At 70.9% G+C, this 57,671-nt stretch carries 45 protein-coding genes and 3 pseudogenes (2 of these 48 only partly in view); 26 read left to right on the forward strand and 22 right to left on the reverse strand.

The window, feature by feature from the left end; genetic code table 11:
* Nucleotides 1–2,624: the 5' portion of an MMPL family transporter gene (locus AWB89_RS07545; RefSeq protein WP_085172608.1), read on the reverse strand. The gene continues 400 nt to the left of window position 1, outside the view; only the first 2,624 of its 3,024 coding nucleotides appear in the window; it begins with the start codon at nt 2,622–2,624; its stop codon lies off the left edge, out of view.
* 323 nt (nt 2,625–2,947) lie between these two features.
* Between AWB89_RS07545 and AWB89_RS07550 the strand changes: the two genes are divergently transcribed.
* Nucleotides 2,948–3,481 carry a hemophore gene (locus AWB89_RS07550; RefSeq protein WP_085172748.1) on the forward strand — a complete coding sequence of 178 codons (534 nt, stop codon included), beginning with the start codon at nt 2,948–2,950 and terminating at the stop codon, nt 3,479–3,481.
* A 52-nt stretch (nt 3,482–3,533) separates the two neighbouring features.
* Here AWB89_RS07550 and AWB89_RS07555 read toward each other — a convergent pair whose 3' ends face one another.
* Complete coding sequence (locus tag AWB89_RS07555; RefSeq protein WP_085172610.1) at nt 3,534–4,715, reverse strand: lysylphosphatidylglycerol synthase transmembrane domain-containing protein; 1,182 nt, start codon at nt 4,713–4,715, stop codon at nt 3,534–3,536.
* Between the two features lie 146 nt (nt 4,716–4,861).
* On the opposite strand from AWB89_RS07555, the gene AWB89_RS07560 reads away from it, so the two are divergent.
* Nucleotides 4,862–6,019: an AI-2E family transporter gene (locus tag AWB89_RS07560; protein ID WP_085172612.1), complete on the forward strand. Its 1,158-nt coding sequence runs from the start codon at nt 4,862–4,864 to the stop codon at nt 6,017–6,019.
* A 12-nt stretch (nt 6,020–6,031) separates the two neighbouring features.
* Here AWB89_RS07560 and mmpL3 read toward each other — a convergent pair whose 3' ends face one another.
* The 3 genes from mmpL3 to trmB all read right to left on the reverse strand — a co-directional run bounded on the left by mmpL3 (nt 6,032) and on the right by trmB (nt 10,600).
* Nucleotides 6,032–8,941 (reverse strand): trehalose monomycolate exporter MmpL3, encoded by a 2,910-nt coding sequence (mmpL3, locus tag AWB89_RS07565; protein ID WP_085172614.1) that lies wholly within the window; start codon nt 8,939–8,941, stop codon nt 6,032–6,034.
* 64 nt (nt 8,942–9,005) lie between these two features.
* Entirely contained in the window at nt 9,006–9,722 is a 717-nt protein-coding gene (locus tag AWB89_RS07570; protein ID WP_085098635.1) for an NYN domain-containing protein, read from the reverse strand.
* Nucleotides 9,719–10,600, reverse strand: coding sequence for a tRNA (guanosine(46)-N7)-methyltransferase TrmB (gene trmB / locus AWB89_RS07575; RefSeq protein WP_372515353.1), 882 nt, complete (start codon nt 10,598–10,600; stop codon nt 9,719–9,721). The genes AWB89_RS07570 and trmB overlap by 4 nt, the downstream gene beginning before the upstream one ends.
* An 86-nt stretch (nt 10,601–10,686) precedes the next feature.
* On the opposite strand from trmB, the gene AWB89_RS07580 reads away from it, so the two are divergent.
* The 3 genes from AWB89_RS07580 to AWB89_RS07590 all read left to right on the forward strand — a co-directional run bounded on the left by AWB89_RS07580 (nt 10,687) and on the right by AWB89_RS07590 (nt 15,221).
* Entirely contained in the window at nt 10,687–11,694 is a 1,008-nt protein-coding gene (locus AWB89_RS07580; RefSeq protein WP_085172618.1) for a hypothetical protein, read from the forward strand.
* A complete protein-coding gene (locus AWB89_RS07585; RefSeq protein WP_085172750.1) occupies nt 11,691–13,214 on the forward strand; it encodes a hypothetical protein in 1,524 nt (507 codons plus the stop codon). The genes AWB89_RS07580 and AWB89_RS07585 overlap by 4 nt, the downstream gene beginning before the upstream one ends.
* A gap of 177 nt (nt 13,215–13,391) precedes the next feature.
* The gene (locus AWB89_RS07590) at nt 13,392–15,221 is read left to right on the forward strand and encodes a phosphoenolpyruvate carboxykinase (GTP) (RefSeq protein ID WP_085172620.1); all 1,830 of its coding nucleotides are present in this window, start codon (nt 13,392–13,394) and stop codon (nt 15,219–15,221) included.
* On the opposite strand, the gene soxR is transcribed toward AWB89_RS07590, so the two are convergent.
* The gene (soxR, locus tag AWB89_RS07595; RefSeq protein ID WP_085098648.1) at nt 15,218–15,685 is read right to left on the reverse strand and encodes a redox-sensitive transcriptional activator SoxR; all 468 of its coding nucleotides are present in this window, start codon (nt 15,683–15,685) and stop codon (nt 15,218–15,220) included. The genes AWB89_RS07590 and soxR overlap by 4 nt on opposite strands.
* Nucleotides 15,686–15,752: 67 nt before the next feature.
* Here soxR and AWB89_RS07600 point away from each other — a divergent pair, with 67 nt between their 5' ends.
* The 4 genes from AWB89_RS07600 to AWB89_RS07615 all read left to right on the forward strand — a co-directional run bounded on the left by AWB89_RS07600 (nt 15,753) and on the right by AWB89_RS07615 (nt 20,123).
* On the forward strand, nt 15,753–16,460 hold the full coding sequence (locus AWB89_RS07600; RefSeq protein ID WP_085172622.1) for an SDR family oxidoreductase: 708 nt from the start codon (nt 15,753–15,755) through the stop codon (nt 16,458–16,460).
* Nucleotides 16,457–17,461: an S-adenosylmethionine:tRNA ribosyltransferase-isomerase gene (locus tag AWB89_RS07605; RefSeq protein WP_085172624.1), complete on the forward strand. Its 1,005-nt coding sequence runs from the start codon at nt 16,457–16,459 to the stop codon at nt 17,459–17,461. Before AWB89_RS07600 ends, AWB89_RS07605 begins: the two co-directional genes overlap by 4 nt.
* A 178-nt stretch (nt 17,462–17,639) precedes the next feature.
* Nucleotides 17,640–19,157, forward strand: a complete 1,518-nt coding sequence (gene fadD4, locus AWB89_RS07610) for a fatty-acid--CoA ligase FadD4 (protein ID WP_085098657.1) — start codon at nt 17,640–17,642, stop codon at nt 19,155–19,157.
* A 3-nt stretch (nt 19,158–19,160) separates the two neighbouring features.
* Nucleotides 19,161–20,123, forward strand: a complete 963-nt coding sequence (locus AWB89_RS07615; RefSeq protein ID WP_085172626.1) for an enoyl-CoA hydratase/isomerase family protein — start codon at nt 19,161–19,163, stop codon at nt 20,121–20,123.
* A gap of 1 nt (nt 20,124) precedes the next feature.
* Here AWB89_RS07615 and AWB89_RS07620 read toward each other — a convergent pair whose 3' ends face one another.
* Both AWB89_RS07620 and AWB89_RS07625 read right to left on the reverse strand, forming a co-directional pair.
* Nucleotides 20,125–20,532, reverse strand: coding sequence for a CD225/dispanin family protein (locus AWB89_RS07620; RefSeq protein WP_085098663.1), 408 nt, complete (start codon nt 20,530–20,532; stop codon nt 20,125–20,127).
* 83 nt (nt 20,533–20,615) lie between these two features.
* Complete coding sequence (locus AWB89_RS07625; RefSeq protein ID WP_085172628.1) at nt 20,616–21,782, reverse strand: acyl-CoA dehydrogenase family protein; 1,167 nt, start codon at nt 21,780–21,782, stop codon at nt 20,616–20,618.
* 9 nt (nt 21,783–21,791) lie between these two features.
* Here AWB89_RS07625 and AWB89_RS07630 point away from each other — a divergent pair, with 9 nt between their 5' ends.
* From AWB89_RS07630 to AWB89_RS07640, 3 genes are read left to right on the forward strand one after another with little or no spacing between them, the layout of a single operon-like run.
* Nucleotides 21,792–22,796 carry a MaoC family dehydratase gene (locus tag AWB89_RS07630; RefSeq protein ID WP_085172630.1) on the forward strand — a complete coding sequence of 335 codons (1,005 nt, stop codon included), beginning with the start codon at nt 21,792–21,794 and terminating at the stop codon, nt 22,794–22,796.
* 25 nt (nt 22,797–22,821) lie between these two features.
* Nucleotides 22,822–24,000 (forward strand): CoA transferase, encoded by a 1,179-nt coding sequence (locus AWB89_RS07635; RefSeq protein WP_372515351.1) that lies wholly within the window; start codon nt 22,822–22,824, stop codon nt 23,998–24,000.
* The gene (locus AWB89_RS07640) at nt 23,994–25,298 is read left to right on the forward strand and encodes an amidohydrolase family protein (protein WP_085172634.1); all 1,305 of its coding nucleotides are present in this window, start codon (nt 23,994–23,996) and stop codon (nt 25,296–25,298) included. The genes AWB89_RS07635 and AWB89_RS07640 overlap by 7 nt, the downstream gene beginning before the upstream one ends.
* A 7-nt stretch (nt 25,299–25,305) precedes the next feature.
* Here the strand turns inward: AWB89_RS07640 and AWB89_RS07645 are convergent, their stop codons facing one another.
* Nucleotides 25,306–26,208, reverse strand: a complete 903-nt coding sequence (locus AWB89_RS07645) for an alpha/beta hydrolase (protein ID WP_085172636.1) — start codon at nt 26,206–26,208, stop codon at nt 25,306–25,308.
* A gap of 216 nt (nt 26,209–26,424) precedes the next feature.
* On the opposite strand from AWB89_RS07645, the gene AWB89_RS07650 reads away from it, so the two are divergent.
* From AWB89_RS07650 to AWB89_RS07685, 8 genes are all read left to right on the forward strand, one after another.
* On the forward strand, nt 26,425–27,078 hold the full coding sequence (locus AWB89_RS07650) for a class I SAM-dependent methyltransferase (protein ID WP_085098681.1): 654 nt from the start codon (nt 26,425–26,427) through the stop codon (nt 27,076–27,078).
* Nucleotides 27,075–28,367, forward strand: a complete 1,293-nt coding sequence (locus AWB89_RS07655) for a molybdopterin-dependent oxidoreductase (RefSeq protein ID WP_085172638.1) — start codon at nt 27,075–27,077, stop codon at nt 28,365–28,367. The genes AWB89_RS07650 and AWB89_RS07655 overlap by 4 nt, the downstream gene beginning before the upstream one ends.
* Before the next feature lies 1 nt (nt 28,368).
* Nucleotides 28,369–28,893, forward strand: coding sequence for a hypothetical protein (locus tag AWB89_RS07660; RefSeq protein WP_085098687.1), 525 nt, complete (start codon nt 28,369–28,371; stop codon nt 28,891–28,893).
* A 112-nt stretch (nt 28,894–29,005) separates the two neighbouring features.
* Complete coding sequence (locus AWB89_RS07665) at nt 29,006–30,211, forward strand: alpha/beta hydrolase (RefSeq protein ID WP_085172640.1); 1,206 nt, start codon at nt 29,006–29,008, stop codon at nt 30,209–30,211.
* Between the two features lie 44 nt (nt 30,212–30,255).
* Nucleotides 30,256–31,665: a WS/DGAT/MGAT family O-acyltransferase gene (locus AWB89_RS07670; protein ID WP_085098693.1), complete on the forward strand. Its 1,410-nt coding sequence runs from the start codon at nt 30,256–30,258 to the stop codon at nt 31,663–31,665.
* 109 nt (nt 31,666–31,774) lie between these two features.
* Complete coding sequence (locus AWB89_RS07675) at nt 31,775–32,566, forward strand: crotonase/enoyl-CoA hydratase family protein (protein ID WP_085098696.1); 792 nt, start codon at nt 31,775–31,777, stop codon at nt 32,564–32,566.
* Between the two features lie 67 nt (nt 32,567–32,633).
* Nucleotides 32,634–34,187 (forward strand): class I adenylate-forming enzyme family protein, encoded by a 1,554-nt coding sequence (locus AWB89_RS07680; protein WP_085172644.1) that lies wholly within the window; start codon nt 32,634–32,636, stop codon nt 34,185–34,187.
* Between the two features lie 12 nt (nt 34,188–34,199).
* Nucleotides 34,200–34,496, forward strand: coding sequence for a hypothetical protein (locus tag AWB89_RS07685; RefSeq protein ID WP_085098702.1), 297 nt, complete (start codon nt 34,200–34,202; stop codon nt 34,494–34,496).
* 4 nt (nt 34,497–34,500) lie between these two features.
* Here AWB89_RS07685 and AWB89_RS27895 read toward each other — a convergent pair whose 3' ends face one another.
* The 7 genes and pseudogenes from AWB89_RS27895 to AWB89_RS07710 all read right to left on the reverse strand — a co-directional run bounded on the left by AWB89_RS27895 (nt 34,501) and on the right by AWB89_RS07710 (nt 42,501).
* Nucleotides 34,501–35,925 carry a PE family protein gene (locus AWB89_RS27895; RefSeq protein ID WP_241520444.1) on the reverse strand — a complete coding sequence of 475 codons (1,425 nt, stop codon included), beginning with the start codon at nt 35,923–35,925 and terminating at the stop codon, nt 34,501–34,503.
* A 576-nt stretch (nt 35,926–36,501) separates the two neighbouring features.
* Nucleotides 36,502–36,699: pseudogene (locus AWB89_RS28430) on the reverse strand (PE family protein); the annotation flags it as partial.
* A gap of 81 nt (nt 36,700–36,780) precedes the next feature.
* Nucleotides 36,781–37,269, reverse strand: a pseudogene (locus AWB89_RS28435) (PE family protein); the annotation flags it as partial.
* A 141-nt stretch (nt 37,270–37,410) separates the two neighbouring features.
* On the reverse strand, nt 37,411–38,874 hold the full coding sequence (locus AWB89_RS07695) for a PE family protein (protein ID WP_085172646.1): 1,464 nt from the start codon (nt 38,872–38,874) through the stop codon (nt 37,411–37,413).
* Nucleotides 38,875–39,053: 179 nt separating this feature from the next.
* Nucleotides 39,054–39,713, reverse strand: coding sequence for a TetR/AcrR family transcriptional regulator (locus tag AWB89_RS07700; protein WP_443677816.1), 660 nt, complete (start codon nt 39,711–39,713; stop codon nt 39,054–39,056).
* A gap of 456 nt (nt 39,714–40,169) precedes the next feature.
* Nucleotides 40,170–41,639, reverse strand: a complete 1,470-nt coding sequence (locus tag AWB89_RS07705) for an aldehyde dehydrogenase (protein ID WP_085172648.1) — start codon at nt 41,637–41,639, stop codon at nt 40,170–40,172.
* Nucleotides 41,640–41,730: 91 nt separating this feature from the next.
* Entirely contained in the window at nt 41,731–42,501 is a 771-nt protein-coding gene (locus tag AWB89_RS07710) for a class I SAM-dependent methyltransferase (RefSeq protein WP_085172650.1), read from the reverse strand.
* A 185-nt stretch (nt 42,502–42,686) separates the two neighbouring features.
* Between AWB89_RS07710 and AWB89_RS07715 the strand changes: the two genes are divergently transcribed.
* Nucleotides 42,687–43,841 carry a glycosyltransferase family 4 protein gene (locus tag AWB89_RS07715; RefSeq protein ID WP_085102411.1) on the forward strand — a complete coding sequence of 385 codons (1,155 nt, stop codon included), beginning with the start codon at nt 42,687–42,689 and terminating at the stop codon, nt 43,839–43,841.
* Here AWB89_RS07715 and AWB89_RS07720 read toward each other — a convergent pair.
* Both AWB89_RS07720 and pgfA read right to left on the reverse strand, forming a co-directional pair.
* Nucleotides 43,825–45,495: an MmpA family trehalose lipid delivery protein gene (locus tag AWB89_RS07720; RefSeq protein ID WP_085172652.1), complete on the reverse strand. Its 1,671-nt coding sequence runs from the start codon at nt 45,493–45,495 to the stop codon at nt 43,825–43,827. The genes AWB89_RS07715 and AWB89_RS07720 overlap by 17 nt on opposite strands.
* Nucleotides 45,496–45,504: 9 nt before the next feature.
* On the reverse strand, nt 45,505–46,803 hold the full coding sequence (pgfA, locus tag AWB89_RS07725) for a cell envelope lipid trafficking protein PgfA (RefSeq protein ID WP_085102407.1): 1,299 nt from the start codon (nt 46,801–46,803) through the stop codon (nt 45,505–45,507).
* 137 nt (nt 46,804–46,940) lie between these two features.
* Between pgfA and AWB89_RS07730 the strand changes: the two are divergent.
* Nucleotides 46,941–48,171: pseudogene (locus tag AWB89_RS07730) on the forward strand (acyltransferase family protein).
* Here AWB89_RS07730 and AWB89_RS07735 read toward each other — a convergent pair.
* Together AWB89_RS07735 and AWB89_RS07740 are read right to left on the reverse strand one after the other, a co-directional pair.
* Complete coding sequence (locus tag AWB89_RS07735) at nt 48,137–49,618, reverse strand: AMP-binding protein (RefSeq protein ID WP_085172656.1); 1,482 nt, start codon at nt 49,616–49,618, stop codon at nt 48,137–48,139. The pseudogene AWB89_RS07730 and the gene AWB89_RS07735 sit on opposite strands and share 35 nt — an antisense overlap.
* Nucleotides 49,611–50,591: a phosphotriesterase family protein gene (locus tag AWB89_RS07740; RefSeq protein WP_085172658.1), complete on the reverse strand. Its 981-nt coding sequence runs from the start codon at nt 50,589–50,591 to the stop codon at nt 49,611–49,613. Before AWB89_RS07740 ends, AWB89_RS07735 begins: the two co-directional genes overlap by 8 nt.
* A 98-nt stretch (nt 50,592–50,689) precedes the next feature.
* Between AWB89_RS07740 and AWB89_RS07745 the strand changes: the two genes are divergently transcribed.
* The 3 genes from AWB89_RS07745 (at nt 50,690) to AWB89_RS07755 (ending at nt 54,117) form a co-directional block, all read left to right on the forward strand.
* On the forward strand, nt 50,690–52,399 hold the full coding sequence (locus tag AWB89_RS07745) for an acyl-CoA dehydrogenase family protein (RefSeq protein WP_085172660.1): 1,710 nt from the start codon (nt 50,690–50,692) through the stop codon (nt 52,397–52,399).
* Between the two features lie 87 nt (nt 52,400–52,486).
* Nucleotides 52,487–53,182 carry a TetR/AcrR family transcriptional regulator gene (locus AWB89_RS07750; protein ID WP_085102397.1) on the forward strand — a complete coding sequence of 232 codons (696 nt, stop codon included), beginning with the start codon at nt 52,487–52,489 and terminating at the stop codon, nt 53,180–53,182.
* On the forward strand, nt 53,179–54,117 hold the full coding sequence (locus tag AWB89_RS07755; RefSeq protein WP_085172662.1) for a R2-like ligand-binding oxidase: 939 nt from the start codon (nt 53,179–53,181) through the stop codon (nt 54,115–54,117). The genes AWB89_RS07750 and AWB89_RS07755 overlap by 4 nt, the downstream gene beginning before the upstream one ends.
* Nucleotides 54,118–54,124: 7 nt before the next feature.
* Here the strand turns inward: AWB89_RS07755 and AWB89_RS07760 are convergent, their stop codons facing one another.
* Complete coding sequence (locus AWB89_RS07760; protein ID WP_085172664.1) at nt 54,125–55,543, reverse strand: NADP-dependent succinic semialdehyde dehydrogenase; 1,419 nt, start codon at nt 55,541–55,543, stop codon at nt 54,125–54,127.
* Nucleotides 55,544–55,622: 79 nt separating this feature from the next.
* Between AWB89_RS07760 and AWB89_RS07765 the strand changes: the two genes are divergently transcribed.
* The gene (locus AWB89_RS07765; protein ID WP_085172666.1) at nt 55,623–57,269 is read left to right on the forward strand and encodes an acetolactate synthase large subunit; all 1,647 of its coding nucleotides are present in this window, start codon (nt 55,623–55,625) and stop codon (nt 57,267–57,269) included.
* A gap of 2 nt (nt 57,270–57,271) precedes the next feature.
* Here the strand turns inward: AWB89_RS07765 and AWB89_RS07770 are convergent, their stop codons facing one another.
* A protein-coding gene (locus AWB89_RS07770; protein ID WP_085172668.1) for a lipase maturation factor family protein crosses the window boundary here: on the reverse strand, nt 57,272–57,671 show its final stretch. The gene runs 1,049 nt beyond the window's last position; the window shows 400 of its 1,449 coding nt (coding positions 1,050–1,449); the start codon falls outside the window, past its right edge; it ends in the stop codon at nt 57,272–57,274.

Below are 57,671 nucleotides of genomic sequence, written 5' to 3' on the forward strand. Positions count from 1 at the left end.
GGCTCGCAGTCCTCGACGCCCGTCTCCAGCGCGTCGATCGCCACCGACAGCCGCCCCCGCCACAGCGTGACGGGGTGAACCGGTCGGTCCCCCGAGATCGCGCGGGCGATGCCGTTGCGCGACGCCAGGCCGCCGACCCGCTTCTTGGCGGCCGAGTGGCCGTTGGTGCCGTTCTTGGCGGCGGCCGGGCTTGCCCCGTTGCCGGCTTCGTCGTCGATGCTGACCTGGTGGGGGATCTGCCCGGGGCCCAGCCCGCGGCTGCCCGCGGGCTCGGCGTGAGGTGCCTTGCCGTTGCGCCCGCAACCGGTGAAGGCCAGCGGGTCGGCGACGCAAATGGCATCGGGCGCAAGGTGTTTGAGCTTCGCGGCCGACTTCAGCACCATGCGCAGGTCGGCGCTGGGCGCCGTGAGCGCCGAGATGTCGTCGGGGATGACCACGACGTCACCGAGGTCGACCTCGGGCAGCGGCCGGTCGAAGTCGACCGACGGCAACACGCGGCGCAGCCACCCGGGCAGCCACCAGTTCCACTGGGTGAACATCGCCATCAGCGCCGGGACCAGGACCAGGCGCACCACCGTGGCGTCCACGGCGATGGCGACGGCGCACGCGACGCCGATCTCGGCGACCAGCGGCATGCCGGCGAACGCGAACCCGATGAACACCGCGATCATGATCAGGGCGGCGCTGGTGATGGTGCGCGCGCTGGTGCTCACGCCGTAGGCGACGGCGTCGCGGGTGTTCCCGGAGTGCAGGAACCGTTCCCGGATGCGGGTGAGCAGGAAGATCTCGTAGTCCATCGACAGCCCGAACGTCATCGCCAGCACCAGCGGGGGAACGGTGCTGTCGATCGAGCTGATCTGGGTGAAGCCCAGGCCCTCCAACCAGCCCCATTGGAAGACCATCACCAGGCTTCCGTACGCGGCGGCGACCGACAGCAACGTCATCAGGACGCCCTTGAACGCCAGGAACACCGAGTGGATGGAGATCAGCAGCATCACGAACGCGATCGCCGCCACGAACAGCAGCACGATGGGCTCGGTCTGCGACACCCGGTCGTCGAAGTCCTTGATCAAGGCGGTCGGGCCGCCCACGTCGACCCGCGCGGTCCCCGGGTCGGGGATCTTGGGCAGCTGCGCGCGCATCCAGCCGACGGTGTCGCGGGCCTTCATGTCCTCGGGGTCCACCGACAACACCGCGGACACCAGGGCACTGCCGTTGTCCTCGGCGAATTGCGGCGGCGTCACCGAGACGATGTTGGGCGCCTGCGTCATCTTCTGGCGGATCGCGGCCACCGTCTGGCTGTGCTCGGGTGAGGACGCGCCGCCGTCGGGAAAGGTGACCAGCACCCGGATCGGACCCAGCGCGCCCGGCCCGAGCGCCTGGGCCGCCGCGCCGACGCCTGCGCGGACCTCGTGCGACGAGTCGAACTGGCGCAGCAGGCTGTTGCCCAGCACCATCGACCCCGCCGGCACGGCCATGATCAGCAGCACCAGCGACGCCGCGATCGCCGACGCCCACGGCCGGCGCATCACCCAGCTGATCCACCGATTCCAGAACCGGGACTGCGTGCCCTCGGGCTGACGCGACCAGTGAAAGAGGCGCGAGCGCTTGGCGGCCGCCCGCCCGAATGTCGCCAGCACCGCCGGCGTCAGGGTGGCCGCCGCCAGCATCGCGACCGCGACGGCCATGATCGCCCCGGTGGCCATCGACTTCAGCGCCGGGGTGTTGATGATGTAGATGCCGGTCAGGGAGGCGACGACGGTCATCCCCGACAGCACGACCGCCAGCCCGGAGGTGGCCATGGCGGCGTCGACGGCCTCGTTGGGCTGGCGCCCGGCGCGCAGTTCCTCGCGGAAACGCATCAGGATGAACAACGAATAGTCGACGGCCAGCGCGATGCCGAACATCGACACCGTCGAGGTCACGAACACCGACATGGTGGTGTACGCGGACAGCAGGTAGACCAGGCCCATCGTGACGACGACGGTGCAGGCGCCGAGGGCGAGCGGGATCGTCGCGGCGGCCAGCGAACCGAACACCGCCAGCAGCACGATCAGGATGATCGGCAGGTTCCACTTCTCGGCGGCGGCGATGTCGTGCTTGGTGTTCGCCGCCGCGGCGGCCGACAGCGCGCCCTGCCCGATGACGTAGAGCCGAACCCGGCCGTTGGCGGTCTGGCCCGCCTGGTCACCCTTGACGCCGACCTTCTGCTGGAGCTGCTTGGCGAGGTCGCTGGTGCCGGCGTTGCGCGCGTCCAGCCGCAGCGACACCACGTAGGGACGGTCGGGCTGCGGCGGCCGCTGGGTGGGGTTGGGCACCTCGGTGACGCCCGGGAACTCGCCGGCGACCTGCCGCAGCATCGCGACGGCGTCGTTGATGTCTTGATAGCTGGCGTCCGGGCGGGGGGCCGCCACCAGCGCCAACGAGGACGCGCCCTGGTCGTGATAGAGGTCCTCGAGCTGGTCGTGCACCGCCAGGGACTGCGAACCGGCGACCTCGAACCCGCCACCGGTGAGGTTCCCCGACTGCGACATCGCGAGGTACACCGCCGGCACCAATGCCAGCAACCAGCCTGTGAAGACCAACCAGCGGTACTTACGCAGGCTGCGGCTGATGCGCATCATGAACTGCTGGATTTCTTCACTCCCCGGGCTCTCACGCAATGCGTGCAGGCGAGAATACCGCAGCCGGCTGTGGATTATGTCGGCTTATCTGGTTCCTGAGCTGCAAAGACACGGATGTTGCGAAGACGCCACCCAGTCGTTGTGAACCGGTGACCAACCGGGATTTCCGTCACACGCGCTAGCAGCGGTGATAGGGGCGATGGCAGGATGTCGGATGGCCGTGCGGGGTATGGGGAAATCCGCCGATGAGGCCCCGTCTATTGCAGCCGTTTGCAAGGTGTTTGGGACCCGCGCGCACCTGGCAAACGCCGAAGGGATTCACCATGACGACAGGCACCGCGTCCAGGCGCCGCCGACTTCTCGCCGGGCTGATCGCCGCCGCGGCGCCCGGCGCCGCCCTCGCCGTCCTCGCCGGGCCGCCCGCCACCGGCGCCAACGACCCGTGCGCGGCCAGCGAGGTCGCCCGGACGATCGGTTCGGTCTCGAAGTCGATGGGCGACTACCTGGACTCGCATCCCGAGACCAACCAGGCGATGACGACGATCCTGCAGCAGCAGGCCGGGCCGCAATCGTTCACCGGGCTGAAGTCCTACTTCGAGGCCAACCCCAAGGTCGCCGGCGATATGACGTCGATCGCGCAGCCGCTGACCAACATCTCGATGCAGTGCAAGCTGCCGATCACCATCCCGCAGGCGATGGGCATGATGCAGCAGGCGCAGGGCGCGGCCGGCGGCCTTCCGGGCGGTCTGCCCGCGCTGCCCGGCAACCCCGCGGGCGCCCCGCCCGCCGCCGGCGCCCCGGGCGGCACGCTGCCCGGCGTCACGATCGGCGGGCCGCGACCGAACACCGTCGGCTAGACCCGATGGCGGCGACCCGCGTCGCCCCGCTCCGCCGCGCTCGCGATGGCCGCTAGAAAGCCGGCTCAGCGCCGCGTTCCGGCTGCCGCTCCGGCGGCGGCAGCGGTCCCTGCAGCGCGGTCTCGGTCGGATCGGCGGCCGGTTCGAGGCGCAGCACCGGCAGCGGACCGGTGATCGGGTCGTCGCCGTCGGCGACGGCGGTGTTCTCGGTGCGGAACACGAAGAAGAACACCACCCAGCCGACGGCGGAGATGAGTAGCCAGCTGATCAGCCGGTAGATCAGCATGGCCGAAATGGCGTTCGGCAACGACATCCCGCTGGAGACCAGGCCGGGCACCAGCACGGCCTCCACGACCAGCAGCCCGCCCGGCATCAGCGGTATCGTGCCGACGGCGCGGGCGGCCGCGTAGGCGACCGTCAGCCCGGCCACCGACGCGTGGTCGCCGGCGGCGTACGCGGCGAACCCCAGGCAGGCCACGTCGGCGATCCAGTTGAACATCGACCAGCTGAACGCGACGCCCAGGTCGCGGCGGCCCAGGCTCACCGATTCGAGCTGCGTGAGCGTCTCGCGCCACCGGTCCAGGCCGGCGTCGGCCGGCTTGCCGCGGACGGAGTTGAACCACGACAACACCCGGCTGCCGATCCCCTCGATCAGCTCCGGCCGCGACGCCACCGCCTGGGCCAGCAGCAACAGCGCGACGAAGCCACCCAGCGTGAACAGCAGCGTGAACGGGTTGTTCTTGGCGCCCAGGAACAACGCCCCGCCCAGGCCGAGCAGCGCCAGCCCCACGGCCTGCAGCACGCCGGACATCACCAGCTGCCACGACGCCACCACGGTCGAGGCGCCCCAGATCCGCTGCTGACGCAGCAAAAACGTCGCCGACAGCACCGGTCCGCCGGGCAGCGTGGTGCTCAGCGAGTTGGCCGCGTAGAACGCGGCCTCCGACCGCAATTGCCTGACGTGCACGCCGGCCGATCCCAGCAGGGTGCGCTGGATCTGGGCGAAGCTGTGCATCGACGCCGCCGCCGCCAGCACCGACGCGATCAGCCACCACCAGTTGGCCTCGTACAGGCTCATCCAGGCCTTGGCCAGCTGGTTCCAGCCGAGCGAAATCTCGACAGCAAGCACGACCGCGACGATGGCCAGGATGACCCAGCGCACCCACCAGTACTTGCCGCGCGGCGTTGCTTCACGCGTCAAGTCCAGCTTGCGGGCGGGGGCGTCGGGCGACACGTGCTTTAGGGTAACCGCGCAGGTGGCGCGGCCAGCGCGGCGCGGCTCCGACTGTGTCGGGGTCGTAACCGGATCGTGCCGGGCGGGTGGGTTCGGCCAACGCCAAGCGGCCGTGCGGGCGGGTCGGCGCCAGATAGGCTGGCCGGATGCCGGCAAACCCCGATCACGCCCTGGAGGCTGGGTCAGTCGAACCCCTTGTCCGTAAGGCCGCGGCGTGGTCCTGGCGCCTGCTCGTCATCCTGGCCGCGGTGGTCGCGCTGCTCTGGGTGGTCAAGAAGCTCGAGGTCATCGTCGTTCCCGTGTTGCTGGCGTTGATGGTCAGCGCTTTGCTGGTGCCGGCGGTCGACTGGATCGACAAACGGGGCCTGGCGCGCGGCGCGGCCGTCACGCTGGTCATGTTGGGCGGATTCGCTGTGTTCGGCGGCATCCTGGCGTTCGTCATCATCCAGTTCGTCTACGGCCTGCCCGACCTGACCGAGCAGGTGAGCCGCAGCATCGACTCCAGCCGCAGGTGGCTGATCGAGGGGCCGCTGCATCTGCGCGGCGAACAGATCTCCAACGCCGGCAACGCCGCGATCCAGGCGCTGCACAACAATCAGTCCAAGCTCACCAGCGGCGCGCTTTCGACCGCCGCGACGATCACCGAGCTGGTCACCGCCGCCGTGCTGGCGCTGTTCACGCTGATCTTCTTCCTCTACGGCGGCCGCAACATCTGGGCATACGTCACCAAGATCTTTCCCGTCGGCGTCCGCAACAGGGTGCGCGAGGCGGGCAACGCCGGCTACGGGTCGCTGATCGGCTACGTGCGGGCCACCTTCCTGGTCGCCCTGACCGATGCCGCGGGCGTCGGCACGGGTTTGGCGATCATGGGGATCCCGCTGGCGCTGCCGCTGGCCTCCATCGTGTTTCTCGGCGCGTTCATCCCCCTGATCGGTGCGCTGATTTCGGGTTTGCTTGCGGTGGTGGTCGCCCTGCTGGCCAAGGGCCTGGCCTACGCGCTGATCACGCTCGGTTTGCTGATCGCGGTGAACCAGCTCGAGGCGCATTTGCTGCAGCCGCTGGTGATGGGTCGGGCGGTGTCGATCCACCCGCTGGCGGTGGTGCTGGCCATCTCCACCGGCGGGGTGCTCGCCGGGATCGTCGGCGCCCTGCTGGCCGTGCCGACGGTCGCGTTCCTCAACAACGCAATACAGGTGTTGCTCGCCCCCGACCCGTCCGCCGAGGCCGAAAAGCAGGTCGAGGAAGCCGACGACGCGGAACTCGTCCAGGCCGCGCCGGACGAACCCGGGGATAAACCCGGCTGAGCCGCCCGGCCCCTACAGGCGTCCCTCGCGGCGCAGCAGATCCTGGGCGCTGACGCCCGCGCCGCCCCCGCCGCCGCGGCGGCGCGGACGGGCGTCGTCGCCGTTGTCGCCGGGCTCGTTTTTGCCCCGAGCGTTGAGCTTCTCGGTGGCCGCATCGGAGTCGTTGGCGTCCGACCGCATCACGGGCAGGGCGGCGGTCGGATCGGCCGGGTCGCCGTTGGTCTCCCCGGAGTGGTTGGTCGGGACCGGGATGGCCCGCGTCTGACCGCTGGACGGGGTCGCCGGCGGGTGCGCCGCGGGTGCGGCCGGCCGCGGCGGGGCGGCTGACGGGCCCGGGGCCGCGTTGGTGGGTGTCGACAGGCGCGCCGTCTTGGCGTCGGTCGGCTGGCCAGGCCTGGCCGGCATGCGGGTGGTGGTGGCGCGCGACGGCGCGCCGGCCGGCGGTTCCTGCGCGGGCCGGGGCTCCGGCGGGCCGGCCGGGCCCGGGGGAGTCGCCCGCGAGGGCTCCAGCGCGCCGGGGTGCGTCGGGTCGTGCGGCGCGCGCGGCGTCGCGGCGACCAGGCTGGCCGCGGCGACCGGGGGCCGGGCGGGGCGCCCGTTGAGGGTGGGCCGCTTGCGCTCGTCGGGCAGGTCGATCTCGCCCAGCCCGAGCCGGTTCTGCAGGCGCCGCGCCCAGCGCGGGGCCCACCAGCAGTCGTCGCCGAGCAGCTTCATCACCGACGGCACCAGGAACATGCGGACCACCGTCGCGTCCAGCAACAGCGCCGCCATCAGGCCGAAGGCCAGGTACTTCATCAGCACCAGGTCGGAGAACACGAACGACGCGGCGACCACGGCGAGAACGAGTGCGGCCGCCGTGATCAGGCGCCCGGTGGTCGCGGTGCCGATCCGGATCGCCTCGGCGGTGGACATGCCGCGCTCGCGGGCCTCGACCATTCGGGAAACCAGGAACACCTCGTAGTCGGTGGCCAGGCCGAAACCGACCGCGACGACCAGCGCGATGAGCACCACCATCAGCGGCGTCGGCGTGAAATTGAGCAAGGACGCGAAGTGCCCGTCGACGAAGATCCACGTCAGGATCCCCAGGGTGGATCCCAGCGTCAGCGCGCTCATCACCACGGCCTTGATCGGCAACACGAACGAGCCGAACGCCAGGAACATCAGGATCGTGGTGGCGCCCAGCAGCAGGACCAGCATCAGCGGGGCCTTGTCGAACAGGCTGTGGATACTGTCCTGCTCCAGCGCCGGCGTGCCGCCCACCAACAGGCTCAGGCCTTTGGGCGGGTTGATCGCGCGCAGCTCGTTGATCTTCTTGGCGGCGTCATTGCGGTTGGACAGACCGTTCTGGATGACCCGCACCGAGTCGTCCTTGGGCTGCGACGTCCCATTCGGTCCGGTGACGCAGGGGTTGCCGGCGATGGTCGGGCACGGCCGCTCCTGCCAGGTCTTGTCGGTGAACCCGGTGATCGGCGAGAGCCTGTTCCGGATGTCCGCGACCTGCTGGTCGGTGACCTTGCTGCCGTTGTCGCTCTTGATCACCACCGTCAGCTGCTCGGTCCGGTACCCGGGGAACAGCTTGTCGAAGTGCTCCTGCGCCAGGCGCACGGAGTTGTTCGGCGGCAGGTACTTCTCGCTCATGCCGCCGAACGACAGGTTGCCCAGCGGGATGACCAGCAGGATCATGCCGACGGCGATGGGGATGGCGAACGCCAGCGGGCGCTTCATCACGAAGTTGACCAGCTTGCCCCAGAACCCGGCCTCGACCTCCTCGCGGGTCTTGGTCTTCTGCAGCCGGTCCGCCAGCCAGTTGAGATAGGCGCGCGACACCTTCCAGTTCCGCAGGAAGGGCACCCGGAACGCGGTCCGCACGCCCAGCGCGTCGACGTGGCGGCCGAGGATGCCCAGGCAGGCCGGCAGCAGCGTGATCGACAGCAGCGCGGCCAGCCCGACCGCCGCGAAGATCGCGTAGGTCAGCGAGTGCACGAACCCCTGCGGCAACGCGAGCAGGCTGGCGCTCGAGGCGATGATCAGGACCGCCGAGAACGTCACGGTGCGGCCGGCCGTCATCACCGTTCTTCGCACCGCGGCCTCGGTGTCGTAGCCCTCGGCGATCTCCTCCCGGAACCGGCTCACCACGAACAGCCCGTAGTCGATGGCGATACCGAGGCCGATCAGCGACACCACGGGTTGGGCGAAATAGTGCACCGGCCCGAACACCGCGACCAGCCGCAGGATGCCCAGCGCGCCGGCGATGCTGAGCCCGCCGACCATCACGGGCAGGCCGGCGGCGATCGCGCCGCCGAACACCAGGAACAGCACCACCGTCACTGCCGGCAGCGCCAGCACCTCCATGCGGCGTTGGTCGGTGGCAATCGTGCCGGTCAGCGCGTTGGCGATCGGCTCCAGGCCGGCGAGCTGCACGGTGCCGCCGTCGAGCTTTTGCAGGTCGGGCGCGATCGTCTTGTAGTTGTTGAGGATGGTGTCGTCGTCGTCGCCCTTGAGCGGGATGGACACGAAGGTGTGCTTCTTGTCCTCGGTGGCCATCCCCTTGATCAGCGGGGGCGCGTCGGCGGGATTGGCCACCGCCAGCCAGCCCGCCCACCCGACGACCTGGTTCGGGTGGTCGTTCTTGAACTTGTTCAGCTCGTCGACGATCTTCTGGCGCCACGCCGGGTCGTCGACGGTCTTGCCGTCGGGGGCGGTGAAGGTGGCGACGATGTGGCTCGTGCGGTCGCGGCCGTAGGTCTGGTCACCCAGGACCGACGCCTTGACGGACTGGCTGCCGTCGTCGTAGAAACCGCTCTGCGTGACGTGCTTGCCCAGGCTCATGCCGAAGACGCCGCCGCCGAGGCACAGGGCCACCATGACCCCGATCACGATGTACCGGTAGCGGTACACGGTTCGACCCCACCAGGCGAACACGTAAGCTCCTTACTGGATCGCTAGCGACCCGCGCTGTGTCTCTTTCGGTTTTTTGACGCCAGTCTCACACACGCGTGGTCAACAGGGCGGACAGCGGCCGGAACGGCTGCAGCCAAGCCCCCTGATCAGGCAGCGAATCTAGACCGATCCGTGGCAACGGTTCCCGGAACACACCTGCGATGTCTTCCAGGTCAACGAAGTCCAAGGTATCCGACGCTAACGCCCAACTCGCGTGTTCGCGAAATCCGATCACTTGGACGGGTACCCCGGTCCGCGAAATTTCTTCCAGCGGTTGCCGGAAAGCCTGGCCGTCGGCCGAGGCCACCACCAGCGCCGCCAGCCCCTCCTGGTGCCGCTGGGCGATGTGGGCGAGCATGTCGCGGTCGACGTCGCTGTCCTCGTCGATCTTCGGTTTGGCGAAGACGGCGAAGCCCACGTTGCGCAGCGCGTCCACCCACGGCCGGACGACGTCGGCGCTGCCCGGCGCGATGTTGGTGAAAACGGTGGCCTCGGGTTCGATCACGACGCCGGGGCGCCCGGCGCTGACCTCCGCGGTGCGCGCCAGCAGCCAGCGGCCGAGGGCGTCGAAACGGGGGCGTTCCAGGGCCGTCGGGCGGCGGCCCAGGATGGAGCCCAGGCCCATGTCGAGGTTGGGCGCGTCCCAGACCAGGAGAACCCGTCCCGCCGGGGGTTGAAAGCTGCTCAGGCCCTCGGCGGACAACACCGCCGGAGCGTCCAGGGGCGCTTGCTCTGCTGCTGTGGTCTCTTCTGTCAGGCTCATGTCTGTTCAGCCTTCGTCCAGATGAATTCGTTCACGACGCTGCCCGCTTCTTGGGCCTTGTTCTCGTACTTTGTGGTGGGACGCACGACCGAGATCGGCAACCGATCGCCCGGACCGACCCGGTGCAGCCGGGGCTCGGCATCACCGACCTCGGCGATCTGCTCGGCGTAGCCCGGGTGGTCCGTCGCGGCATGCAGGACACCACCGGGGAGTAACCGGTCGGCGATCAGGCCAATCGTGGCCGGCTGCAGAAACCGGCGCTTGTGGTGCCGCGCCTTGGGCCACGGATCGGGAAAGAAGACGCGCACCCCGGTCAGCGAGCCCGGCGCGATCAGGCGGTCCAGCACGTCGATCGCGTTGCCCCGGACCAACCTGATGTTGTCCACCCGCTCGCGGTCGATCGCGGACAGCAGCTGGGCCAGCCCCCGCCGGTAGATCTCCACCGCGATCACGTCGATGTGGGGCTCGTCCTTGGCCATCGCCAGGGTGGATATGCCACTGCCACAACCGATTTCGAGCACCAGCGGCGCCTCACGGCCGAACCACCCGAGGGTGTCCAGCGGCTCGGCGGGCTGGGGCGCCCCCGTCGCGTCGGCGCCGACCGAGACGCCCAATTTCGGCCACAGCCGCTCCCACGTCTGGCGCTGGGCCTCCGATAGCGCGGAACGCCGCGAGCGAAAGCTCGTGGCGGGAAGGTGGCGCTGGTCGGAGCGGTCCGCGCCGGACGGTTCCGGGACCGCTTCCCCTCCTGTCTGCAGGACAGCCTCCACTCCCACCGGCGCGCCGGGACACGTCCCGACCCCGGGTTGCGCATGCATTTGTCCATGGTGGCCCATGAACGCCCGATGTAGCCGCCCCTGATCCAGATTGATACCCAACAGTTGCCTTCGACTGGTAACAGCCCGGTGGCTCGCATCTGGGTGACGCAGGTGCCACCATTCGGTGAGGTTGAATCGGACGGGACATGACGAGACAAGGCCACCGAATTTTCGTCGACGAGCTGCGGCGCTTCGCCGCCGGCCATGCCGACCCGCGCGTGACGGCGGTCGCCGAGCGCTGCGCCGCGCCGCTGCGCGTGGCCGTCGGCGGGCGCCGCGGGGTCGGTCGCCGCACGGTGGCGCGCGCCCTTGACCTCGCCGGGCCCGCGCACGGCATCTCGGTGACGACGGGGGCAACCGGCACCGCGGACCTCGACGTGTACGTGACCGCCGAGGTGGTCAAACCCGAGGACACCCAGGCGATCGCCGCCGCCGCGCGCCCCGTCCTGGCGGTGCTGAACAAGGCCGACCTGGCCGGTTCGCGCTGCGCCGAGCTGTCCGCACTCGTGGCGGCGCCGATGGAGCCGATGAGCGGGTTGCTGGCGGTGGCCGCCGCGGACGGCCTGAACGGCGAGCTGTGGGCGGCGCTGCGGGCGCTGGCCGCCGATCCCGGCGGCGCCACCTGCCTCGACGGCTCGTTCGCCGGTTTCCTGGCCGCGGACCTTCCGGTGCCGCCGGCGCTGCGGCTGCGGCTGCTGGACACCCTGGACCTGCTCGGCACCGCCCTCGGGATCGCCGCCGCCCGGCGGGGCGCGACGCCCGCGCAGGTCCGCGCGCTGTTGCGCCGCGTCAGCGGCGTCGACGCCGTCCTGGCGAGGCTGCCGGTGCTGGGCGCCGCGGTGCGCTACCAGCGGGTACTGCGGGCCGTCGCCGAGTTGGAGGCCCTCGCGGTGGGCGACGAAGGCATCCACCGCTTCCTCTGCTGCGACGACGCGGTGCTCGCGCGCATGGCGGCCGCCGTCGACGCGGCCGCGGCCGGCGGGCCGGACCCCGGCGCCGATCCGGCCGCGCACCTGGCGCGCGCGGTGCGCTGGCAGCGCTATGGCCGGGGCCCGGTCAGCGCGCTGCACCGCGCGTGCGGCGCGGACATCGCCCGCGGATCGCTGCGGCTGTGGTCGCGCGCCGGCGGCTCACTGCCCGGGGAGTCCGATTGAGCGCCGAGGACGCGGCCGCCCAGGTCGACGCGCTGGTCGCGGCGATCGGCCCCCGGCTCGATCCACCCGCCATCAACCGCCGCGACGTGGTGCTGGTCTCGGGGCCCTGGCTGGCCGGCGTCACCGCGGTGGTCGGGGCGCTGCGCGAACGGCTGTCGCAACACAAGTTCGTCGAGTCGACGGACCTGGGACCCGGCGACGCGCCGACCGCGGTGATCTTCGTGGTCTCCGCGGCCGCGCAGCTGACCGCGTCCGACTGCGCCCTGCTCGACGCCGCCGCCGAGCACACCGACGTGGTCGTCGGCGTGGTGTCCAAGATCGACGTCCACCGCAACTGGCGCGAGGTGGTGTCCGCCAACCGCGACATCCTGGCCTCGCACGCACCGCGCTACGGCCGGGTGCCGTGGGTGGGTGCGGCCGCCCGGCCCGACGTCGGCGAGCCGATCGTCGACGACCTGGCGCAGACCGTCGCGGCGCAACTCGCCGAGGCCGACATTGCGCGACGAAACAGGTTGCGCGCCTGGGAATCCCGGCTGCAGACGGTCGTCCGGCGGTTCGACCGCGACGCCGAGGGCGCCGGGCGGCGCGCCCGCGTGGACGGGCTGCGCGAAGAGCGCAGCGCCGCCCTGCGGCAGCGCCGGCAGTCCAAAACCGAGCGCACCATCACGCTGCGCGGCCAGATTCAGCAGGCCCGGGTGCAGCTGTCCTACTTCGCGCGCAACCGCTGTTCGTCGGTGCGCGGTGAGCTGCAGGAGGACGCGGCGGGGTTGTCCCGGCGGAAGATGGCCGACTTCGAGGCGTACGCACGCGGGCGGGTCGACGAGGTGGTGGCCGAGGTGAGCGAGGGAACCGCCACCCACCTGGCCGACGTCGCGCAGGTGCTGGGAGTGCCGGCGGCGCTGCCCGCCTTCCACGACGCCGAGGAGAAGCTGCCGACGATCGAGGTCCCGCCGCCGCCGTTGAAATCCCGGCGGCAGGAGACGTGGCTGCTGATGCTGCTGGGCGCCGCGTTCGGCCTCGGCGTGGCGCTCACGCTGAGCCGGCTGGTGGGCGGATTGACCGCCCGGCTGAGCCCGGCCCTGGCCGCCGCGGGCGCGGCGGGGTGCGTCGCCATCGGCGTGGCGGTGGCGTTCGTGGTGATCCACATCCGCGGCCTGCTGCGGGACCGGTCGTTGCTGGACCGCTGGGCGGGGGAGGTGACGTCCTCGCTGCAATCGGCGGTCGAGGAGCTGGTCGCCACCCGCGTGCTGGTCGCCGAGTCGCTGCTGAGCACCGCGCTGGTCGCGCGGGACGAGGCGGAGAACGCGCACGTGGCCGAGCAGGTCAGCGCCATCGACAGCGAGCTCCGCGAGCACGCCATCGCGGCGGCACGGGCCGCGGCGGCGCGGGACCGGGAGATGCCCACCGTGCAGGCGGCGCTGGACGCCGTGCGTGCAGAACTGGGCGAACCGGGTACACCTCAAGTCGAGGGCGAAAACGACGAACCAGCTTCAAGGAGCGAAAATGGCGGTCACGGGTGACGTTTGGCCCTGTTTCTGAATCGTTGTTGTGAGAAGGCTTATACCCGCCCGAGACCTCCCCGACAAGTGGATCACGATAACCTGTAGTTAACGCCACCATGTAAACAGTTGTGTGGGCGAACGCATACGCAAGCGAGACACGCTCGGTTAGCAGGCAGAAGAATTCAGGAGAGTTCGATGACTTCAGCGACCATTCCCGGTCTGGACAGCGCACCTACCAATCATCCCGGCCTGCTGGCGTGGGTAGAGGAGGTTGCCGAGCTCACCCAGCCCGACCGGGTGGTGTTCGCTGACGGCTCCGACGAGGAGTGGAAGCGGCTGACGGACCAGCTCGTCGAGGCCGGCACGTTCAAGCGCCTCAACCCCAAGGAGTACCCGAACTCGTTCCTGGCGCTGTCGGACCCCTCCGACGTGGCGCGCGTCGAGTCCCGGACCTTCATCTGCTCCGAGCGGGAGATCGACGCCGGGCCGACCAACAACTGGATGGACCCCGCCGAGATGCGGTCGACCCTGACCGACCTGTACCGCGGCTGCATGCGCGGCCGCACCATGTATGTGGTGCCGTTCTGCATGGGCCCGCTCGGCGCCGACGACCCCAAGCTCGGCGTGGAGATCACCGACTCCGAGTACGTCGTCGTCTCCATGAAGGTGATGACCCGGATGGGCAAGGCCGCGCTGGACAAGATCGGCGACGACGGCTTCTTCGTCAAGGCGCTGCACTCGGTGGGCGCGCCGCTCGAGCCGGGCCAGAAGGACGTGCCGTGGCCCTGCAACGACACCAAATACATCACCCACTTCCCGGAGACCCGCGAAATCATGAGCTACGGCTCGGGCTACGGCGGCAACGCGCTGCTGGGCAAGAAGTGCTACTCGCTGCGCATCGCCTCGGCGATGGCCCACGACGAGGGCTGGCTCGCCGAGCACATGCTGATCCTCAAGCTGATCTCCCCGGAGAACAAGGCCTACTACTTCGCCGCCGCGTTCCCGTCGGCGTGCGGCAAGACCAACCTCGCCATGCTGCAGCCGACCATTCCGGGCTGGCGCGCCGAGACGCTGGGTGACGACATCGCCTGGATGCGGTTCGGCAAGGACGGCCGCCTGTACGCCGTCAACCCCGAGTTCGGCTTCTTCGGGGTGGCGCCGGGCACCAACTGGAAGTCCAACCCCAACGCCATGCGCACCATCGCCGGGGGCAACACCGTGTTCACCAACGTCGCGCTGACCGACGACGACGAGGTGTGGTGGGAAGGCCTGGAGGGCGAGCCCGATCACCTGATCGACTGGAAGGGCAACGACTGGTACATCCGCGACACGGAAACCAAAGCGGCGCACCCGAACTCGCGCTACTGCACGCCGATGTCGCAATGCCCGATCCTGGCGCCGGAGTGGGACGACCCGCAGGGCGTGCCGATCTCGGGCATCCTGTTCGGCGCCCGCCGCAAGACGACGGTGCCGCTGGTGACCGAGGCCCGCGACTGGCAGCACGGCGTGTTCATGGGGGCCACCATGGGCAGCGAGCAGACCGCCGCCGCCGAGGGCAAGGTCGGCACCGTGCGCCGCGACCCGATGGCCATGCTGCCGTTCCTGGGCTACCACGTCGGCGACTACTTCCAGCACTGGCTGGACCTGGGCAAGAACTCCGATGAGTCCAAGCTGCCGAAGGTGTTCTTCGTCAACTGGTTCCGCCGCGGCGACGAGGGTCAGTTCCTGTGGCCGGGCTTCGGCGAGAACAGCCGGGTGCTGAAGTGGATTGTCGACCGCATCGAGCACCGGGCCGGCGGCCAGGAGACGCCGATCGGCATCGTGCCCACCGCCACGGACCTGGACCTCGACGGCCTCGAGGTCGACAGCGCCGACGTCGAGCGCGCCCTGGAGGTCAACGCCGACGAGTGGCGCCAGGAGCTCCCGCTAATCGAGGAGTGGTTCGAGTTCGTCGGCGACAAGCTGCCCACCGGCGTCAAGGACGAGTTCGAGGCGCTCAAGCAGCGGCTCTCCGAGTCCGGCTAGCCGCCGAACCCCTGCCGTCGCAACGACTTCGGCAGGTACACCGCGCCCGCCCCGGCGCCCGCCGCCGCGTCGCCCGGGTTGGAGATGGCGCAGCGCTTCAGTGACAGGCAGCCGCAGCCGATGCACGAGTCGAGGTTGTCGCGCAGCGCGATAAGCCCGGCGATCTGGTCGTCGAGGCGCGCGCGCCAGGAGCGGGACAGCCGGGACCAGTCGGCCCGGGTGGGGGTGCGGCCGTCGGGGAGTTCGGCGAGCGCGCCGGCGATCTCGTCGAGGCTCAGTCCGACGTTTCGGGCGGCCTTGATGAAGGCCAGGCGCCGCAGCATCTGGCGTTCGAACCGGCGCTGACCGCCGGACGTGCGAGTCGCCGTGATCAGACCCTGGCCCTCGTAGAACCGGATCGCCGAGGCGGCGAAGCCGCTGCGCCTTGCGATCTCGCTGACGGTGAACAGATCCCGCTTGTCCATCTGGCCTTCCGGGGAATTCGGATCGAGCACTTGACTTAAAGTTTACTTCAACTATCAGTATGGCCGTATGACTCAATCTCATGTCGCCATCGTCACCGGCGCCTCCCGCGGGTTCGGCAAGGCGGTGACCGCCGCGCTGCTCGGCCGGGGGTGGACCGTCGTCACCGACGCCCGCCGCGCCGACGACCTCAAAGACACTGCCGCCGAACTGGATTCGGATCGATTGATCGCGTTGCCCGGCGACGTCACCGACGCGCCGCATCGCGACGCGCTGGTCGCCGCCGCGGCCGGCGCCGGGCCGCTTCGGCTGCTGGTGAACAACGCCAGCAGGCTGGGGCCCAGCCCGCAACCCGCGCTCGCCGACTACCCGGCCGGCGAGCTGCGGGCCGTGTATGAGGCCAACGTGTTCGCCCCGCTGGCCCTGATCCAGGCGGCGCTGCCCGCGCTCACCACCAACGCGGGGATGATCGTCAACGTCACCTCCGACGCCGCCGTCGAGCCGTACCCGGGCTGGGGTGGGTACGGCTCGTCGAAGGCCGCGCTGGACCAGCTGTCGGCCATCCTGGCCGCGGAGGCCGCGCCGGTGGCGGTGTACGCCTTCGATCCGGGCGACATGCGGACCGAGATGCACCAGGCCGCCTTCCCCGGGGAGGACATCTCCGATCGGGCCGAGCCGGAAGCGAAAGTCCCGGCGCTGCTGCGCCTGGTGGACACCCGGCCGCCCGCGGGCCGCTACCGCGCCGCGGATTCGGCGCTGTCCGGGACGCGCTCATGACCGCCGCCATCGAGCCGCCGGAGGCGCGCGGCCTGGCCCGCGACGCGGTCAAGCTGCTGGTCGCCCGGCCGGGGCGGGTCGCCCACGCGCGCTTCGCCGACCTCGGCGATCACCTGCGGCCGGGCGACCTGCTCGTGGTGAACAACTCGGCCACCCTGCCCGCCGCGGTCGACGGCCGCCGCGCCGGGCGGCCGATCGCGGTGCACTTCTCGACGGCGCGCGCCGAGAAGGCGTGGGTGGTGGAGCTGCGGCCCGCGGGCGACGCGGTCGGACACCTCACCGACGTCCGGCCCGGTGAACGCATCGAGCTGCCCGGCGGCGCCGCGCTGGTCATCGGCTCGTCCTACCCGGAGCCCGAGGTCGACGGCGCGCGGTTGTGGACGGCGCGGGTGGTGCTGGAGGGGGAGGTGGGCTCGTACCTCGCCCGGCACGGCCGGCCGATCCGCTACGCGTACGTGCCGCGGCAGTGGCCGCTGCGCTACTACCAGACCGTGTTCGCTCGCCACCCGGGCAGCGCCGAAATGCCCAGCGCGGCAAGGCCCTTCAGCGCCGAGCTGGTGACCGCTCTGGTGTCGTCCGGCATCGCGATCGCGCCGCTCACGCTGCATACCGGGGTGTCGTCGGCCGAGGCCGGCGAGCCGCCGGCGCCCGAGCTGTTCGAGGTGCCGGCGGCCACCGCGCGGATGGTCAACTCGACGCGCGCGGCCGGCGGCAGGGTGATCGCGGTCGGCACCACTGCGACCCGGGCGCTGGAATCGGCCGCCGACGCCGCCGGCGTGGTGCGCCACGCGGTCGGCTGGACCGAGCTGGTGCTCGGCCCGCAGCGCCCGGCACGGGTGGTCGACGGCCTGATCACCGGGTGGCACGACGCCGGCGCCTCGCACCTGTTGCTGCTGGAGGCCGTCGCGGGCGCCGACCTCGTCGCGCTCGCGTACCGGGAGGCCGCCGCCCAGGGGTACCTGTGGCACGAATTCGGCGACAGCGCGCTGCTGCTGCCCTGATCACTTCCGTAACAAAAAAGCGAGCGTGTGGCTTTGTGCCCGCCTCACAGCGACAACTGTTTCGCGGAGTCGCTGCGAGGCGGGCACATTGGACTGTCCCGGATTTTCTGTGACCAGTGTGACTTGGTACCACCGGGCACTTAACACCCGTCAACTTTCGCGGCGGTACAGTCCTCCCATGCAGATTCGCCCCCACGTCGGCGCCGGCAAACCCGCCGTCATCCTGTACCCGTCCGGCACCGTCGTCACCTTCGACGACCTGGAAGCCCGCGCCAACCGGCTGGCGCACCGGTTCCGTCAGGCCGGGCTGCGGGAGGGCGACACCGTCGCGATCCTGATGGAGAACAACGAGCACATCCACGCGGTGATGTGGGCGGCGCGCCGCAGCGGTTTGTACTACGTGCCGATCAACACCCACCTGACCGCGGCCGAGGCCGCCTACATCGTCGACAACAGCAACGCCCGGGCGATCATCGGATCGGCGGCGCTGCGCGACACGCTCGCGCAGCTGCGCGACCACCTGCCGAACGGGATGCCGGAGCTGCTGATGATCGCCGACGGCGACCTGCCCGGCTGGGAGCGCTACCCGGAATGCGTTGCCCGCCAACCGGATAACCCCATCGACGATGAAATCGAGGGGGACCTGCTGCAGTACTCGTCGGGCACCACCGGCCGGCCCAAGGGCATCAAACGCGAACTGCCGCATGTCCCGCCCGCCGAGGCGCCCGGCATGATGTCGGCCCTGGTCGAGTTCTGGATGACCCCTGACTCGGTCTACCTCAGCCCGGCCCCGCTGTACCACACCGCGCCGTCGGTGTGGTCGATGAGCGCGCAGGCCGGCGGCATCACGACGGTCGTGCTGGAGAAGTTCGACCCCGAGGGCACGCTGGACGCCATCCAGCGGCACCGCGTCACCCATGGACAGTTCGTGCCGGCCATGTTCACCCGTATGCTGAAACTGCCTGCCGCGGTTCGTGATTCGTACGACCTGTCCAGCCTGCAGCGGGTGATGCACGCCGCCGCGCCGTGCCCGGTCGAGATCAAGAAGCAGATGATCGACTGGTGGGGGCCGATCATCGACGAGTACTACGCGTCCTCGGAGGCGATCGGGTCGACGCTGATCAGCGCCGAGGACTGGCTGGCGCACCCGGGTTCTGTGGGCAAGCCGATGGCGTGCCAGATCCACATCCTCGACGAGGACGGCAACGAGCTGCCGCCCGGTCAGCCCGGCGAGATCTACTTCGAGGGCGGCTACTCCTTCGAGTACCTCAACGACCCGACGAAGACCGCAGCGTCGCGCGACCGGCACGGCTGGGCCACCGTCGGCGACATCGGTTACCTCGACGAGGAGGGCTACCTGTACCTGACGGACCGGCGCCACCACATGATCATCTCCGGCGGCGTCAACATCTATCCGCAGGAAACCGAGAACCTTCTGGTCACCCACCCGAAGGTGTTGGACGCGGCGGTGTTCGGCGTTCCCGACGACGAGATGGGCCAGCGGGTGGTGGCGGCCGTGCAGACCGTCGACCCGGCCGACGCCACCGACGGGTTCGCCGAGGAGCTGACCGCGTGGCTGCGAGACCGCCTGGCGCACTACAAATGTCCGCGATCGATCGCCTTCGAGGCGCAGCTGCCGCGCACCGACACCGGCAAGCTCTACAAGAACGGGCTGATCGAGAAGTACTCGGTGTGACCCATGCGGGTCGTCGACGTCGGTAGCGAGGGCGACGCGGGCGGCGGCGCACCGCCCGGGGTGATCGTCGCCGTCGGCACCGCCGAGGACATCGCGGCGGCCGGATACTGGCCGGAGGCAGCGACTTTCACGCTGACCGAGGACCCGTGTGCGGATCGCCGGGTCGTCACCGTCGGCTCGGTGGCCGACGCGCTGGCCGAGCTGACGGAGCGCTGCGAGCGGTGGCCACAGGCCAGCGCCGTGTGCGACGACGTGCTGCGCTCCGTTGATCCCGCCGGCCCGGCGCTGCCCGGGGTGCTCACCGAGTCGCTGGCCTACTCGACGCTGCAGGCCGGCCCGGAGTTCGCCCGCTGGCTCGCCGAACGTGGCCCGGCCGCCGCGCCCGAGCTCGCCGAACCGGTGCTGGCGCGCCGCGACGGCGACACGCTGCGCATCGCGTTCAACCGGCCGCAACGGCACAACGCGTTCTCCACCGACGCGCGGGCCGCGCTGCTCGAGGCGCTGACCGTCGCGCAGCTGGACCCCTCGGTGACCGGGATCGTGTTGAGCGGCAACGGCCCGTCGTTCTGCAGCGGCGGAGACCTCGCGGAATTCGGCACTTTGGCCGACCCGGCGAGCGCGCACCTGGCCCGCACCCGGCACAGCCCCGCGCTGGCGCTCGACGCGCTGACCGCCCGGCTCGGCCGGGCGTGCCGCGCCGAGGTGCACGGCCGGGTGCTGGGCAGCGGCCTGGAGATGGCGGCGTTTTGCGGATGGGTGCGGGCGCGCGACGATTCGGTGTTCGGGCTACCCGAGCTGGGCCTCGGCCTGATCCCCGGCGCCGGCGGAACCGTGAGCGTCACCCGCCGCGTCGGGCGCTGGCGCGCGGCGTATCTGGTGCTGTCCGGGCGCGCGATCGATGCCCATACCGCGCGGGAGTGGGGGCTGGTGGACGCCACTTACGTTGGCGCCCAAGGGGTCACCTAACTCAGAAGCCGGAGTAGGTGGTGCTGGTCGTCGACGGGATGGACGAAACGATCGCGGCGAACATCGCGAACCACAGGATGACGCCGATCACGGTGACGGCCACGCCCACCACCGCGCCGATGATGGCCCACTTCTTGGCGTTGTCGGCCGAGGCCTGCGCCTCGGCGAACCGCCCCTGCGCCCACAGCCCGGAGACCTTGGTGGAGTACACGATCGAGACGATGCCCAACGGGAGGCAACAAAAGACCGTGACCAGGATTCCCCAGACGAGGTAGTTGTCCGGCTCGCGTTGCGCCGGCCAACCCGGGTGCGGGGCAGGGTAACCGGGCGGCGGCTGGCCCTGCCAGGACGGCTGCGGTTGGCCCTGCCATTCCGGGGGACCTTCGTACGGCCCAGGGGGATAACTCATGGCAGCTGCCTCTCTCTGGCCTTGCCGGGGTGAGAAGTCCCGCAAATATACAGCAGGCGCCGACCGCAATCCGGGAGATTTGCTCAGATCCCGCCGCGGGCGACCAGTTGCGCCGCGATCACGTTGCGCTGGATCTCGTTGGTGCCCTCCCCGACGATCATCAGCGGCGCGTCGCGGAAGTAGCGTTCGACGTCGTACTCGGTGGAATAGCCGTAGCCGCCGTGGATGCGAACGGCGTTCAGCGCGATCTCCATCGCGGCCTCCGAGGCGAACAGCTTGGCCATCCCCGCCTCCATGTCGCAGCGTTCGCCGCTGTCGTAGCGCTCGGCGGCGTAGCGGGTCAGCTGGCGGGCGGCGGTGAGCTTGGTCGCCATGTCGGCCAGGTAATTTCCGATCGCCTGATGCTTCCAGATCGGCCGCCCGAAGCTCTCCCGCTGCTGCGCGTAGGCCAGCGCGTCCTCGAGCGCCGCGGCCGCCACGCCCAGCGCCCGGGCCGCCACCTGGATGCGGCCGGTCTCCAGCCCCTTCATCATTTGCGAAAAGCCTTCGCCCATCCGCCCGCCCAGCACCGCGGACTCGGGGGCGGTGAAATCGTCGAAGGACAGCTCACAGGACTCCACACCCTTGTAGCCCAGCTTGGGCAGGTCCCGCGACACCGTCAGGCCCGGCCCGTGCTCGACCAGCACGATCGAGATGCCCTTGTGCCGCGGCGTCGCGTTGGGATCGGTCTTGCACAGCAGCGCGATCAGGCCGGCCCGGCGCGCGTTGCTGATCCACGTCTTGGCACCGGTGATCCGCAATTGGCCGGACCCGTCGGGCACAGCGGTCGTCGTCATGTTCTGCAGGTCCGAGCCGCCGCCCGGCTCGGTCAGGGCCATGGTGGCCCGCAGCTCGCCGCCGGCCATCGGCGGCAGGTACGCGCGCTTCTGCTCCTCGGTGCCGAACAGCGTCAGCAGCTTGGCCACCACGGTGTGGCCGCCCATGGCGCCGGCCAGGCTCATCCAGCCGCGGGCCAGCTCCTCCGTGACCCGCACATAACACGGCATCGACACCGGCGATCCGCCGTACTGTTCGGGAATGGCCAGGCCGTAGATGCCGATCCGCTTCATCTGCTCGATCCACGCCTCGGGGTAGGTGTTGGCGTGTTCGAGCTCGCGGACGCTCGGCTTGACGTCGCGGTCGATGAACGCGCGCACCGTGGCGACCAGCATGTCCTCTTCTTCGTTCAGCTCACTGCTCACGTGTGCCATATTGGCCCCGTGACTCATGCGCACGTACGGGAGGGCGGCCCCTACTTCGATGATCTGTCGGTGGGCCAGGTGTTCGACTGGGCCCCGGCGATGACGTTGTCGCCCGGTTTGGCCGCCGCCCACCAGGCCATCCTGGGGGACCGGCTGCGCCTGGCGCTGGACGCCGTGCTGTGCACCGCCGTGACCGGGGTGCCGGGGCCGCTGGCCCACCCGGGGCTGGTCTGCGACGTGGCGATCGGGCAGTCGACCCTGGCCACCCAGCGCGTGAAGGCCAACCTGTTCTATCGGGGCCTGGTGTTCCACCGCTTTCCCGTCGTCGGCGACACCATCTACACCCGCACCGAAGTCGTTGGGCTGCGGGCGAATTCGCCCAAGCCTGGCCGCGAGCCGACGGGGATGGCGGCGCTGCGGATGATCACCATCGACCAGGCCGACCGGCTGGTCCTCGACTTCTACCGGTGCGCCATGCTGCCGGTGAGCCCGGACTTCGATCCCGACCGGGCGCGCGGCGACGATCTGTCGGCCGTCGGCGCCGACGTGCCCGGCCCGGCGCACGATCCGACCGAGCACTGGGACGCCGAGGAGTTCCGCACCAGGGTGCCCGGCCCGCATTTCGGTGACTTGGGAGCCGGCCTGGCGGGGACGGTGCTGCGCAGCACCGGCGACGTGGTCAGCGGCGCCCCCGAGCTCGCCCGGCTCACGCTGAACGTCGCCGCCACACACCACGATTCGCGCGTCGGCGGGCGCCGGCTGGTGTACGGCGGACACACCATCGGGCTGGCGCTCGCGCAGGCCGCCAGGCTGCTGCCCAACCTGGTGACGGTGCTGGGCTGGGAGTCCTGCGATCACACCGGCCCCGTGCACGAGGGCGACACCCTCTACAGCGAGCTGCACGTCGAGACCGCCAGAGCGACCGGGCGCGGCGCGGTGCTGGGTCTGCGGTCGCTGGTCTTCGCGGTGGGCGAGCCCGACCGACCGGTGCTGGACTGGCGGTTCAGCGCCCTGCATTTTTAGCTCGCCCCACGCGCACAATGGGGTGGTGACGACGGCATCCAGCTGGGGCAGCAGCGGGCTGGCCTACCTGACCGGCCTGCCCGACGGGCCGCCCGATTTTTCCCGCGCGCACGTGCTGGCCCGCGCCGAGGAGGTGGCCGGGGCCACCGCCCGGCGGCTTGGCATCGCTGTCGACGCGGCCGGCCTGCTGGCCGGGCGGGCCGGGCTGCTCGGGTTGACGCGCCGCGGCCGGGTGTCGGCGGGCGGCGCCACCCGGTTGCTGCCGACCGCCGATGGCTGGTGCGCCATCACGCTGTCGCGCCCCGACGACGTCGCGGCCGTTCCCGCGCTGCTGGAGGCCGACGAGGCGACCGCCGATCCGTGGCCGGCGTTGACGCGCTGGGCCGCAACGCGTCCGGCATCCGCGGTCACCGAACGGGCGGCCCTCCTCGACGTTCCCGCCGCCGCGCTGGGCGAGGTCGCCGCCGGGTCGCCGCGGGTGCGGCACCTGGGTTTCCGGGCGCACCCCCGCGGGTTGGCGGGCCTGCTGGTGGCCGATCTGTCCTCGATGTGGGCCGGCCCGCTGTGCGGGCAGCTGTTGGCGCGCGGCGGGGCGACGGTCGTCAAGGTGGAGAGCCCGCGCCGCCCGGATGGCACCCGGGCGGGCAACCGCGCCTTCTACGACTGGATGAACGGCGAAAAGCTGTCATACTGCGTGGATTTCGACGCCGGCATCGACGAGCTGCGCGACTTGCTGGCCGTCGCCGACGTCGTGATCGAGGGCTCGCGGCCCGCTGCGCTGGAGCGGCGAGGGCTCTCACCGGAGGCCATCGCGCCGCGAACGGGCCGAATCTGGTTGCGCATCAGCGGGTATGACGACCTGAGGCCGGCGTTCGGGGACGACGCCGCGGTGGCCGGCGGCCTGGTCGGCGCCGCCGCCGACGGCCCGGTGTTCTGCGGCGACGCCATCGCCGACCCGCTGACCGGGCTGGAGGCGGCCCTGGCGGTGCTCGAATCGCTGGGCCGGGGCGGGGGTGAGTTGATCGGAGTTTCCATGGCCGCGGTCGCCGCGACCTATGCGGCGTTGCCGACCGAAGCGTCGGTCGGACCGTACCCGGCCCCGCCGCCGCAGGCGCCACCGCCGTCGCCCCCGGCGGCCGGGCTCGGCGCCGACAACGACGCCGTGCGCAGGCTGGTCTCCGAAAGGCGTTGTCTGTCATGCTGATTCACGGGGCGACATTGTTGGACGGCAGAACGGTCGACATCCGGGTCGGCGCGCAGATCGACGAGGTGGGTGAGGGCCTGCAGGCGCGTCAAGGCGAGGGCGTGCTCTACGCCGGCGGCGGGACCGTCCTGCCGGGCTTGCACGACCATCACGTGCACGTGCGTTCGGCGGCGTCGGCGCTGGACTCCTTTTTTGTCGGGCCGCCCGGGGTCACCACCAAAGAGCAGCTGTCGCAATTGCTCTCGAACGCCACCCCCGGCCCCGACGGGTGGATCCGCGCCGTCGGCTATCACGAATCGGTCGCCGGCGAGCTGGACCGGGCGGCCCTCGATGCCCTCGTGCGCGACGCCCCGGTGCGCATCCAGCACCGCAGCGGCGCGCTGTGGATCCTCAACTCCGAGGCGCTGGGCCGCGTCGGCCTGCCCGACCACCCCGACGGGCGGCTGCGCAGCGCCGACCGCGGCTGGTCGGACGCGCTGCAGCAGCGCGAAACCGACCTCGCGGAACTCAGCCGCCGCATCACCGCGACCGGTGTCACCGGCGTCACCGACGCCACCCCGGACCTCGCCGCCGACGACATGGTCGCGCTGCTGGTTGCGCACCGGCGCGGCGAGTTCCGGCCGCGGCCGAGCTTCCTGTCGCCGGGCAAGAAGATCCTGCAGGACGACCGCCTCGACCTGGACTCCCTGACGGACTGGATCGCCGGGCAGCACGCCGACGGCCGGCCGGTCGCCGTGCACTGCGTGACCGCCGCCCAGCTGGTGGTCACCATCGCGGCCCTGCGCGCGGCCGGCGGCCATCCGCTGGATCGCATCGAGCACGCCGCCGTGGTGCCCGACGACAACCTGGCCGACCTGAGCGACCTCGGCGTGACGGTGGTGACGCAGCCCAACTTCATCGCCGAGCGCGGCGACCACTACCTGGCCGACGTGCCCGCCGACGACCACGGCCACCTCTGGCGCGTCGCCTCGCTGCTCGACGCGGCGGTGCCGGTGGCGCTGTCGACCGACATGCCGTTCGGCCACGGCGACCCGTGGACGGCGATTCGCGCCGCGGTGTACCGCACCACCCCCAGCGGGGCCATCCTCAACGCGGGCGAATGTGTCTCTGCGCTAACGGCTTTGACGATGTTTCTGGGCCGCCCGGATCAGCCGGGCCGGCCGCGGACCGTCGAGGCCGGGCAGCCGGGGGACCTTTGCGTGCTGACCGAGCCACCGGCGACGGCGCTGGCCGAGCTGGACGCCGGCATGGTGGCGGCCACCGTCATCGGCGGCGAGCTCGTCTACTTCGCCATGTGACCCGCGCTCAGGAGGCCGGCGCGAGCGCGACGCGCAGGCTTTCGCACTGGCTCTCGAAGAACCGCCGCGCCACCGGGGCTTTCCAGGCCACCGCGTCGAAGCCGTGGAAGGCGCCCGGCACCACCTCGACGTGGCACGGCACCCCCGCTTCGATCAGGCGCCTCGCGTAGGCCAGGTCCTCGTCGTGGAACAGGTCGTGCGTGCCCACCCCGATCCACGCGGGCGGCAGCCCGGCCAGGTCGTCGCGGCGCGCCGGCACCGCGACCCGCGGGTCGGCGTCGCCCAGGTAGGCCGCCCAGCCGAAGCGGTTGCTGCGCGTGCTCCACAGCCGGTGGTGCGGGCTGGCGGCGGTAGCCGAACTGCGGTCGTCGAGCATCGGATACACCAGCAGCTGGAAGGCGGGGTGCACCTCGTCGCGGTCGCGGGCCAGCAGCGCCAGCGCCGCCGCCAGTCCCCCGCCGGCGCTGGCGCCGGCGATCGCCACCCGGTTGCGGTCCACCGCCGGCAGGTCGGCCAGCCAGACCAGCGCCGAATAGCAGTCCTCAAGCGGCGCGGGATACGGGTGCTCGGGCGCCAGCCGGTAGTCCACCGACGCGACGGTCGCGCCCAGGCTCGAGCTGAGCCGGCGGCACTGCGCGTCGTCCTGTTGGGCGGTGCCGATCACGTAGCCGCCGCCGTGAATCCACAGCAGCGCCGGGCCCGGTGCGGTCGCGCCGGCGGGACGGAACAGCCGGACGCCGGCCCCGGAACCCAGGGTGATCACCTCGACCTCGGAGGGAGCGGGCTTGCGCCGGCGTCCCGTCACCGCGCTCAGGGACCGCATGATCGGCAGGCTGCGGGGACCGATGATGTGCCGCGGGGCGATGCGGGCGATTCTGCGCAGGTCGGGGTGAACGTCGTTGTTCGGCATCGGGTCAGTATCCATCCGGGCACGCCCCGGCACCGAATCACTGCCGTGAACCGCTGGGTTAGCCGATCGGAGATCGGGGTAAAAATCGGGTTGATCGAAACGCCGGCGCACCCCGTGTGTATCAGCGTGCCGGCGATGCGGGTTCGCATAACCACCCCCCACCGGGGCAGAGACGCGTCCGGGCGGCCCGGCCGTGCACGATGCGAGAGGCGTGACATGCTGGGGCATCTCTACGATCGGGCGCTCGGTGGCGAGAGGTGTTGGGTCCGGCACGACGACGGCGAGGTTCGTCCCCTGCCGGCGCACCGCTGGCTGGGCGAGCGATGTCCCGACGGCGCGCCGCGCGACGCCTCCGACGAGGTGTTCGACGAGGCCGTCACGCAGATGTGCATCGGCCCGACGATCGAGCTGGGCTGTGGCCCGGGACGATTGGTCGCCAAGCTGATCCGCCGCGGCGTGCCCGCGCTGGGCATCGATCGCTCGGCGGCGGCGATCCGCCTGGCCGGCCGCGGCGGCGCGCCGGCGATATTGGGTGACGTGTTCGAGCCGCTGCCCGGCATGGGTTGTTGGCAGACGGTCCTGCTGGTCGACGGCAACGTCGGCCTCGGCGGGGACCCGCCGCGGATCCTGGCCCGCGCCGCCGAGCTGCTCGGCCGCGGCGGGCGTTGTGTCGCCGAGTTCGAGACCGAGGCGATCGGCATCCGTCCGCGCTGGGTGCGCCTCGAGACGGCCTGCGACGTCGGGCCGTGGTTCCGTTGGGCATCGGTCGGCGTGGACAGCGCCGCGACCCTGGCCGCGCAGGTGGGTCTGACGCTGACCAGCGTGCGGCTGATCGGCGGCCGGGTCGTCGCGGGCCTGACCGCCCTGTGAGCGACTACGGGTTTCCCGCCCAGCTGTGGCGCGCGCTCGATCGGCACCCACCGCCGGGCGCGCGGCGGCTGAACCGCTTCCGCAGCCCGCTGCGCGGGCCCTGGCTGACGTCGGTGTTCGGGCTGGTGCTGCTGATCGCGCTGCCGATCGTCATCCTCACCGGGCTCTTGTCCTACGTCGCCTACGCGCCGCAGCTCGGTCAGGCCATCCCGGCCGACGTGGGTTGGCTGCGCCTGCCGGCCTTCGACTGGCCGACCCGCCCGTCCTGGCTGTACCGGCTGACCCAGGGCCTGCACGTCGGGCTGGGCCTGGTGATCATCCCGGTGGTGCTGGCCAAGCTGTGGTCGGTGATCCCGAAGCTGTTCGTGTGGCCGCCGGCCCGCTCCATCGCGCAGCTGCTGGAGCGATTGTCGTTGCTGATGCTGGTCGGCGGGGTGCTGTTCGAAATCGTCACCGGGGTGCTGAACATCCAGTACGACTACATCTTCGGGTTCAGCTTCTACGACGCGCACTACTTCGGCGCGTGGGTCATGATCACCGGTTTCCTCATGCACATCACGCTCAAGATCCCGCGGATGGTCACCGGGTTGCGATCGATGTCGCTGCGAGAAGTGTTGCGCACCGATCGAAGTGACACCCTCCCCGAACCGCCCGACCCCGACGGCCTGGTCGCGGCCGATCCGGCCGAACCGACGATGAGCCGGCGCGGCGCCCTCGCGCTGGTCGGCTCCGGCGCGCTGCTGATCGCCGTGCTGACCGCGGGGCAGACGCTCGGCGGCGCGTCCCGCGGCGCCGCCCTGCTGCTGCCGCGCGGACGGGGGCGCGGCGACTTCCCGGTCAACAAGACCGCCGCCGCCGCCGGGATCACGCCCGAAAGCGCCGGCGCGAGTTGGCGATTGGTGCTGCGCGGCGGCCCCACCGAGGTGGTGCTGGACCGCGCCGCGCTCGCCGGCATGCCGCAACACTCCGCGCGACTGCCGATCGCGTGCGTCGAGGGATGGTCGACCGTGCAGACCTGGAGCGGGGTCCGGCTGGCCGAGTTGGCCCGGCTGGCCGGGGTCCCGGCGCCCCGCGTCGCCCGCGTGAACTCGCTGCAGCGCGGCGGCGCGTTCGGCGCGGCGACGTTGCAGGCCAACCAAATTGGCGATCCGGATGCCCTGCTGGCGCTGCGGGTCAACGGCGCCGACCTGTCGCTGGATCACGGCTACCCGGCCCGGGTCATCGTTCCCGCGCTGCCCGGGGTGCACAACACCAAATGGGTGACCGCCATCGATTTCGAGCCGAGCTGACATGCCTCAAATCGCAACGCGTTTCGCGGCCGTCTACGGGTCCCGCCCGCTGCACCTGCTGACGATGCTGTCCGGCTTCGCGCTGTTGGGCTACGTGCTGGCCACCTTCAAACCGGCGACGCTGTGGAACCCCGGGGTCTGGTGGCAGTCCATCATCGTCTGGCTGGCCGCCGCGGTGATCGCCCACGACCTGGTGCTGTTTCCGCTCTACGCGCTGGCCGACCGGCTACTGCCGGCGCGCATCGACCGGCCGGGGCGGCCAAAAGTCAGCGCCCGCAACCACATTCGGGTGCCCGCCCTGGGCGCCGGGCTCACGCTGCTGATCTTTCTGCCCGGCATCATCGCGCAGGGCGCGCCCACCTACCAGGCGGCCACCGGGCAGACGCAGCAGCCGTTTCTGGGCCGGTGGCTGCTGCTCACGGCGGCGATGTTCGCGGTGAGCGCGCTGTGCTACGCCGCGCGACTCGCCGGGGCGCATTTTCGAGCCGGAAACCGCCCGCGGAGCGAATCGGTACAGCCCGACTGAGCGTTGCTTACGTCTTGCACAGCTAACTGCTCGGGGACGGGTCGCCAGATCCGCTGGACGACCTTTACGGAATGGTCAGTTTCGCCCATCCCCGCGGGGGTACAGTCCGTACATGACTGCGAGGGGACCCCGCATAACACCCTGCGTGAAGTGGTTGCTGCGGGCTGGTCCCGCCGACTACATGCTGGCCCTGAGCGTGGCCGGCGCTTCGCTGCCGGTCGTCGGCAAACGGCTGGAACCGCTGGGTGCGCTGACCGCCATGAGCGTGTGGGGCGCCCGGCACGCGCCGCAAGCCCTGTCCGCGATGACGAAAGACTTGTTGAAGCCCGCCACCAACGACGACCGGCGCCGGGACAGGGAGAGCACCCAGGAGGTGTCCCTCGCCGCGCTGCGGGGCGTGGTGTCGGCCGCGGACCTCGACGCCGAGTGGCCCGCCGCGGAGCGCACGCCCCCGATCTGGGACGCGATGCGCCAGCGCCGCTACCTGTACCGCCGGGCGGTCCACTACGGCAACAGCCCGGCGCAGGTGCTCGACGTCTGGCGGCGTAAGGACCTGCCCACCCAACCCGCGCCCGTGCTGATCTTCGTTCCCGGCGGTGCCTGGGTGCACGGCCGCTGCATGGGGCAGGGGTCGGCGCTGATGTCGCGGCTGGCCGAGCAGGGCTGGGTGTGCCTCGCGATCGACTACCGCGTCGCGCCGCACCACCGCTGGCCGCGTCACATCACCGACGTCAAGACCGCCATCGCCTGGGCGCGCGCCAACGTCGACAAGTTCGGCGGCGACCGCAATTTCGTTGCGGTGGCGGGCTGTTCGGCCGGCGGGCACCTGTCCGCGCTGGCCGGCCTGACCCCCGACGACCCCGCGTACCGGGACGAGCTGCCCGAGGGCGCCGACAGTTCGGTGGACGCGGTGGTCGGGATCTACGGCCGCTACGACTGGGAGGACCGCTCCACCCCCGAGCGGGACCGGTTCGTCGACTTTCTGGAGCGGGTGGTGGTCAGGAAGTCGATCGCCCGGCACCCCGAGCTGTTCCGCGACGCGTCCCCGATCGCGCGCGTGCACCGGAATGCGCCGCCGTTCTTGGTGATTCACGGCAGCAAGGACAGCGTGATCCCGGTCGAGCAGGCCCGCAGCTTCGTCGAGCGGCTGCGCGACGTCTCGCATTCGATGGTGGGCTACCTGGAGCTGCCCGGCGCGGGGCACGGCTACGACCTCATCGACGCGGAGCGCGCCGGCGCGGCGGCGCACGCCGCGTCGCTGTTCCTCAACCAGGTCTACCGCACCAAAGTGCAGATCGGCGCGAAAGAGGTTATCTGAGCTCCCGCCGCTGGGTAATGTCCCCCTATGGGTAAGGGGCAGCGGTGAAAAGGCTCAGCGGCTGGGACGCGGTACTGCTGTACAGCGAGACGCCGAACGTGCACATGCACACGATCAAAGCCGCGGTGATCGAGCTGGCGCCCGACCGGCGCGACTTCGACATCGACGCCTTCCGCCAGGTGATCGGGGGCCGGCTGAACAAGCTCGAGCCGTTCTGCTACCAGCTCGTCGAGATCCCCTACCAGCTGCACCATCCGATGTGGCGGGAGCACTGCGACGTGGACCTCGAGTACCACATCCGCCCGTGGCGGCTGCCCGCGCCCGGCGGCCGCCGGGAGTTGGACGAGGCGATCGGGCAGATCGCCAGCACCCCGCTGAAACGCGACCGCCCGCTGTGGGAGATGTACTTCATCGAGGGGCTGGCCAATCACCGCATCGCGGTGGTCGGCAAGATCCACCACGCGCTCGCGGACGGTGTGGCGTCGGCGAACCTGATGGCCCGGGGCATGGACCTGCAGCCCGGGCCCGCGGACGCTCCCTATCACTGCGACCCGGCACCCAGCACGCGGCAGCTGATGGCTTCGGCGTTCGCGGATCACCTGCGCCACGTCGGGCGGATTCCCGCGACGATCCGCTACACGGCGCAGGGGCTGGGCCGGGTCCGCCGCAGTTCGCGCAAGCTGTCGCCCGAATTGACCCGGCCGTTCGAGCCGCCGCCGACCTTCATCAACCACAAGATCACCGCGGAGCGCCGGTTCGCCACCGCCACCCTGGCGCTGGCCGACGTCAAGGAAACCGGCAAGCGGCTGGGCGCCACGATCAACGACATGGTGCTCGCCATGTCGACCGGCGCGCTGCGCACGCTGCAACTGCGCTACGACGGCAAGGCCGACCCGCTGCTGGCGTCGGTGCCGATGAGCTTCGACTTCTCGCCCGAGCGGATCTCCGGCAACCGTTTCACCGGCGTGCTGGTGGGCCTGCCGACCGATTCCGACGATCCGCTGGAGCGGGTGCAGTGCAGCCACGAGAACGCCATCGCCGCCAAGGAAAGCAACCAGCTGATGGGTCCGGAGCTGGTCAGCAGGTGGGCGGCCTACATGCCGCCCGCCCCCACCCAGGCCTTCTTCCGCTGGGCGTCCGGCCGCGACGGGCACAACAAGATCTTGAACCTGAACATCTCCAACGTTCCGGGCCCGCGCCAGCGCGGCCGGGTCGGCGGCGCGCTGGTCACCGAGATCTATTCGGTGGGCCCGCTGACGGCCGGCAGCGGCCTGAACATCACCGTGTGGAGCTACGTCGACCAGCTCAACATCTCGGTGCTGACCGACGGCGCCACGCTGAAGGACCCGCACGAGGTGACCGAGGCCATGGTCGCCGACTTCATCGAGATACGCAGGGCCGCCGGGCTTTCCGAAGAGCTGACGGTCGTCGAGGCGGCGATGGCGCCGGCCTGAGGGCCGCCGGTGGAAACGGGACTCTCGACTGGTGCCAATGCCATTTCCGTCGACCGATACCATCGGTCGGATAGGCAGCCACCCATACCCGAAGGAGCTGTGCGGCACCGTGAGCACTGGGAACGAAGAGGCCACCAACACCGAACCCGAAGTCCTGGTCGAACAGCGGGACCGGATCCTGATCGTCACCATCAACCGGCCGAAGGCCAAGAACGCGGTCAACGCCGCGGTCAGCAGGGCCCTGGCCGACGCCATGGATCGGCTCGACGGCGACACCGGCCTGTCCGTCGGCATCATCACCGGGGCCGGCGGCTCGTTCTGCGCGGGCATGGATCTCAAGGCGTTCGCCCGCGGCGAGGTGCCCATCGTCGAGGGCCGCGGCATGGGCTTCACCGAACGCCCGCCGGTCAAGCCGCTCATCGCGGCGGTGGAGGGATTCGCGTTGGCCGGCGGCACCGAGCTGGCCCTCGCCACCGACCTGATCGTGGCCTCCACGGACGCGGCCTTCGGAATCCCGGAGGTCAAGCGCGGCCTGGTGGCCGGCGGTGGCGGCTTGCTGCGGCTGCCCGAGCGCATCCCGTCGGCCATCGCGATGGAACTGGCGCTCACCGGTGAGAACCTCTCCGCCGAGCGCGCGCACGAGCTGGGGATGGTCAACGTGCTGGCCGAGCCGGGTCAGGCGCTCGAGGCCGCCATCGCGCTGGCCGAGAAGATCGCCGCGAACGGCCCGCTCGCGGTCGCCGCCACCAAGCGGATCATCGTCGAGTCCCGCGGCTGGACCCCGGAGACGATGTGGGCCGAGCAGAACAAAATCCTGGCCCCGGTGTTCGTGTCCAACGACGCCAAAGAAGGCGCGATCGCCTTCGCCGAAAAGCGCCCTGCGCGCTGGACGGGCACGTGACGGACGGCCCGACGGGTTACACTGTGACCAAGTTTTGTAAAGGCGTGGGGATCCGGAAAGACCGAGGATGAGCATTTCGCTGCTGCTGGAGATGGCCGCGTCGAGCAACCCCGAGCGCACGGCGCTCGTCGACGGGGACCTGCGGCTCACGACGCAGCAGCTCAGCGATCTCGCCGACGGCGGCGCCGGCGTCATCGCGGCGTCCGGGGCCAAGCACGTGGCCTACGTCGGCGTCGGCGGCGCCATGCTGCCGCTCCTGATTTTCGCGAGCGCGCGCGCCGGGCTGGCCTGCACCCCGCTCAACTACCGGCTCTCTGCCGACGGGATCCAGGCGCTGATAGAGCGGTTGCCCGAACCCCTCGTCGTCGTCGACGCCCGCTACCGCGACATGGTCGGGGACGCGTCCGGCCGGGTGATGTCGTCCGACGATTTCCTGGCGGCCGCGCGCGAGGCCGAGGCCGCCGCCGAATTCCCCGACCCGGAGTCGGTGGCGGTCGTGCTGTTCACGTCGGGGACCACGTCGCAGCCCAAGGCCGTCGAGCTGTCGCACAACAACCTGACCAGTTACGTCACCGGGACGGTCGAGTTCGAGTCGGCCGCGCCCACCGACGCGGCGCTGATCTGCGTGCCGCCCTATCACATCGCCGGGGTCGGCGCGGCGCTGTCGAACCTGTACGCCGGCCGAAAGATGGTCTACCTGACCAACTTTGACGCCGACGAATGGGTGCGGCTGATCAACGACGAGCGGGTGACCACGGCGACGGTGGTGCCGACCATGCTGGACCGCATCGTCACCGCGCTGGAGGCCGGCGGTCACGAGCTGCCGTCGCTGCGCAACCTGGCCTACGGCGGCTCGAAGGTGGGCCTGCCGTTGGTGCGCCGCGCGCTCGAGCTGCTGCCGCACGTCGGCTTCGTCAACGCCTACGGCCTGACCGAGACCAGCTCGACGATCGCGGTGCTCGGGCCGGACGACCATCGCGAGGCGCACGCCGCGACCGCCCCCGACGCGGCCAAGCGGTTGGGATCGGTCGGGCGGCCGGTGCCCGGCATCGAGGTGCAGATCCGCGACGAGGACGGCAAGGTGCTGGGGCCGGGCGAGACCGGGGAGCTGTTCGTGCGCGGCGAGCAGGTGTCCGGCCGTTACACCGGGATCGGCTCGGTGCTCGACGAGGACGGCTGGTTCCCGACCCGCGACATCGCGCTGCTCGACGAGGACGGCTACCTGTTCATCGGCGGCCGCAGCGACGACACGATCATCCGCGGCGGGGAGAACATCGCGCCCGCCGAACTCGAGGAGGTGCTCATCGAGCACTCCGGAGTCCGCGACGTCGCCGTCGTCGGCGTCGACGACCCGCAGTGGGGCCAGGCGATCGTCGCCGTGGTGGTGCCTGCCGCGGGCATCGACCCCGACCCGGAGGAACTCCGCGAGCACGTGCGCAAGAGCTTGCGCGGTTCGCGCACGCCGGACCGGGTGGTGTTCGCCGACGAACTGCCGACGACCCCGACGGGCAAGGTCCTGCGGCGCGAGATCGTCGAGAAACTTGGAGCGATCGCAAGCGCGGCGAAGCCGGGCGCAGCGGATCGCGACGTCAGCACAGCGACGACACCCGCCCAGCAGTAGAAGGATGAAGACATGGTCAAGAACGGAACCCGCCTCGCCAGCCAGGTGTGCGACACCCAGGTCATCGTGGTCCGCAGCGCCGACAGCCTCGACGACCTGCGCTGCGGCGGCGCGCCGATGGTGCCGATCGGGGGCGAACGGTCCGGCGAGCTCGACCCGGCATTCGCCGACGGCACCGTGATGGGCAAGCGCTACGTCGACGAGACCGGCGCCGAGGTGCTGGTGACCAAGCCGGGCGCCGGCAGCCTGAGCGTCGGCGCGACCGCCCTGCAGCTCAAAGAGGTCAAGCCGCTGCCCGCCAGCGACTAGCGGCCTACGGACCCGCGTGCCCGTTGGGCCCGGGGATTCCGAGCAGCAACCCGCCGCTGCCGCCCACCCCCGGTGTGGCGGCGACCCCGGTGCTGTTGCCGCCCGCGCCGCCATTGCCGACGAACTGGGCGTTGCCGCCGTCGCCGCCGTTGGCCTTGTTCGTGACCGAGCTGCCGGCGCCGGCGTTGCCGCCGTTGCCGCCGTTGCCGAAGATGCCGCCGTTGCCACCGTTGCCGCCGTGGCCGCCGTTGAATGCGGCGGCAGCGCTCTGGCCGCCGTTGCCGCCGTCACCGCCATGGCCGAACAACCCGATGGCGTTGCCGCCGGCGCCACCTGCGCCGCCGAACGCCAACAGGTTTTGCCCGCCGTTGCCGCCGCGGCCGCCGTTGCCCAACAGCGTGCCGCCGTTCCCGCCGATACCGCCGTTCCCGCCGGCGTCGTTGCCGCCGCCGGCGCCGCCGTTGCCGATCAGGCCGGCATTGCCGCCGTGTCCGGCTTTTCCGGCGTAGCCCGCGCCGCCGGCGCCGCCATCACCGCTGAGCATCCCGCCGGCTCCGCCGTCACCGCCGGTGCCGGGGAACGACCCCTGCGTGCCCGCGGCGCCGCCGGCGCCGCCGTTGCCGTTCAACAACCCGCCGTGACCGCCGTGACCGCCGGAACCGGCGCCGCCAACCAAGCCGCCCGGGGCCAGGCCGCCGGCGCCGCCGACGCCACCGTTGCCGAACAACCCGACGGCATCGCCGCCCGCACCCCCGGAACCTGCCCCACCGACGGTGGTGCCGTTGTAGGCGCCACCCGCACCGCCCGGGCCGCCGTTGCCCCATAACAGCCCGCCGGCACCGCCGGCGCCGCCTTTGCCGCCGTTGACCGAGTTGGTGACGCTCAGGCCGCCCGGCCCGCCGGCGCCCCCGTTGCCGAACAGCCCCGCCGGACCGCCGTTGCCGCCGGGTGAGTTCGCCGCGCCCGAACCGCCGTCGCCACCGTTGCCCCACAGCAGCCCGCCGGCCCCACCGTTCTGGCCGGTGCCCGGGAGCCCGTTGGTGCCGTTGCCGATCAGCGGGCGCTGCAACAACAGTTCGGTGGGGGTGTTGATGGCGTTGAGGATGTCCTGCTGCACGACCTGCCAGGGGTTGGCGGTCGCCGCGGCGTTGGCCGCCTCCGCCCCGGCGTAGGCGCCGGCGCCGGCGTTCAGCGCCTGGACGAATTGCTGATGAAACGCCGCCGCCTGGGCGCCCACGGCCTGATAGTCCTGCGCGTGTGCGGCGAAGAACGCGGCCACCGCGGCCGACACCTCGTCGGCGCCGGCCGCCACCAGTTGCGTGGTCTGGGCGGCCGCGGCCGAGTTGGCTTGGCTCAGTGTGGAACCGACACCCGCCAGATCCGTGGCGGCCACCGCCACCAGGTCGGGTTGTGCGATGACGAAAGACATTTCCGCTCCTCCGGCTCTGCCCCCCGCCGACTGGGCAAGATCGTAGCGCGGTCGCCGGAGGCGCAGGTGCGGTTTGCTGCGTTACGGCCCTTGCGGCCCGTCGGCCCCGGCCGCGCCCAGCACGAGCCCGCCGTTGCCGCCGGAGCCACCGGGACCGCCGGTGGCTCCGATTGCGGCGGCGCCGCCTTCGCCGCCGTCGCCGCCGTTGCCGAACAGGCCCACCGCGTTGCCGCCGGGTCCGCCCGCGCCCGCCAACGTGTTGACCGACTGCCCGCCGGTGCCGCCGTGGCCGCCGCTGCCGAGCAGCGCGCCTCCGTTGCCGCCCGCGCCGCCGTTACCGGCCTGCGCGGCGATGAACCCGCCGCCGCCGGTTCCGCCGGCACCGCCGTTTCCGATGAGGTGGGCGCTACCGCCGGCGCCGCCGTCCGCGGCCTGGGTCCCATCGCCGCCGTCGCCGCCGTCGCCGAACACCAGACCGCCCGCGCCGCCGGAACCGCCCACGCCGCCCGTATGGCCGTCCCCGGCGTTGCCGCCGTCGCCCCCAAGGCCCCACAGCAGGCCGCCGCTGCCGCCGGCGCCGCCCGCCCCGCCGGCGCCGGTGGTGGCCTGGTTGCTGAAGCCGCCGTTACCGCCGGCGCCGCCGCTGCCGAACAGCCCTATCGCGTTGCCGCCTGCGCCGCCGGTGCCCCCATTGCTGGCACCGACGAAGTCGTTGACCCCTCCCGCGCCGCCGGCGCCACCGTTGCCGAAGATCAGCCCACCGGCGCCGCCCGCGCCGCCGCTGGGCGCGGTGCCGCCACCGGCGTTGGCCCTGCCGCCGGTGCCGCCGGCCCCGCCGTTGCCCAACAGCCCGGCGGGTCCGCCGTTGCCGCCGTTTTGGCCCGGCCCACCGGACCCGCCGTTGCCGCCGTTGCCCCACAGGATCCCGCCGCCCCCGCCGTTTGCCCCGGTCCCGGCCGCACCGTCGGTGCCGTTGCCGATCAGGGGCCGCTGCAACAGGATCTCGGTGGGTGTGTTGATCACGTTGAGCGCATCCTGGACGGCGGTCTGCAATGGCGACACGCTGGCCGCCTCCGTGCCGGCGTAGGCGGCCGCACCCGCGCCCAGGGCCTGAACGAATTGCTGATGGAACGTCGCCGCGCGGGCGCTCAGGGCCTGGTACTGCTGGGCGTTCGCGCTGAAGAACGCGGCCACCGCCGCCGACACTTCGTCGGCGCCGGCAACCAGCAGGTCCGTGGTTCCGGCGGCAGCGGCCGAGTTGGCCTCGCTCACCGCCGAACCGATCCCGGCCAAATCCGTGGCGGCCGTGGAAATTTCGTCTGGAATCGCGATCAAAAATGACATTTCTTACCTCCCGCCAACACCACGGCGGGCGGTCGTCCGGGTTTAGGCGATCGCCCCGGTCCGCAAGCTAGACGTCAGATGATAGGCGCGTGCACCCGCGCCCGTACGGTTATCGACAACGTCTTCGCTGCGGTTATGCAATCACCCGTCGGTCCCGGGCACGCCCAGCAGCAGGCCCCCCGCGCCGCCGATTCCGCCGTTGACGGCAAGCTGCCCGCCGCCGCCGTCGCCACCATTGCCGATCAACTGGGCGTTGCCGCCGTTGCCCCCGACCGCCCCGGTCAAGGTGGTGCCGAACCCGGCGTCGCCACCCCGACCGCCGCCCCCGGTGAGGCCCGCGTTGCCGCCGCGGCCGCCGTCGCCGCCCTTGCCCAGGCCCTGGCCGCCGTCCCCGCCTTGCCCGCCGTTGCCGTACAGCCCGAGGGCATTGCCGCCGGCGCCGCCTTCGCCGCCATTGCCGTAGGCGGACTGGCCGCCCGCGCCGCCGTGGCCGCCATGGCCGAACAGGCTGCCGCCGGCGCCGCCGTTGCCGCCGTTCCCGCCGTTCGCGAACAGGCTCGTCAGGGTGGCGGAACCGCCGGTGCCCCCGGCGCCGCCGTTGCCGATCAGGCCCGCCGAGCCGCCGTTGCCGCCGGCGTAGGAAGCCCCGCCCAACGACGGATTGCCTTCCGTCCCGTTCCCGCCGGCGCCCCCGTTGCCGCTGAACATCCCGCCCGCCCCGCCGTTGCCACCGCTGTTGCCGCGGGTGGCCACTCCAGCGTCGCCGCCGTGGCCGCCGTTACCGTTCAGCAGCCCCCCGTGGCCGCCCTGGCCGCCCGCACCGGCAATGCAGTTCGCCGCATCGTTGACCTGACCGGAACCGCCGTCGCCGCCGGCGCCTCCGCTGCCGAACAATCCGACGGCGTCGCCGCCGCGGCCGCCGGCGCCGCCCGTGGTCGAGGCGAGGGCGAACCCGCCGGTGCCGCCGGGTCCGCCGTTGCCCACCAGCAGGCCCCCGGTGCCGCCGGCGCCGCCGGGGCCGGCGGACTGGAAGCCGACGGCGGGCCCGCCGGCGCCGCCTGCGCCGCCGTTGCCCCACAGCCCGGCGGGTCCGCCGTTGCCGCCCGGGCCGCCGGGGCCGGAATTCGTTGCGGGCTTGCCCGATCCGCCGTTGCCGCCGTTGCCCCACAACAACCCGCCGGCCCCGCCGCTCTGCCCGGTACCCGGTGCTCCGTTGGCGCCGTTGCCGATCAGCGGGCGGCCCAGCAGCGCTTGGGTGGGCGCATTGACCGCGTTGAGCACGTCCTGCTGCAGCGCCTGCCACGGGTTCGCCGCCGCCGCGGCGTTGGCCGCCTCGGTGCCGGCGTAGGCGCTCGCGCCGGCGTCGAGGGCGCGGACGAATTGGTCGTGGAACGCCGCCACCTGCGCGCTGACCGCCTGATAGGCCCGACCGTGGTCGGCAAAGAGCGCGGCGATCGCCGCCGACACCTCGTCCTGGGCCGCCGCGACGACCTCGGTGGTCTGGGCCGCCGCAACCGAGTTGGCCTGGCCGAGCGTGGCACCCATGCCCGCCAAATCCGTGGCGGCCGACGCCACCAGCTCGGGCTGCGCCATCACGAAAGACATCCCGCACCTCCGACACAATGCGGCTCGGCGTCGCCGGATCGGGGCGTCGTCGAGCCTGGGTTGAGGAGCAAATCGTAACGTGGCCTCACCGAGCGGAGGCCGGAATTCTCAGCAAATGTCCGCGGGTTGGCCTGGCGCCCACTGGCACCGGCCCGGGCGCCCGGCGGATGGCGGCCGTGCTAGCCGGGGAGCCCGTTGCGGATGACGAATTCCCTTGCTTTGATCAGGAATTCGAGTTGCTCGCCGACCTGGCGCAGCGGGTCGGTGCAGCGCTTGGAGCGCGACAGCACGACGGCGCCTTCCAGGGCGGCGATCGACATCACCGCCAGCGACTCCGCGTCGGCGTCGTCGAAGCCGTCGTTGGCAAACGCCCGTGTCAACGCGTGACACCACCGGCCCAGGATGGCGCCGGCCTCGGCGGACAGCTTGGGCTCGGCGTCGTCGGAGCCGATCGCCGCGGCGACCACGGCGCAGCCGGCGGCGAAATCGCTCTCGGCCAGGAGGCGCTCCCAAAATTCGACGAACTCGCGCAGCAGGGCTCGGGCGCCCCAGCCGGCGGCGTCGTCGATCATGGCGGTGATGGAGTCGCCGGAATAGCGCAGCGCCTCGGCGAGGATCTGATTGCGGCCCTCGGGGAAGTGGTAGTACACCGAGCCGCGCGGCGCGCCGCTGCGGGCGAGCACCTCGTCGATGGTGACCCCGGCGGCCCCGCGCTCGCGCATCACTTCGGCGGCGCTCAGCAGCATTTTCTTGCGCGTGTCGCAGCGCTTGGTCGGCGTGGATTCCGCCTTGGCGTCGGTGCTAGTCGGCACTGTCGTACCTCCCGGAGCGAGCGTCATGCAGCGTGTGAATGCCGTGGTACCGGCCAGTGCATGTTACGCGGGCTGAATCGGAAGGGGCGGCGCTTCAGGTCGGGCATCTCGCGCGTGAACTGGTAGCCGGCGATGTTGAGTTCGATGATCCACATTGTTTTCTCCCGGCCTGAGTGCGGCCCATGATTATGCTGAGAAGCATATAAGACATCGGTCGAGTAAGCAAGTTTTATTCCCTAACTAACTCTGACAGCTCGGTAAACGCGGAGTGGGCCCCGTCACACCGCCCTTACGACATGCGGTACATGGGCCCGGTTTTATGCTCTATTACATAATCCCTACGCCCGCGGTTGACGGCGCCGACGGCTGCTTGCGCACGCAAAAGCGCAGCTGGCCCGCACTCAGTGGGAGGCGGCCGCCATCGAGCGGTGGGAGGGCGTGCCGTCGTTCATCGCGCGCCGCCAGGCGCGCTTTTGCTGAGGATCAGCTGTCCAGGGTGTAGCCCATCGGCATCAGCAAGCTCTTCTGCTGCGTGAAGTGCTCGACGCCCTCGGGGCCGTTCTCCCGGCCGATGCCCGAGTTCTTGTAACCGCCGAACGGACAGCAGGGATCGAACGCGTACCAGTTGATCGCATACGTCCCGGTGCGGATCTTCTCCGCGATCTCGATGCCGCGCGGCACATTGGCCGTCCACACGCTGCCGGCCAGCCCGTACGCCGAGTCGTTGGCGATCTTGATCGCGTCCTCCTCGCTGTCGTAGGGGATGATGCTCAGCACGGGCCCGAAGATCTCCTCCTGGGCGATCGTCATCTTGTTGTCGACGTCGGCGAAAACGGTTGGCTGCACGAAGAACCCGTTGTCCAGGCCCTCGGGACGGCCGCCGCCGCACACCAGCCGAGCGCCCTCCTCGACGCCCTTGGCGATGTAGCCCTCGACGCGGGCGCGCTGCTTCTCCGAGATCAGCGACCCGATCTGGGCCGCCGCGTCCGACGGCGGGCCGACAGGCAGCGCCTGCATGAAACCGCTGACGGCCTCGACGATTTCGTCGTAGCGCGAGCGTGGCGCCAGGATGCGCGTCTGGGCCACGCAAGCCTGACCGGTGTTCATGATCCCGGAGAACACCAACATCGGGATGGACGCGGCCAGGTCGACGTCGTCGAGGACGATGGCCGCCGACTTCCCGCCGAGCTCCAGCGTGCACGGCTTGAGCATCTCCGCGGCGCGGCGGCCGATCTCCTTGCCGACGGCCGAGCTGCCGGTGAAGGAGAACAGGTCGACGTCGGGATTGGACGTCAGCGCCTGGCCGGTCTCGATCCCGCCGGGCACCACCGACAGCACGCCCCCGGGCAGGCCCGCCTCGGCGAATGCCTCCGCCAAAAGGTTTGCGCTCAAAGGCGTTTCGGCGGCGGGCTTGAGTACCACGGTGCACCCGGCCAGCAGCGCCGGCCCCAGCTTGTTGACCGCCAAAAACAGGGGCACGTTCCACGCCACGATCGCGCCCACCACGCCGACCGGCTCGCGATACACGACGCTCTGGCCGTAGCCGCCGTTGCGGATCTCTTTCCACTTGACCTGGTCGACGGCCGGGCCGGCGAAGAAGTTCAGCGCACCGATCGAGCTCATCCAGTGCATCGTTTCGATGCCGGTCGGCGGCTGACCCGTTTCGCCGGCGAGGACCGCAGTGAACTGGTCCTTGCGCTCCTCCATCAACTTGAGCGCGTTGGCGATCACGGCCGCGCGCTCCTTGGGCGGCGTTGTGGGCCAGGGGCCGTTGTCGAAGGCGGCACGCGCGGCGGCGACGGCGGCGTCGACGTCGGCCGCCGCGGCCAGCGGCGTCTTGCCGACGTACTCGCCGGTCGCCGGGCAGTGCACTTCGATGACTTCCGAGGTCGACGGCTCCGCCCACTTGCCGCCGATGAAAAGTTTGTCGTATTCGGTCTTAGCGCTCGTCATATGCGCCGCTCCTCCTCATTGCTCCGCGCTGCATCGTCGCCGGCGCGCATGGCGCCACCCTACCCAAGCGGACGCAAAACGAGAACATGTTTCATTCTCGGGGTGCGAGCACCAGCACGAGATTGCTGACCAGCAACTCGCGCAGCGCCGGCACCGACGTCAGCCACCACGCCCATCGGGGGTGGTAGCGGGGAAATGCGGCCACCGCGGCGCCGGTGTTCGCGGCCCAGCTCAGGCCGTCGGCGGCCGACACCGCAAACAACGACGACCCGTAGTTGTTTTTGGCCGGATGGCCGTGCTTGCGGGCGTACCGCGCCGCGGCGCGGGCACCGCCGAGGTAGTGCGTCAGGCCCATCTCGTGGCCGCCGAACGGGCCGAGCCAGACGGTGTAGGACAGCACGGCCAGCCCACCCGGCCTGGTCACCCGCAGCATCTCGGCGCCGAGCTGCCACGGCCGCGGCACGTGTTCCGCCACGTTGGAGGACAGGCAGATGTCGACGGAGTCGTCGGCGAACGGGAGCGCCAGGCCCGAGGCCCGGACGAAGCGGCCCGGCTCGCGCGCCAAAACCGGTCCGGCGGCGTGCATCTCGCTCGGGTCGGGCTCCACACCGATGTAGCGGACGCCGGCCTCGGCGAAGGCGGCCGCGAAATACCCCGGGCCGCCGCCGACGTCGAGCAGCGTGCGGCCGGCCGGATCTTCGCCGTGGGTCCCGCGCCACAGGTCGGCGACCATCGCCGCGGTATCGGCCGCCAGCGCGCCGTAGAAGCGGCCCGGGTCGGACCGTTCGTGGCGGAATTCCGCCAGCAGCCGCACCGACCGGCGCAGCGTCGCCCGTCGTGCGAATACGTCGGTCACGCCCACGTGCCGCTCCCCGCAAGCCCGTCGACCCGGTCAGACCGTATGCCCGGCTCCCGGCGACAACGGGCCCCAGCCGTCAGTTGTCGCTGTGAGGTGGGCACGAGGAACATCCTTCCAGCCAGGGGCGGGTGTGACGGATGGGGCAAGGTAGGACGGGCCGCGTCGCCACCCGGCTACGCTGGCCAGTAATGTCTGCTCTCCGCTCCGTCCTGCTGCTGTGCTGGCGCGACACCGGGCACCCACAGGGCGGCGGCAGCGAGGCCTACTTGCAGCGCGTCGGCGCGCAGCTGGCCGCCTCCGGAATCACCGTCACGCTGCGCACCGCCCGCTATCCGGGCGCGCCGCGGCGCGAAGTGGTCGACGGGGTGCGCATCGACCGCGCCGGTGGCCGGTACTCGGTCTACGTCTGGGCGCTGCTGGCGATGGCCGCCGCGCGCATCGGGCTGGGACCGCTGCGGCGGGCGCGGCCCGACGTGGTCGTCGACACCCAGAACGGCCTGCCGTTTTTGGCCCGGCTGGTGTACGGCCGCCGGGTGCTGGTGCTGGTGCACCACTGCCACCGCGAGCAGTGGCCGGTGGCCGGGCCGGTGCTCGGCCGGATCGGCTGGTTCGTCGAGTCCCGGTTGTCGCCGCGGCTGAACCGCCGCAACCAGTACGTGACGGTGTCGCTCCCGTCGGCCCGCGACCTGGTCGCGCTCGGCGTCGCCAACCGGCAGATCGCGGTGGTGCGCAACGGCCTCGACGAGGCGCCGGCGCAGACGTTGACCGGCCCGCGCTCGGCGGCGCCCAGGGTGGTGGTGCTGTCGCGGCTGGTGCCGCACAAGCAGATCGAAGACGCGCTGGAAGCCGTTGCGGCGCTGCGGCCGCGGCTGCCGAATCTGCACCTCGACATCGTCGGCGGCGGCTGGTGGCGGCAGCGGCTCGTCGACCACGCGCAGCGGCTCGGCCTGTCCGGCGCGGTGACCTTCCACGGCCACGTCGACGACCTCACCAAACACCATGTGCTGCAAAGCTCGTGGGTGCACGTGCTGCCGTCGCGCAAGGAGGGCTGGGGTCTGGCGGTGGTGGAGGCGGCCCAGCACGCAGTGCCCACCATCGGCTACCGCTCCTCGGGCGGCCTGTCCGACTCGATCGTCGACGGGGTGACCGGGATGCTGGTGGACAGCCAGGCCGAGCTGGTGGATCGACTCGAGCGGCTGCTGTTCGACCCGGTGCTGCGCGACCAACTCGGCGCCAAGGCCCAGGCGCGCAGCGGCGAGTTCTCCTGGACGCAAAGCGCCGACGCGATGCGCGACGTACTCGAGGCCGTCCGGGCCGGCGAGTTCGTCAGCGGCGTCGTCTGACCCAACCCAGCACCGACCCGGCGGCGGCCCCGAGCAGCGTCGCCAACCACGCCACGTGCGCGATCAGCGTCGCGGTGCGCCGGGCCGGCGGGACACCGGCGGTGTCGCCGCCGATCCGGTAGAGGGCCAACTCGTTGTCGCGGTAGGCCGGCGTCAGCGCGGCGAGGGTGCGCGCGGCGGCGCCCATGTCGCCGGCGCTGTCCGATTCGACGACCAGCCACCCGACGCCGGCCCGGGCCAGCGCGGCCGGATCGGGACCGCTCAGCAGCAGGTCCTGCACGGCGCGGGCGCGATCGCCCTCCCCGGCCACGACGACCCCCGAGATGGCCAGGTCGCCGGTGCTCAGCACGTCGGCGCGCAGCCAGCGGGGCAGCGGGTCCAGCACTGGCGCCGGGCCCGACCAGGAGAACCGCCGCATGGTGCCGGCAGGCAGCACCGCGACCGTGCGCGGATCGGAGTTGATCGCGCCCGCCACCGCGGCCCATCCGCGCGGGTAGCGCACCGGGGACACGTTGCCCCATGCGCCCCACGCCAGGTCCGGCAGCGCCAGGATCAGCGCCAGGCAGCAGACCAGCGCGGCCACCGGCGGCCGCAACCACCGCCGCAACGTCACCACGGCGCCGGCGCCGGCCAGCGCGTACCCCGGCAGCGCCAGCGCCACCCACTTCTGCCCGTCGCGCAGCACGCCGACGCCCGGCGCGGCGTCGACCAGCGCCCGCAGTGCGTGCAGGCCCGGGCCCGTCGCCAAAGCGGCCGGCACCAACACGGCCACCGCCGCCAACGCCAACAGCGGCACCGCCGCGCGACGGCGCGCCACCACCGGCACCCCGGCCGCCATCACGGCCAGCAGCACCACGGCCGAGGACACCGCGAAAAGCGTTGTCCGCGAAGCCGGTACGGCCTCGCCGTTCCAGATGCCGCCGAGGCCGGCGAGGCTGCCCAGCGTGCCCAGGCCGGGCTCGGCACGCGGGGCGAACGCGTCCACACCCAGCGCGGCTTGTGACCTCATCGAGGAGCCCAACGCCGCGGCGGTCAGCCAGGGCGCCGCAGCCACCGCCGCGGCTCCCGAGGCCACGGCGGCGCAGAGCCAGCGCGGCCGCCTCGCACCCGGAACGGCGACGCAGACCAGCGCCATCGTCGCCGCCAGCAACAGGCCGGTCGGGGTGAGCCCGGCCAGCGCGATCCAGAACGCCAACCCCGGCCAGCCCGACCCGGTAGACCGCAGCCGGAGCATCGCCGCCGCGACCCAGGGCAGGCAGCCGTAGCCGACCAGCAGGCTCCAGTGGCCCTGCAGCAGCCGTTCGGCGACATAGGGATTCCAGATCGCCAGCGTGGTGGCGACGAATTCGCCGGGCATGCCCGCGTCGGGCACCGCCGCGGCGACCAGCCGGGCCGCCCCCCATCCGGCCAGCCACAACCCCGCCACCAGCAGCGCCTTGACCACGACGCCGCCGTCGACGACCTGCGAGGCCAGCGCCACCGCGAAATCTTGGGGCGTCGCGCGCGGCGCCGCCGTCAGCCCCAGGGCCGTGTCGGACAGGTACGACCGCGGCGTCGACACCGCGTCGCGTAGGAGCAGGTAACCGGGCGCCAGGAGCGGCCCGAGCACCAGGAGCGCCAGCAGCAGCGCGTACCCCGGCCGGGCCCAGCGCATCCGCGGAAGCTAGGCCCGTTCGGGCGGGCCGGGGGCTTCGGGTGGCCCGGCGTCGTGCGGCCGCGGCTCGGCCGGCTCGTCGGACTCCAGGGTCGGCGGGTCGGAAGCGGGCGGATCGGGATCGGCGGCCGGGCGCTGCGTGGGCAGCTTCTCGGTCTCGGCCTCGGCGCCGGGCACCCGTTCCTCGAGCCCCGTGCGGCCGAAGAATTCCTGATCGGAGCGGTCCAGGCCGGGGTCGGTCACCGCGCTCTCGGTGCGCAGGCTGAAGGCGGCGAGCACGCCGCCGCCGATCAGCGCGATCAGACCCACCGCGGTGAACGTGATCGGCAGCACCCGCGACCACAGCGCCAGCCGGTCGCGCTCATCGCGCGCCGCGTTGACCTGGGACTCGATCGTGTCCTCGTTGGAGGTGACCTTGTAGTCGACCAGCGTCAGCTCCGGCTTGAGCGGATCGCGGGCGAAGTAGTGGTTGGCGTGCTCGGTCTCCTTGACGATGGTCCCCGACACCGGGTCCACCCAGAAGGTCCGCTGCGCCGCGTAGTAGCGGGTCATGGTGATCTGTTCGTTGGGATCGCCGCCCTGGACGCCCCACATCGCCGCCGAGGCGGTGAACTTGGAGTCCGTCGTCTGGTCGGCGTACAGCGTCGGGTACGCCACCGGGGCCACCAGCTTGCCGTCGGGGTTGTAGCCGACGTTCTGGGTGAACTTGTAGGTGGTCAGGCCGTTGACGTCTTCCTGCGTTTCGTAGTTGACGTCGAACGGCTTCTGCGCGATCGGGTCGAAGAAGGGGTACGTCTTCTTCTCGGTGCGGAACGGGAACCGGTAGGACAACCCGTCGTGGCGCAGCGGCATCGCGGTGGGCGGGCTCTCGTCGTTGACGGTGCGCGGCTTCTGCACGGAGCCGCCGGGGTGGGTGTCGTCGGAGACGGCCATCGCGGTCTTGCGGTTGAGCGTGACGGTGTCGACCATCGCCAGCAACAGCCCGCTGTCCTTCTGCTTGTCCGTCCGGCGCACCGAGGTGCCGACCTGCAGCGTGACGACGTCGGCGTTGGCCGGCGATTCGACGCTGACCTGCTGCTGGGACACCAGCGGCACGTTCTGGTTGACGACGAGGTGGTCGCTCGCCAGCGACGCGGAGTCGAGCGCGGTTCCGTTGCCGTCGGCGACCAACGTGGCGTTGATGTCCAGCGGGATCTTGGTGATCCGGCTGCTGGTGTAGGTCGACAGCAGCAGCGCGGCGATCAGCAGGGCGGCCCCGAGTCCGATGATCGCGCATGCGGCGTAACGCAGCATGACTGCTCGGTTCATGCGCGCCGCTCCTCCTCATCGCTTCTCTCTGCATCGTCGCCGGCGCGGTTCACGTTGCTGTGCCCTCCTAATGGATCCCCACGTGGCAAACCCGTTCGACCCTAACAGCAGAATTTAAGGCCCCGGCTTACCAACCCATTCAGCCTCGCGCCGAATACCCGATTCGCCCGCTGCCACACGACGGGCACACTTGTGGTCGTGACCGAAGGCCAGCAGACGGGAGGGACCCGCAGCTTCCTGCCCGCCGTGGAGGGGATGCGAGCGTGCGCGGCGATGGGCGTCGTCGTCACGCACGTCGCCTTCCAGACGGGGCACTCCAGCGGCTTCGACGGCCGCCTCTTCGGCCGCTTCGACCTTGCCGTCGCGGTGTTCTTCGCGTTGTCGGGGTTCCTGTTGTGGCGCGGGCACGCCGCGGCGGCACGGGGTTTGGCGCCGCGGCCGCGCACCGGCCACTACCTGCGGTCCAGGGCGATCCGCATCATGCCGGCCTACGTGGTGGCCGTCGTCGTGATCCTCACGCTGCTGCCCGACTCGAATCACGCCAGCCCGACGGTGTGGCTGGCCAACCTGACGCTCACCCAGATCTATGTGCCGCTCACCCTGACCGGCGGCCTGACCCAGATGTGGAGCCTGTCGGTCGAGGTCGGCTTCTACCTGGCCCTGCCCGTTCTGGCGTTGCTGGCCCGTCGGCTCCCGACGGCGGCGCGGGTGCCGGCGATCGCGTCGCTGGCGGTGCTCAGCTTCGCCTGGGCCTGGGTGCCCGTCTTTCTGTTGGACAGCAGAACCTGGAACAACCCGCTGGATTGGCCCCCGGCGTTCTTCTCCTGGTTCGCGGCGGGCATGTTGCTGGCCGAATGGGTGCACAGCGGGGTCGGCTTCCCGCACCGCCTGGCGCGCCGGCGGGTGCCGATGGCCGTGATCGCGGTGGCGGCCTACCTGGTGGCGGCGTCCCCGCTGGCCGGCCCGGCGGGCCTGGCCGTCGGCAGCCCCGCCCAATTCGCGGTGAAGACCGCGATGGGCGCCGTCGTCGCCTTCGCGCTGGTCGCCCCCCTGGTGCTGGACCGCCCCGACACCCCGCACCGGCTGCTGGGCAGCACGGCCATGGTGACGCTGGGGCGCTGGTCCTACGGCCTGTTCATCTGGCACCTGGCCGCGCTGGACATGGTGTTCCCCGTCCTCGGCACGTTCGCCTTCACCGGCCGCATGCCCTCGGTGCTGGTGTTGACGCTGATCTTCGGCTGGGCGATCGCCGCGGTCAGCTACGGCCTGGTCGAGTCGCCGTGCCGGGAGGCGCTGCGGCGCTGGGAGAAGCGCCAGCAGCCAACGCCCCAAGTCACAGACGCTGAGGCGGACGCAATCGCGCCATGACCTCGTCGCGCACGGCCGACCGCCGCGCCTTACCCGCGTCGTCGCGCAACGGGGTGTCGACGAACTCGACGGTGTGCGGCACCTTGTACGACGAGATGCGTTCGCGCAGAAACTCTTTCACGCCTTCGGGGTCCAGCGTGGACCCGTCGGCCGTGTGCACCAGGGCGTAGGGCACCTGGCCCAGGTCCCCGGCGTTCGGATCCGGCACGCCGACGACCAGGCAGGACAGCACGTCCGGATGCGCCGACAGCGCGTTCTCGATCTCGGCGGGGTAGACGTTGCGGCCGCCGACGGTGAACATGTCGACCCGGCGATCCGACAGGTACAAGAACCCGTCGGCGTCGAAATAGCCGAGGTCACCCAGCGAGTCCCAGCCGTCGCGGCTCTTGGCCTGGACGCCGACGTAGCGGTACGTCGGCGCGCTGCCGGGGGCGGGGCGCATGTAGATCTCGCCGACCACCCCGGGCGGGCAGGTGTTGCCGTCGTCGTCGAGCACCTTCATCTCCCCGGCGACCACCACGCCGACCGAGCCGCGATGGGTCAGCCACTGGTCGCCGGAGATGAATGTCAAGGCCTGTAATTCGGTGCCGCCGTAGAGTTCCCAGACGACCTCGGGGCCCAGCAGCTTGATCCACGCCGCCTTGATGGCCGGCGGGCAGGGGGCGCCCATGTGCCAGAACCGCCTAAGCGACGACAGATCGTAGGCGCCCGGATCGGCGTGGTAGACCGGCAGCGCCCGCTGCATGATCGTCGGGACCGTGGTCAGGAACGTGACGCGGTGGTCGGCGATCAGCCGCAGGAACCCGTGCGGGTCGAACCGGCTCATCAGCACCAGGTGGTGGCGCATCAGCAACGCGATCGTGGCGGTGGTGAAACCGGTGTTGTGCGACAACGGGATCGGGACCAGGGTGGTGTCGCCCTCCTGCGCGCCCAGCGGATAGCCGATGGCCGCCGGTATCCGGCTGTCCCCGCCGGATTCGATGAGCTTGGGCCGGCCCGTGCTGCCGCCCGACCCCATCGCCTTCCACACCGGCGACACCGCTTCGGGCAACGCGGCGTCGGACAATGCCGGATCCGGCGTGAATCCCGCTGGCACGCTGGGTATTTCGGCGCTGTCGCGGCCCACCAACAGCGCGGGCGGCCGCAGTGCCAGCAAGCCCTGCAGCTCGGCGTCCGGCAACCGCGCCGACAGCGGCTGGGGTACCGCCCCGAGCTTCCAGCACGCCACCGCCGCCTGGATCCACTCGACGGAGTTGGGCAGCACCATCGTGACGTAGTCGCCGACGCCGACGCCGCGCTCGGCGTACGCGCGGGCCAGTCGGTTGGTCGAGCGGTCGAGCTCGGCGCGGGTGAGGGTCAGCCCGTCGCAGGTGACCGCGGGCTCGTCGGGAGCCAGGGCGGCCAGTGCGGAGATCTGTGAACCGATCGGTGCAACCGGCTCACTCATAAGCGCCCTGCCGCTCGAAGATGCGCCGCGGGTTGTCGACCAGCATGGTGTGCAACTGCTCGTCGGTGACGCCGCGCTCCTTGAGGGCGGGGATCACGTCGTTGTGGATGTGCAGGTAGTGCCAGTTCGGCGCGGCCACCGACAGCAGGTCCTCGGGCAGCGCGTCGAAGTAGCAGTTCGCGTCGTGCGAGAGCACCATCTTGTCGGCGTGCCCGCGCTCGCACATCTGCGCCACGGTGTTCACCCGGTCCTCGAACGGCAGGTACACGTCGATGCCGAAGCGGTCCATCCCGATGTAGGAGCCGGCCGCGATGAGCTCCTCGAGGTAGCCGAGGTCGGTGGTGTCGCCGGAATGGCCGATGACCACGCGGCTCAGGTCGACGCCCTCCTCCTCGAAGATGCGTTGTTGCTCGAGCCCGCGCCGCAGCCCGGCGTGGGTGTGCGTGGAGATCGGCACCCCGGTGCGCTTGTGCGCCTGCGCGACCGCCCGCAGCACCCGCTCGACGCCCGGGGTGACGCCGGGCTCGTCGGTGGCGCATTTGAGGATGCCGGCCTTGACGCCGGTGTCGGCGATACCCTCCTCGATGTCGCGGACGAACATGTCGGTCATGATCTCCGGGCCGTCCATCGGCGTGCCCGGGCCCAGGTAGTGGAACCGGAACGGCACGTCGTTGTAGGTGTAAATGCCGGTCGCCACAACGATATTCAGCTCGGTGGCCGCCGCGACGCGCGCGATGCGCGGAATGTAGCGGCCCAGCCCGATGACGGTGAGGTCGACGATGGTGTCGACCCCGCGGGCCTTGAGTTCGTTGAGCCGGTCGATGGCGTCGGCCACCCGCTGTTCCTCGTCGCCCCAGGCTTCGGGGTAGTTCAGGGCGATCTCGGTGGTCATGATGAAGACGTGCTCGTGCATGAGGGTCACGCCGAGGTCGGCGGTATCGATCGCGCCGCGGGCGGTATTGAGTTCTGACACGGGACTGATGCTAGGTCGATTCGGCGCCGGAACAACAGGGCCCGACAGTTTTGTCCGGTGCGTTCCCGCGGCGACGCCGGTGCAGTACCGTCCACGCCATGTTGCTCAATCCCAACCATCTGCAACGCCGCTACCCCGATGCCCGCTCGGGGGAGATCATGGCCGCGACGGTGGACTTCTTCGAGTCCCGGGGCAAGGCGCGGCTGAAGTCCGACGACCACAACCGGGTCTGGTACTCCGACTTCCTCGACCACATCGGCCGCGAGCGGATCTTCGCGTCCCTGCTGACCCCGGCGGAATACGGCGCCGACGACTGTCGGTGGGACACCTACCGGATCAGCGAGTTCGCCGAGATCGTCGGCTTCTACGGGCTGAGCTACTGGTACCCGTTCCAGGTCACCGCGCTGGGCCTGGGCCCGATCTGGATGAGCGACAACGAGGACGCCAAGCGCAAGGCCGCCGCCCAGCTCGAACAGGGCGAGGTGTTCGCCTTCGGGCTGTCGGAGCGGACCCACGGCGCGGACGTCTACCAGACCGACATGATCCTGACGCCGGGCGAGCACGGGTGGACGGCCAACGGCGAGAAGTACTACATCGGCAACGCCAACGTGGCGCGGATGGTCTCCACGTTCGGCAAGATCGCCGCCACCTCGGAAAAAGAGCAACAGTACGTCTTCTTCGCCGCCGACTCCCAGCACGACCGCTACGAGCTGATCAAGAACGTGGTCAACTCGCAGAACTTCGTCGCCAACTACGCGCTGCGCGACTACCCGGTCACCGAGGCCGACATGTTGCACCGCGGCCCCGACGCCTTCCACGCCGCCCTCAACACCGTCAACGTCTGCAAGTACAACCTGGGCTGGGGCGCCATCGGCATGTGCACCCACGCCATGTACGAGGCGGTCACCCACGCGGCCAACCGCTACCTGTACGGCACCGTGGTCACCGACTTCTCCCACGTGCGGCGGCTGCTCACCGACGCCTACGTGCGGCTGATCGCCATGAAACTGGTCGCCACCCGCGCCTGCGACTACATGCGCAGCGCGTCGGCGGCCGACCGCCGCTACCTGCTCTACAGCCCGCTGACCAAGGCCAAGATCACCAGCGAGGGCGAGCGGGTGATCGCCGCGCTGTGGGATGTCATCGCCGCCAAGGGCGTCGAGAAGGACACCTTCTTCGAGGCCGTCACCCGCGAGATCGGCCTGCTGCCCCGGCTGGAGGGCACCGTCCACATCAACATCGGGCTGCTCGGCAAGTTCATGCCGAACTTCCTGTTCGCCCCGAGCGCCGAATTGCCCGTGATCGGGCGCCGCGACGACGCGGCCGACGACGCGTTCCTGTTCGCCCAGGGGCCCACCGGCGGCCTGGGCAAGGTGCGGTTCTCCGACTGGCGCGCGCCGTTCGACAGCTTCGCCCACCTTCCCAACGTCGCGCTGCTGCGCGAACAGGTCGACGTGCTCACCGAGATGCTGGCCAGCGCCACCCCGGATGCCTTGCAGCAGAAGGACATTGACTTCGCGTTCGCGGTGGGCCAGCTGTTCGCGACGGTGCCCTACGCGCAGCTCATCCTCGAAGAGGCCGCGCTGTCCGGCGTGGAGGACGCGCTGATCGACGAGATCTTCGCGGTGTTGGTGCGCGACTTCAACGGCTACGCCGTCGAGCTCGGCGACAAGCCCGCGACGACGGACGAACAGGCGCGGCTGGCGATGCGGATGATCCGCCGCCCGGTCCACGACCCCGCGCGCTACGACCAGGTCTGGAAGGAACACGTCCTGCCGATCAACGGCGCCTATCAGATGCGCCCGTAACCGGGCGCACACTGGTATCGAGAAGCCTTGAGGTGTGACGTGGCTCACCGTAGAATGACCAGTGGTCATCGACGCTAGGAGGCCGCTTTGCCCACGGTGACATGGGCTCGAGTCGATCCCGCCCGCCGCGCGGCGGTGATAGAAGCAGCGGAAGACGAGTTCGGGGCGCACGGGTTCTCCCGGGGCAGCCTCAACGTCATCGCCCGCCGCGCCGGCGTTGCCAAGGGCAGCCTGTTCCAGTACTTCGCGGACAAGCGCGACCTGTACGCGTACGTCACGGACGTCGCCAGCCAGCGGGTGCGCGCCTACATGGAGGAGCTGATCCGCGACCTCGACCCGAGCCGGCCGTTCTTCGACCACCTCACCGACCTGCTCGACGGCTGGGTGGCCTACTACGCCGAGCATCCCCACGAGCGCGCCCTGCACGCCGCGGTGAGCCTGGAGGTCGACACCGAGGCACGCATCAGCGTGCGCAGCGTCAGCAATCGCCACTACCTGGAGGTGCTGCGGCCGCTGGTGCGCGCCGCGCAGCAGCGCGGCGACCTGCGCCCCGATGCCGACACCGACGCACTGCTGTCGTTGCTGCTGATGATCTTTCCGCACCTGGCGCTGGCGCCCTACATGCGCGGCCTGGACCCGGTGCTGGGGCTCGACGAGCCGACGCCCGAGCAGCCGGCGCTGGCCGTGCGCCGGCTCGTCGCCGTGCTGGCCGCGGCCTTCTCCGCACACCCGGCGAATTCCGTTGCCGGCCAAGAACCGAAACTCCCCGAGGAGGTCACATGACACGCACACATTCGGCCTCGATGGTCGCGGGCGGACTCAACTGGGACAGCCTGCCCTTGCGGTTGTTCGCCGGCGGCAACGCGAAATTCTGGAATCCCGCCGACATCGACTTCTCCCGCGACCGCGCGGACTGGGAGGCGCTGACGGACGACGAACGCCACTACGCCACCCGGCTGTGCGCCGAGTTCATCGCCGGTGAGGAGGCGGTGACCGAGGACATCCAGCCGTTCATGGCCGCGATGCGCGCCGAGGGCCGGCTCGGTGACGAGATGTACCTGACGCAGTTCGCGTTCGAGGAGGCCAAGCACGTCCAGGTGTTCCGCATGTGGCTCGACGCCGTCGGCATCACCGGTGACCTGCACGAATACCTCGACGACATCCCGACCTACCGGACGATCTTCTACGAGGAGCTGCCGGCCAGCCTGAACGCGTTGTCGTCCGACCCGTCACCGGCCGCCCAGGTGCGGGCGGCGGTGACCTACAACCACATGGTCGAAGGCATGTTGGCGCTTACCGGCTACTTCGCCTGGCACAAGATTTGCGTGGAGCGCGGGATCCTGCCCGGCATGCAGGAGCTGGTCCGGCGCATCGGCGACGACGAGCGCCGCCACATGGCGTGGGGCACCTTCACCTGCCGGCGCCACGTCGCCGCCGACGACGCGAACTGGGGCGTCTTCGAAACGCGGATGAACGAGCTCATGCCGCTCGGCCTGCGCCTTATCGAAGAGGGCTTCGCCCTGTACGACCCGATGCCGTTCGGCATTTCGACGGACGAGTTCATGGCCTACGCCGCCGACAAGGGCATGCGGCGGTTCGGCACCATCAGCAGCGCCCGCGGGCGCCCGGTCGGCGAGATCGACCTCGACTACTCGCCGCTGCAACTCGAGGACACCTTCGCCGACGAGGACGAGAAGGCGCTGGCGGCCGTCTCCTGAGCCGCGGCTACTCGACCTTGCTGTCGCCGGCCGCGGAGCCGCTTTCCGACTCGCCGACCCAGACGGTCTTGGCGTTGCAGAACTCCCGGATGCCATGGCCGGCCAGCTCCCGGCCGTAGCCGGACCGCTTGACGCCGCCGAAGCCCAGCTCGGGGTAGGACACCGTCATCCCGTTGATGAACACCTGGCCCGCCTCGATGTCGTCGATGAAGCGCTGCTGCTCGGCCTCGTCGTTGGTCCAGGCGTTGGACCCCAGCCCGAACGTGGTGGCGTTGGCGATCTCGATGGCCTCGTCGATGTCCTTGGCGCGGTACATCGACGCGACCGGGCCGAACACCTCCTCGGTGTAGAGCGCCATGTCCTTGGTGATGTCGGTGACCACGGTCGGCGGGTAGAACCAGCCCGGCCGGTCGATCGGCTTGCCGCCGGTGCGCAGCGTGGCGCCCGCGGCGACGGCGTCGTCGACCTGCTTGGCGATCTCGTCGCGGCCCGACTCCGTGGCCAGCGGGCCGACGTCGGTGTCCGGGTCGGTCGGATCGCCGACCTTGAGCGCCTCCATCCGGTCGACGTACTTGTCGACGAACGCGTCATAGATGTCGGCGTGCACGATGAACCGCTTGGCGGCGATGCAGGACTGGCCGTTGTTCTGCACCCGGGCGGTGACCGCGGTCTTGACGGCCTCGTCGAGGTCCGCCGACGGCATCACGATGAACGGGTCGCTGCCGCCCAGCTCGAGCACCGTGGGCTTGATCTCGTCGCCGGCGATGGCGGCGACCGACTGCCCCGCCGGTTCGCTGCCGGTCAGGGTGGCCGCCGCGACGCGCGGGTCGCGCAGGATGCGCTCGACCGCGCTGGACGAGACGAGCAGCGTCTGGAAGCAGCCGTCCGGGAAGCCGCCGCGCGCGATGACGTCGGCGAGGTACAGCGCGCTCTGCGGCACGTTGGAGGCGTGTTTGAGGATGCCGACGTTGCCGGCCATCAGCGCCGGCGCCGCGAAGCGGACGGCCTGCCACAGCGGGAAGTTCCACGGCATGATGGCGAGCACCACCCCGAGCGGCTGGTAGCGGGTGTACGCCTTCTTGGCGCCCACCTTGGCCGCGTCGGCAGGCTCGTCGGCCAGCAGCCGCTCGGCGTTCTCGGCGTAGTAACGAAATCCCTTGGCGCATTTCAGCGTTTCCGCCTTCGCCGACTTCAGGGTCTTGCCCATCTCCAGGGTCATCATCGCGGCGACGTCGTCGGCCTCTTTCTCCAAGAGGTCCGCGGTGGCGTTTGCCCACTCGGCGCGCTGGGCAAAGGTGGTGTTGTGGCGGTAATCCTGGAACCGGGCGTACGCGCGCGCGATGGCGGCGTCGACTTCCTCGTCGGTCGCCGGGGTGAAGGTTTTTACTGTCTCGCCGGTGGCCGGGTTGATCGTGGCGATGGGCACGCTGGGATCCTTCGCTTCGGGGTTGGTAAGAGGTCCAACACCCAGCCTGCCACTATCGTTCCCCCAAGGGAGGTGCCGGATGAGTAAAGCTGCTCAGCTGATCGTGAAGTGCCTGGAGAACGAGGGAGTCGCGGTCGTCTTCGGGGTGCCCGGCGAGGAGAACATCCGCTTCGTGCAGGCGCTGGCCTCCTCGAGCATCCGGTACGTGCTCACCCGGCACGAGCAGGCGGCGTCGTTCATGGCGGAGATGTACGGCCGCGTCACCGGCCGGGCGGCGGTGGTGTCGTCGACCCTGGGCCCCGGCGCCATCAACATGCAGCTCGGTGTCGCCGACGCCACCACCAACAGCACCCCGATGGTGGCGATCTCCGCGCAGGTGGGCCAGGACCGGGAGTACAAGGAGTCGCACCAGTACGTCGACCTGGTGTCGATGTTCGCCCCGATCACGCGGTGGGCCGCGGGCATCCCGACCCCGCGCGCCATACCCGAGATGGTCCGCAAGGCGTTCAAGCTCGCCGAGGCCGAGCGCCCGGCCGCGGTCTACCTGGCCGTGCCCGAGCACATCGATGCCGACGAGACCGACTACGACCTGACGCCGTTGCCCCGCAACGTCGTTCGCCCCGACGCGCCGGCGCCCCGCCAGGTCGAACGGGCCGCCGAGATCCTGCGCCACGCGAAGCGGCCGGTGGTGCTGGCCGGGCACGGCGCCGCGCGCGCCGACGCCACCAAGGCGCTGGTCCGCTTCTCCGAGGAGTTCGGCATCCAGGTGGCCAACACCTTCCACGGCAAGGGCGTGATGCCCGACGACCACCCCAACAGCGCCGGGACGGTGGGGTTCATGCGGCACGACTACGTGAACTTCGGGTTCGACAACGCCGACGCCGTCATCGCCGTCGGCTACGAGCTGCAGGAGTTCGACCCCGTCCGGATCAATCCGCAGGCCGACAAGCGGATCATCCACGTACACCGGTTCCCCGCCGAGGTCGACGCGCACTACTCGGTCGACGTCGGGATCATCGGCGACATCAGCGATTCGCTGAACGCGCTGACCGACGCGCTGGCCGGCCACAGCTTCGCGCACGCCGACGATGTGCCCGGGTCGGGCCTGCTCGCCGACGAATTCGCTCGGGGACAACAGGATTCGCGCTACCCGCTGGCGCCGGCCCGGGTGGTCGCCGACACCCGCGAGGCGCTGGGCCGCAGCGACGTGGTCCTGGTCGACACCGGCGCCACCAAGATGTGGATGGCGCGGCTGTATCCGACCTACGAGCGGAACACCTGCCTGATCTCAAACGGGTTGTCCACCATGAGTTTTGCGCTACCCGGGGCCCTGGGCGTCAAGCTGGCCCGCCCCGAGGCCAAGGTGCTGGCCGTCGCCGGCGACGGCGCGTTCCTGATGAACTCCCAGGAAATCGAGACCGCCGTGCGGGAGCGGATACCCCTGGTGGTGCTGATCTGGGAGGACAACGGTTACGGGCTCATCGAATGGAAGATGGACCTCGAACTCGGGGCGCACTACTACGTCAAGTTCGGCAACCCCGACATCGTGACCTACGCGGAAAGCTTCGGCGCCAAGGGGTATCGGATCAACAGCGCCGACGAGCTGTTGCCCACGCTGCGCGCGGCCCTCGACGACGACGGGGTGTCGCTGATCTGCTGCCCGGTCGACTATTCGGAGAACCTGCGGCTGACCGACCGGCTCGGGGAGCTGGACGAGACGTTGTAGCGTCAGCGGCTTTGCAGGTTCGTCGCTGTGTCGAGCGCCAGCGGCCGCACGTATCCGCCGATGAGCGTGCGGTGCCACCACGCCCGATCGCGACGCAGCTCGGCGAACGTGGTGAAGCGGTACTCGTAGAGCTGCGCCCGCACGTACCGCGGCGGCGAATCGGGGAAAGGATTGCGCCGCAACAGCCGCAGCGTCGGCCGGTCGTTGCGCAGCAGCCGCTCCATGAACGGCTTGAGCCACGGCCCCGCATAGCCGGGCGAGATCGCGGCGAACCACATCAACCAGTCCAGGCGCAGGTGGTAGGGCGCCCATTGCCTCGGTAGCCGGTTCACGGCGCCGGGCTTCCCCTTGAATTCGTATTCCTGCCACGCGGTGTGCTGTGTGACCCGCTCGTCGTCGGTG

Source organism: Mycobacterium paraense (assembly GCF_002101815.1).
GTDB lineage: Bacteria > Actinomycetota > Actinomycetes > Mycobacteriales > Mycobacteriaceae > Mycobacterium > Mycobacterium paraense.

Excerpts from the sequence above, each read along its gene's own strand:
- AWB89_RS07550 (WP_085172748.1), top strand. The coding sequence starts at position 2,948 with ATGACGACAGGCACCGCGTCCAGGCGCCGCCGACTTCTCGCCGGGCTG.
- AWB89_RS07560 (WP_085172612.1), top strand. The coding sequence starts at position 4,862 with ATGCCGGCAAACCCCGATCACGCCCTGGAGGCTGGGTCAGTCGAACCC.
- AWB89_RS07570 (WP_085098635.1), bottom strand. The coding sequence starts at position 9,722 with ATGAGCCTGACAGAAGAGACCACAGCAGCAGAGCAAGCGCCCCTGGAC.
- AWB89_RS07580 (WP_085172618.1), top strand. The coding sequence starts at position 10,687 with ATGACGAGACAAGGCCACCGAATTTTCGTCGACGAGCTGCGGCGCTTC.
- AWB89_RS07590 (WP_085172620.1), top strand. The coding sequence starts at position 13,392 with ATGACTTCAGCGACCATTCCCGGTCTGGACAGCGCACCTACCAATCAT.
- soxR (WP_085098648.1), bottom strand. The coding sequence starts at position 15,685 with ATGGACAAGCGGGATCTGTTCACCGTCAGCGAGATCGCAAGGCGCAGC.
- AWB89_RS07600 (WP_085172622.1), top strand. The coding sequence starts at position 15,753 with ATGACTCAATCTCATGTCGCCATCGTCACCGGCGCCTCCCGCGGGTTC.
- AWB89_RS07605 (WP_085172624.1), top strand. The coding sequence starts at position 16,457 with ATGACCGCCGCCATCGAGCCGCCGGAGGCGCGCGGCCTGGCCCGCGAC.
- fadD4 (WP_085098657.1), top strand. The coding sequence starts at position 17,640 with ATGCAGATTCGCCCCCACGTCGGCGCCGGCAAACCCGCCGTCATCCTG.
- AWB89_RS07615 (WP_085172626.1), top strand. The coding sequence starts at position 19,161 with ATGCGGGTCGTCGACGTCGGTAGCGAGGGCGACGCGGGCGGCGGCGCA.
- AWB89_RS07620 (WP_085098663.1), bottom strand. The coding sequence starts at position 20,532 with ATGAGTTATCCCCCTGGGCCGTACGAAGGTCCCCCGGAATGGCAGGGC.
- AWB89_RS07625 (WP_085172628.1), bottom strand. The coding sequence starts at position 21,782 with ATGGCACACGTGAGCAGTGAGCTGAACGAAGAAGAGGACATGCTGGTC.
- AWB89_RS07640 (WP_085172634.1), top strand. The coding sequence starts at position 23,994 with ATGCTGATTCACGGGGCGACATTGTTGGACGGCAGAACGGTCGACATC.
- AWB89_RS07645 (WP_085172636.1), bottom strand. The coding sequence starts at position 26,208 with ATGCCGAACAACGACGTTCACCCCGACCTGCGCAGAATCGCCCGCATC.
- AWB89_RS07650 (WP_085098681.1), top strand. The coding sequence starts at position 26,425 with ATGCTGGGGCATCTCTACGATCGGGCGCTCGGTGGCGAGAGGTGTTGG.
- AWB89_RS07660 (WP_085098687.1), top strand. The coding sequence starts at position 28,369 with ATGCCTCAAATCGCAACGCGTTTCGCGGCCGTCTACGGGTCCCGCCCG.
- AWB89_RS07665 (WP_085172640.1), top strand. The coding sequence starts at position 29,006 with ATGACTGCGAGGGGACCCCGCATAACACCCTGCGTGAAGTGGTTGCTG.
- AWB89_RS07680 (WP_085172644.1), top strand. The coding sequence starts at position 32,634 with ATGAGCATTTCGCTGCTGCTGGAGATGGCCGCGTCGAGCAACCCCGAG.
- AWB89_RS07685 (WP_085098702.1), top strand. The coding sequence starts at position 34,200 with ATGGTCAAGAACGGAACCCGCCTCGCCAGCCAGGTGTGCGACACCCAG.
- AWB89_RS27895 (WP_241520444.1), bottom strand. The coding sequence starts at position 35,925 with ATGTCTTTCGTCATCGCACAACCCGACCTGGTGGCGGTGGCCGCCACG.
- AWB89_RS07695 (WP_085172646.1), bottom strand. The coding sequence starts at position 38,874 with ATGTCTTTCGTGATGGCGCAGCCCGAGCTGGTGGCGTCGGCCGCCACG.
- AWB89_RS07700 (WP_443677816.1), bottom strand. The coding sequence starts at position 39,713 with ATGACGCTCGCTCCGGGAGGTACGACAGTGCCGACTAGCACCGACGCC.
- AWB89_RS07705 (WP_085172648.1), bottom strand. The coding sequence starts at position 41,639 with ATGACGAGCGCTAAGACCGAATACGACAAACTTTTCATCGGCGGCAAG.
- AWB89_RS07715 (WP_085102411.1), top strand. The coding sequence starts at position 42,687 with ATGTCTGCTCTCCGCTCCGTCCTGCTGCTGTGCTGGCGCGACACCGGG.
- AWB89_RS07720 (WP_085172652.1), bottom strand. The coding sequence starts at position 45,495 with ATGCGCTGGGCCCGGCCGGGGTACGCGCTGCTGCTGGCGCTCCTGGTG.
- pgfA (WP_085102407.1), bottom strand. The coding sequence starts at position 46,803 with ATGAACCGAGCAGTCATGCTGCGTTACGCCGCATGCGCGATCATCGGA.
- AWB89_RS07735 (WP_085172656.1), bottom strand. The coding sequence starts at position 49,618 with ATGAGTGAGCCGGTTGCACCGATCGGTTCACAGATCTCCGCACTGGCC.
- AWB89_RS07745 (WP_085172660.1), top strand. The coding sequence starts at position 50,690 with ATGTTGCTCAATCCCAACCATCTGCAACGCCGCTACCCCGATGCCCGC.
- AWB89_RS07755 (WP_085172662.1), top strand. The coding sequence starts at position 53,179 with ATGACACGCACACATTCGGCCTCGATGGTCGCGGGCGGACTCAACTGG.
- AWB89_RS07765 (WP_085172666.1), top strand. The coding sequence starts at position 55,623 with ATGAGTAAAGCTGCTCAGCTGATCGTGAAGTGCCTGGAGAACGAGGGA.